Below are 57,039 nucleotides of genomic sequence, written 5' to 3' on the forward strand. Positions count from 1 at the left end.
TGAACTTCCAGTGCTTGTCGGGGCGCTCGAGTCGCTGCTGGAGTCGCTGCTTCTGCTCGTCGGCCGAGATGTGCAGCATGACCTTGATGACGGTCGTGCGGTTCGCGACCTGCCCGCGCTCGAACTCGTTGATCGCGTCGTAGCGGCGCTCGATCTCCTCGGGCGGGGCGAACTCGCGCACGCGGCCGATCAGCACGTCCTCGTAGTGCGAGCGATCGAAGACGCCGATCATGCCGGGGCCGGGCGTCTCCTTGCTGATGCGCCAGAGGAAGTCGTGCCCGAGCTCCTCCTCGGTGGGCTTCTTGAAGGCCACCAGGTGCACGCCCTGCGGGTCGACCGACCCCATCACGTGCTTCACGATGCCGCCCTTGCCCGCCGTGTCCATCGCCTGGAGCACGAGCAGGATGCGCCGCTTGTGGCCGCCCATGCGACTGCCCGCGAAGAGCTGCTCCTGCAAATCGGCGAGGATGTCGGCGCCTTCGGCGAGCGCCGTCTTCGCTTCGCGCTTGCCGCCGTCGAACCCCGGGTGCGACCGCGGGTCGACGTCGGCCAGGTCGAACCCCTCACCGACGCGGAGGAGGTCGGCGGGGTCGGCGGTCCAGAACGATTCGCGGCTCATGGCGTCCCCCTCTGCAGCGGCGCGCGCCGCGATGCTCCTCACATCCTGCCGAGCCCGGAGGCGACGGGCAAGGCCCCTCACCGTGCGCATTACGTCACTGATACGCGCCTGGCATCACCGATGCCGCACGCGGATCAGTGACGTAACGGTGCGCAGGACGGCGGCCGACGGCAGTGGCGGCGAATGGGCGAGACGCGGCGGGCCGCACCGGCGAGCGCTGCGGCGGTCAGCGTTCGCCGTCGGTCACCGCGGCAGCGGAACCTCGAGGATCGTCGGTCCGTCGATGCGCGTGCCGAGCGCCTCGTCGAGTTCGGCGCGGGTCGTCGCCCGCGAGTACGTCCAGCCGTACGCCGCGGCGAGCGCCGCGAAGTCGACCTGCTGGGGCGTGAACTGCACCCGGTCGAAGGCGTCGGCGGGCGCGGTGCCGGCGACCTCGAGCGCGTCGAAGATGGTGCCGCCGCCGTCGTTGCCGACGATGAGCAGCAGCCGCGGACGGGTCTCGCCCGCGCCGAGCAGCAGCGAGCCGACGTCGTGCAGCAGGGTGAGGTCGCCGATGAGGGCGCGGGTCGCCCCGGCCGACGCGACCGCCGAGGCCGGGCGGGCTGCGACGGTGCGCTCGACGGCTTCGGCGTGCGCGAGCTCCGCCGCGAACCCGGTGGCCGAGCCCGGCACGGCCGACTCGCCGGCCGCGGGTGCCCGATCATGCTCGGACGCACGGGATGCCTCCGCCTCGGGGGCGTGCGCGGGGGCATCCGCCTGGCTCGCGATCGCGATGCCGAGTGCGGTGGCGACCGTGCCGTCGATGCCGGCGAGGCCGCGGTTGGCGTGCGCGGCGATACGTCGGCCGGGCACGGCCCGGTCGGCGTCGCGGATGAGGCGGGACGCCCCGAACACGAGCCGGTCGTGCGGCCACGTCGCACCCCAGATGGCGTCGACGAGCATGCGGCGCGTGATCGGTGCGCGGGCGGCGGCGAGCTGGGCGCGCATGAACTCGCGGTGGAGCTCGACGTCGCCGACGTGCCCCGTCTCGTCGATGCCCTCGGCGACGGCGGGTGCGGCCGGCGGTAGGCCCGACTCGACGATGATGCGGCTCGCGTGCACCCAGCGGCGCACCCAGGCGCGCTCCTCGGCGGTCTGCGGTGCGGCGGGGGTGACGGGATCGGCGTGGACGGCGCGCTCGAACCGGCGAACGCGTCGGCCGGGGTTGAACCACTCGATGCCCGACGGCGCGACCACGATCGTCTCCACGTCGTCGCGCTGCACGAGCGCGGGCACCTCGCGTGACAGCGTCGGATGCCCGAACACCACGACCCGCTCGACCGCGTCGCCGAAGCCGGGCTCGCGCAGCAGCTCGCGGTACGCGACCACGAGGTTCGGCCCGAAGTGGGCGCCGCTCGTGACCTCCGCCGCGAGCGGCCAGTCGCCGTCGCGGGCGAACGCCTCGGCCTCGGGGCCGGCACCCGCACCGGCGACGACGAGGGTGCGCGGTCCGCGGGCGATCAGTGCGCCGGATGCCCCATGGTCGACGTGCTCCTCCCCCGCCTCGCTGCCGCCCTGCGGATCGTGGGCCGCCCCGGTTCGGCCGAGAGCGGCGAGCTGGGCCGCCTCGATCGGCGACGAGAGCGGCTCGCGCAACTGGACGTTGAGGTGCACGGGCCCCGGACCGGGGTGGGCGATGGGCGCGCCGTCGGCGTCGCGACCGAGGGCCGCGGCGACGACCTCGCGAGCGAGCCTCGCCGCCGTGTGCGCCTCACCGGGAGCCCCCTCGGGCGGGGTGACGTCGCGCTCGAGGCGCACCGCACCCGCGAAGATGCCGGGCTGCATGGTGGTCTGGTTCGACCGGATGCCGCGCAGCTCCGCCGGCCGATCGGCCGTGAGGAGCACGAGCGGCACGCCGGCGTGATGCGCTTCGAGCACCGCGGGGTGCAGGTTCGCGACGGCGGTGCCCGAGGTCGTCACGACGACCGCCGGACGACCCGATTCGATCGCGAGCCCGAGCGCGAGGAATCCGGCACCCCGCTCGTCGATCCGCACGTGCAGGCGTACGAGCCCCTGCCGCTCGAACTCGGCCGCGGCGAGCGCGATCGCCTGCGAACGCGAACCGGGAGCGACGACGACGTCGAGCACCCCCGCACGCACGAACTCCTCGAGCAGGGCGACTGAGAACGCGGTGGCCGGAGCCGTCGGCGCGGTGGGCACCGACGGGCCGGTCGGTGCCGTCGGCACCGGCTCAGGCATTCGGGCGGGGCGACGGGCCGGTCTCGCCGGGGGCGTCGGGGTTGTCGGGTCGCTTGCCGGGTTCGGCCTTGTGACCGGCGCCGGGGCCGCCGGCGGAGGCATCCGTCTCGCCGTCGAGCTCGGCGAGCTCTTCTTCGAGCCGGCGGATGCGCTCGGCCTGCACGGCGTCGTCGCCGAGGCGACGCAGGAACTCGGTGTCGTCGTCGGGGGCCACGGTGCGGTTGCGGCCGGCGGGACGGTTCAGCGAGCCGCCGCGACCGACGAAGAACCAGAGCAGGCCGCCGATGACGGGCACGAAGAGGATCACGACGATCCACCAGCCGCGCTTCAACCCTCGGATGCGCAGCCGGTCGAGCAGCGCGCAGTCGACGACCGCGTAGACCGTGAAGATCACGACAGCGATGCCGAGTCCGAAGAGCAGTCGGGCCATGGTGCCAGTCTAGGCTCGCAGGGTCACGGCTGGCTGGGAGCCGCCCCCAGACACCCCGCCTACACTGTCAGGGTGAAATCCGTGCCCGTCTGGATCTGGTACACGGCGATTCGAGTCCTCCTCTTCGCCGTGCCGCTCGCCGTCCTCCTGATCGCCGGGGTCACCCCATGGATCGCGGCGCTCGTCGCCGCGGTGTTCGGATTCAGCGCCTCCCTGCTGTTCCTGCGCCGCCCCCGCGAGTCGATGTCGAGCGAGCTCTACGCCGCACGCCACCGCGAGAAGCCGGTCGTGCGCGAAGACGACGAGGCCGAGGACGCGGCGATCGCCGCCGCGTCCGAGCCCGCCGCCGAGAACCCGGTCAAGCCCGCCGCGGAGTAGTCGTCGCGCCGCTCCCGCATCCGACGCGTCAGAGCGCGAAGGCGAGCCCGAGCCCGACGCCGTAGAGCAGCGCCGTGATGCTCGTGAGCTGCAGCGCGAGGATGAGCTCACGCGGCGTCTTCGCCGTCAGCACGATGATGCAGGCGGGCAGCGCGGCGAGCAGTGCGAAGAGCACGAGCCATGCGGTCGGGTAGAAGAACGCGAAGAACACGGCGATGCCGAACGGCACGAGCGCGAACAGCACGAACAGGATGCGCCCCGCGATCGGCCCGATGAGCACGGCGAGCGTGCGCTTGCCCGCGACCCGGTCCTGGTCGACGTCGCGCAGGTTGTTCGCCATGAGCACGGCGCACGCGAGCAGGCCGACGCCGACGCCGCCGAGCCAGGCCTCGAAGTTCACCGTGAGGGCCTGCACGAACGCCGAGCCCGCGGTCGCGACGATCCCGAAGAAGATGAACACGAACAGCTCGCCGAGCCCCGCGTAGCCGTACGGCCGCTTGCCGCCGGTGTAGAACCAGGCCGCGACGATCGCGGCTGCGCCGACGGCGATGAGCCACCACTGCTGCGTGATGACGACGAGCGCCAGCCCGGCGAGCGCCGCGAGCGCGAAGAACGAGAGGGCGACGACGAGCACGTGCCGCGGGTTCACGGCACCCGAGGCGGTGAGCCGCGCTGGCCCGACCCGGTGGTCGTCGGTGCCGCGCACGCCGTCGGAGTAGTCGTTCGAGTAGTTGACGCCGATCTGCAGGGCGAGCGCGACGACGAGGGCGAGCAGCGCACGCGCCGGATGCCACGCCCCCTCGGCGATCGCGATGACCCCGGCTCCCGTGCCGAGCGCGACGGGCGCGATGGCGAGCGGGAGCGTGCGCAGGCGCGCACCCGAGATCCAGTCGGCGGCGGTCGCGGGGCCGGCCGCACCGGCGGGGGCGGCGACGCGCGGGCTCGCGGCCTTCGCGGGGTTGCCCGATCGGCCGTGCGTGCGCGAACGCTTCGCGAGGTCGTCGGCGGGATTCATCCGTTGGGGTTTCGGGCGTGCCACATGGCCATGCTAGTTCGGCACCCTATGGCCCCGCTGGTGGGGGCGCAGGGGCCGCGAGCCGGGGGCCGGAGCGCTCAGCGCACCTCCCGGACGGCGTCGAGGTAGCGCGCCACGACCTGGAGCTCGTCGACCGTGAAGCCCTCGTGCACCCGCTGCATGCCCTCGAGGATCTCGCGGTACGGGTCGTCCTCGCCGCCGCCCCCGGCGCCGGGCAGGGCACCGGCGCGCAGCTGCACGACCACCCGGCGTCGGTCGTGCGGGTCGGTGGAGCGCTCGATGTAGCCCTGCTTCTCGAGCCGGTCGAGCACGCGGGTCGTGGTGCTGGTCGGCAGGCCGGTCTGCTGGCTCACCTCCCCAGCCGTCATCGGCGCACCGTTGCGCGCGAGGTAGCCGAGCGCCTGCAGGTCGACCACGCTCACGCCCATCGACCGGGCGACGCGCTCGTTGGTCATGACCGAGGAGGCGATCACGAGCTGGAGCAGGTCGACGATGCGCGTGGTGACCTCGGCCTTGCTTGACATCGTGGCGACACCCTCCTACTCTTCCCATTGTGGGAATGTCCCACATTGGGACTATACCGTTCCGGTACGAATTCAGTCTATGAAAGGGCGGCCGACATGACCACCGCACCCCGCCGAGGCCTCGCTGTCGGCATCCTCCTGTTCGCCTCGTTCATGGACCTGCTCGACGTCACCATCGTGCAGGTCGCGCTGCCGTCGATCGGCAGCGATCTCGGGGCGACCGAGACCCAGCTCGAATGGATCGTGAGCGGCTACATGCTCGCCTTCGCCGTCGCCCTCATCACCGGCGGGCGGCTCGGCGACCTCTTCGGCCGCCGCCGGGTCTTCCTCATCGGCGTCGCCGGCTTCACCCTCGCCTCCGCCGCCGCGGCCGCCGCCTGGTCCGGCGAGGTGCTCGTCGCCACCCGCATCCTGCAGGGGCTCTTCGCGGCGCTCATGGTGCCGCAACTGCTCGCGACCGTGCAGGCGTTGTTCACCCCGCGCGAGCGGGCCCCGATGTACGGGCTCATCGGCGGCGTGAGCGGCCTCGCCGCGGTCGTCGGGCCCGTGCTCGGCGGCTGGCTCATCGACGCCGACCTGTGGGGGCTCGGCTGGCGCACGGTGTTCCTCATCAACATCCCGGTCGGCATCGCCATCTTCGTGCTCGCCGCGCTCATCGTGCCCGAGACGCGCTCGCCCCGGCCGATGCGTCTCGACCTCGCGGGCGTCGTGCTGCTCAGCGGCGTCGTGCTCGCCGTCATGGTGCCCCTCGTCGAGGGCCGGTCGCTCGGCTGGCCGGCCTGGCTCTGGGCGCCGGTCGCCGCGGGCGCGGTGCTGCTCGCCTGCTTCGTGCTGCACGAGCGCCGGCGCATGCGTCGCGACGGTTCGGCGCTGCTGCCGATGCCCCTCTTCGCCGACCGCGGGTTCTCGGCGGGCATCGTCACCCAGGCCGCGTTCCAGGGCTCGCTCAACGCGTTCACCCTGCCCTTCATCGTCTACCTCCAGGTCGGGCTCGGACTCGACGCCCTCACCGCGGGCCTCAACCTCCTCGCGTTCAGCCTCGGCGCGCTCGTCGGCACGGGCGTGGTCATCCCGCTCGTCGCGCGAGTCGGCAAGGTCCTCGTGACGTTCGGCTCGGCGCTGCTCGCGGTCGGGGTGCTGTGGGTGTTCGCCGTCGTCGCCGACACGGGCGCCGCGTTCACCGGCTGGGCCGCGCTCTGGCCGATGCTGGTCTCCGGCGTCGGCCTCGCCTTCCTCGTGATCCCGCTCGTCGACGTCGCACTGGCCACCGTACCCGTGGCCGACGCCGGAGCCGCGTCGGGCACCTACAGCACCTTCCAGCAGCTCGGGGCGGCGGCGGGCGTCGCCGTCTCGACCACGGCGTTCTTCGGCGTGGTCGGCGACGACTGGAGCCGGGAGCACGTGCTCACCGCCCTGCAGGCCTCGGTCTGGATCGCCGTTGCCGGCTTCGCGATCGCCGCGCTCTCGAGCCTCCTGCTCCCGCGACGCAGCGAGGTGCAGGCGCACCTCGACGAAGCTCGGCGCTTGGCCGAGGCCGATGTCGAGGTCGCCGCCGACGTGGAGGTCGCCGGCGATGCACCGGCCGGCGCCTCGGTCGGCGCAGCAGCCCCGCCCGCGCGCTGATCGGGTCGGACGCTCAGCCGCCCGCGGCGCGCGCGGCGGCGGCGAGCGCCCGCCGGTCGGGCTTGCCCGAGGCCAGCACGGGCCAGGGATCGGCGACCACGAGCCGCACCGGCCTCGCGGCCGGGCCGAGGCCCGAGGCATCCGTGCCCTCGCGAAGGCGGGCGAGCGCGGACGCCTCGTCGCCGACGCCCGCGCCGACGACCACCGCCGCGCGCTCGCCCCACTCGGCGTCGGGCACGGCGACGACGACGGCCTCGCCGAAGCCGTCGAGGCGGCGCACCGCGCGCTCGACCTCGCCGAGCACGACCTTCACCCCGCCCGAGATCATGACGTCGTCGGCGCGCCCGCGTACCCGCAGCCGGCCGGTGCCCGGGTCGAGCTCGCCGAGGTCGCCCGTGCGGTACCAGCGGGTGCCGCGCTCGGCGACGAAGTCCGTGGCCGTGCGCTCGGGGTCGTCGAGGTAACCCTCGGCGAGGCTCGACCCGCTGAGCTCGATGCGCCCGTCGACGAAGCGGATGCGGGTGTCGCCGATCGGCGCTCCGTCGTACACGCAGCCGCCGGCGGTCTCGCTCGAGCCGTAGGTGCGCACCACGCGCACCCCTGCCGCGTCGGCGCGCTCGGCCAGGGCCGGGGCGAGCGCCTGCCCGCCGACGAGCACCGCGTCGAAGGAGCGCAGCGCCGCCCCCACGAACGCGTCGCGCTCGGCCGCGTCGAGCAGCCGCGCCAGCTGCGTCGGCACGAGGGAGGTGTAGTGGGGCACGTGGTCGTGCATGCGAGCGGATGCCTCGGCGAACGCCGCCGGATCGAACCCGCCGGCCGGCAGCGCCACGGTCTCGGTGCCGGCGACGAGCCCCCGCACGATCACCTGCGCGCCCGCGATGTAGTGGCCCGGCAGGGCGAGCAGCCACTGTCCGGTGCTGCCGAGCGCGTCGTGCGTGGCGTCGGCGCTCGCGACGAGCGCGTCGGCCGAGAGCAGCACCCGCTTCGGGGCGTCGGTCGAGCCGCTCGTCTCGACGACGAGCGCGACCCGGTCGTCGACCTCCGACGCGGGGCGGTCGGCACCGCCGGCGCCCGCGGCAGCGACCTCGGGCACCGGCCACACGGCCGGCCCTCCGTCGAGCGCCGCGGCGAGCGCACGGGTCAACTCGGAGACATCCGTCGCGGTCACCCTGATGAGCGGTTTCACGACCGCCCCCGACACCGGCAGTGCCGGTTCGCCGTAACCGGCATCAGTAGTGCCACGGGTACGGGCCCCAGTCGGGGTCGCGCTTCTCGAGGAACGCGTCGCGGCCCTCGACCGCCTCGTCGGTGCCGTACGCGAGCCGCGTCGCCTCGCCGGCGAAGACCTGCTGGCCGACCATGCCGTCGTCGACCGCGTTGAACGCGAACTTCAGCATGCGGATCGCCGTCGGCGACTTCGTGAGGATCGTGCGGGCCATCGCGATGGCCTCGCGCTCCAGCTCGGCGTGCGGCACGACCCGGTTCACGGCGCCCATCTCGTAGGCGCGGTCGGCCGAGTACTCCTCGGCGAGGAAGAACACCTCGCGCGCGAACTTCTGCCCGATCTGGCGGGCGAAGTACGCCGAACCGTAGCCGGCGTCGAACGAGCCGACGTCGGCGTCGGTCTGCTTGAAGCGTCCGTGCTCGCGGCTCGCGACGGTGAGGTCGCAGACCACGTGCAGCGAGTGACCGCCGCCCGCCGCCCAGCCGGGCACGACCGCGATGACGACCTTCGGCATGAAGCGGATCAGCCGCTGCACCTCGAGGATGTGGAGCCGGCCGACGGCCGCCTGCCCCTCCCCCGAGACGACGGCGGTCTCGGCGTCGGAGTACTTGTAGCCGTCACGGCCGCGGATGCGCTGGTCGCCGCCCGAGCAGAACGCCCAGCCGCCGTCCTTCGCGCTCGGGCCGTTGCCCGTCAGCAGCACGACGCCGATGCGGGGGTTCGTGCGCGCGTCTTCGAGCGCACGGTAGAGCTCGTCGACCGAGTGCGGGCGGAACGCGTTGCGCACCTCGGGCCGGTCGAACGCGATGCGCGCGATGCGCCCGTCGAGCGAGTGGTGATAGGTGATGTCGGTGAAGGACGCGCCTGCGGGAGCCGCGGCCCACTCGCTCGGATCGAACAGTTCGGAGACCTCGGCACTCATGGCTCAAGCCTATTCCGCGGGGCCTCCGAGCATGCGGGCGACGACGGGGACGACAGCGGTCACGCCGACCAGGATCGCCCACACGACGGGGATGCCCGCCGCGATGACGAGGAGGACGCCGCCGATCCCGATCGCGAGGTTGCGGCCCGTCGACTCGGGACGGACCTCGCTCGCAGTGAGCCCCAGCTCGTCGATCCCCGCAGCAGTCATCCCTCCACCCTAGGCGTCCGAGCGGAGCCGAGGCCGGGCGATCAGGGAATTCGGACCCGCTCAGGCGGCCGGGGCTCCGCGGCCGGCGAGCACCCGGAGTGCGGTCGCAGTGCTCGTGCCGAGCAGCACGAGCCCCGAGCCCACCCCCGCGATCAGCTGCACGAGCGGGGCATCGTGCGTCGTGACGGCGAGCGCCATCCCGACGACGCCGAGCGTCGTCATCACCGCCCCGATGACGATCAGCTCGCGCTGCCCGCGCACCCACCACCTCGCGAAGGCCAGGAAGTGCAGACCGACGACGAGCGCGATCCACGCGACGTTCGCGGCGGGCTCGACGCGGTTGAACACGGCCAGGCCGCCGAAGAGGAGCACCGCCTCGATCGCCACGATCACCCAGAAGGCGAGATGCGAGCGAGCCCGGTCGCGTTCGGGCGGGCGCTGCCCGCGCCGGATGGTCACGACGAACCCGGCCAGCACGGCCGCCGCTGCGAGGACCGCGAGCACGGTCGCGATGAGCTGCAATGGCTCGCCCAGGAGCCCGCTGTTCACCGAGACGAACACCGCACCGAACGAGGCGCCGATGAGATGACCGGGATAGACGCCGCTCGCCACGGCCGTTCGAGGGGGCGGCGAGGTGGTCGATCGATCCGTCGGCATGCTCACCCGACCGAACCTAGGGCACCCCGCATCGTCGGGGCACGAACACGCCGCCCGGTGCCAGACTGGGCTCATGTCGCCCGCCGCACGCCCCGAGCTCGACGAACTGCTCGCCACCGCCCGCGTCGTCGCACTGCCGCTCGTGACGCGGTTCCGCGGCATCGACGTGCGCGAGGCCATGCTCATCGAGGGCCCGCAGGGCTGGACCGAGTTCAGCCCCTTCGCGGAGTACGACGACGAGGAGGCATCCGCCTGGCTCGCCGGCGCGATCGACTTCGGCTGGAACGCCCCGCCCCAGCCGCTCCGCGACCGCATCCCCGTGAACGCGACCGTGCCCGCGGTCGATCCCGACAGCGTGCCCGCCGTGCTCGCCCGCTTCCCGGGCTGCCGCACGGCGAAGGTGAAGGTCGCCGGCTCCGACCAGACCCTCGCGCAGGACGTCGCGCGCGTGCGGGCCGTGCGCACTGCCCTCGGCCCAGAAGGGCGGGTGCGGGTCGACGCGAACGGCGGCTGGAACATCGACGAGGCCGAGCACGCCATCCACGCCCTCGCGCCGTTCGACCTCGAGTACGTCGAGCAGCCGTGTGCGACGGTCGACGAGCTCGCCGAGATCCGCCGGCGCACGAAGTACATGGGCATCCCGATCGCGGCCGACGAGAGCGTGCGCCGTGCCGACGACCCGCTCGCGGTCGCCGAGGCAGGCGCCGCCGACCTGCTCGTGATCAAGGCACAGCCGCTCGGCGGGATCCGCCGGGCGCTCGACATCGTCGGGCGCACCGGCCTGCCCGTCGTCGTGTCCAGCGCGCTGGACACGAGCGTCGGGCTCGCGATGGGCGCGCACCTGGCCGCGGCGGTCCCGTCGCTCGAATTCGACTGCGGCCTCGGCACGGCGTCACTGCTCGCCGCGGATGTCACGCGCGCACCCCTCGCGCCCCGCGACGGGTCGATCCCGGTCGTCCGCGTCGATCCCGACCCCGGGCTGCTCGACCGCTATGCCGCACCGCCCGAGCGCGTCGACTGGTGGATCGAACGCCTGGGGCGCTGCCACGCGGTGCTCGGCGAGGAGCCCGTCGGCTGACCTTTCCGACTCGGCACCCGACGCCGCTCGCCGGCGCGGTCAGCCCGTGATCGTCGCCCGGTCGAGGTACGCGGTGATCGCGTCGCGGTTCTTGGAGAGGCATCCGATGCGCTGCTCGAGCTGCGCCCGGCGCGCCGCGAGCGACTCGGCGAGCGCCCGCTGGATGACGGGGGTCTCGGGGTCGGACACGCTCGCGAGGCACGGCGTCATGTCGAGGATGACCGCGGTGGGGATACCGGCATCGATGAGGTCGCGCACCTGCCCGACGCGTTCGACGGCCCCGTCGGGGTAGTCGCGGTAGCCGTTGCTCTCACGGGTGGAGGAGATGAGCCCCTGTGCTTCGTAGTACCGCAGCAGGCGGGTCGAGACCCCGGTCTGCGAGGCGAGTTCGCCGATGCGCATGACACCTCCTGAAATCGACTTGACCTTAACACTAGTGTCAAGGTTCGACACTGGCGACATGGCTTCTCCGATCACCGCCTCAGCACCCGTCGTCGACGCGCCGTCGCGCACCCGACTGCCCGTCAACGGCCTCCTCGCACTCGCCTCGATCGTGTTCGTCGGCGTCGTCACCGAGATCCTGCCCGCCGGCCTCTTGCCGCAGATGAGCGCCGACCTCGGCGTCTCGCAGGCGCAGATCGGCTGGCTCGTCGCCGCGTACGCCGTGACCACGGCCGTGACCGCCATCCCCCTGACCGCGCTCACCCGCGCGGTGCCCCGCAAGCGACTGCTGCTCTCGCTCGTGGTGGGCTTCGCCCTCGTCAGTGGGGTGACCGCGATCGCGGGCGACTACACGACCATCCTCGTCGCGCGCACGATCGGCGGAATGCTCGCGGGCCTGCTCTGGGCGATCGCGGCCGGTTACGCGATGCGCATGGTCGAGCCCGAACACTCGGGTCGCGCGCTCTCGATCGCGATGGTCGGCACGCCGCTGGCGTTCGCGTTCGGGCTGCCGATCGCGACGACGCTCGGTTCGCTGCTCGGCTGGCGCGCGGCGTTCGCGGTGCTCGCGGGCCTCGCGCTCGTGCTCGCCGTCTGGGCGGCGATCGCACTGCCCGGATTCCCCGGAGAACGGGCCGGGTCGCGTCCGGGGCTCGGCACCGTGCTCCGTCTGCCCGGACTCGTCGCCGTGCTCGCCACGACCGCCGCCTTCGTGCTCGCGCACAACGTGGCGTACACCTACATCGCCCCGCTCGCGGTGGCGTCGGGCCTCGACCGGCACCTCGACGTCGTGCTGCTCGTGTTCGGCGTGTTCGCCGTGGCCGGCGTGCTCGTCTCGGGGGCGCTCGTCGACCGGCATCTCCGCGCGATGGTGCTGATCGCCGCGGTCGCGCTCGGCATCGCGATGCTCGCGATCGGATTCTTCTCCGCGCAGCCCGTGGTCGTCTACGGCGCGGTCGCGCTCTGGGGCGTCGCGTACGGGGGCGCACCGACCCTGCTGCAGTCCGCGCCGGCCCGCATCGCGGGCAGCGCCGCCGACGTCGCGCAGTCGATGGTCGTCGCCACCTGGAACGGCTCGATCGCGCTCGGCGCGTTCGTCGGCGGGATGGTGCTCGATGCTGCGGGTGTCGGCGCCCTGCCGTGGATCGCGCTGGCGCTCGTCGCCGTCGCCGCGCTCATCGCCGCGACCTCGCGCGCGGCGTTCGCTCCGCTCGACTGAGCGCCGGTGCCGAGCGACGTCCGGCTCCCTGCACTGGGGGTCGTCCGACGGGGTCCGACCGACCCGCATCAGGGCGAGCACGGATGCCGCGCACCCTCGCCGGGACGACCGTGGGGTTCGAGCGCGCCGCCCAGGCGTGCCTCGAACCCACCCGAAGGGAATCACATGTCCAAGCGGACCATGACCAACATCACGGCGGGCGTCGCGCTCGCCGCGGCGGGCGTGCTCGCCACCGGCGCCGGCGCCTACGCGCACGAGTGCTTCAACCCGAACCGCTCCGAGCAGGGCAACGCCGGGGCGTCGAACTCCCAGACGTGGCTCACCGTGCACGTCGAAGAGCTCACCTTCGGCCTCCCCGAAGCCGACGCCGAGTGCGTGCTCGACGCCTACGCGGCGACCGGCGCGCCGACCTCGTTCACGATCAAGATCAAGGGCGCGAACGGCTCGGGCGGCACGATCGGCGCCAACAACCCGAACCGCGACGTCAAGGCCGCCGACGGCAAGGGCATCGACGAGATCTTCGCCGCCCACGGCGACGACATCGTCGGCAGCTTCATGTCGTGCGGGGTCGAACTCCCGTTCCCGGTCTGACGCCGGTCGACCTTCCCGGCGAACGCCTGCAGGCCGCACTCCGACACTGATCCGCCCAGCGGCTCAGTGTCGGAGTGCGCCGACCGGCGGCGCCGCCCGGCCCACCGATCCGTCGCAGAAGGTCGGTCACCGCTTGAGGGACCGACCATCCGCGACGGCTCGAGTGCCGGTACGGGCTACCAGAGCAGGATCGGCACCGGCACCGTCCGGGTGTCGGCGAAGCCCTCGTCGCCCGTGAAGACCGCATGCACGAGGTGCAGGCCGCGGCCGAGCTTCGGCAGCTTCAGGTTCACCCGGCCCTTGTCTTTCGCGGTCAGCGAGACCTCGGCGAGCTTCGTTCCGCCCTCGTACACCGCGAACGTGCCCGTCGGCGTCGAGCCGTCGAGCGCGACGACCTTCGCGACGTACTTCACGGCCGAGCCGGCCTTCGCGACGAGCTTGTCGGGCGCGCCGAGGGCGAACGTGGCGACCGCGGGCGGCGGCTGCTCGTCGACCAGCACGGCGACGCTGCGGGCGGGCACGGTGACGGTTCCCGTCGCGGCATCCCAGGTGGTCTGCTTCACGACCGCGTCGGAGCCCGACGCCTGCGCCTCGGCCAGCGCGAAGTCGCGCCCGGCGAGCGCACCGACCGTCTGGCTGACGGCCGACGGCGAGGCGTTGAACACGACGAGCGCGCCGTCGAGCTCGGGGTCGACGTCGTCGCCCACGAGGTCGTCGACCTGCATGACGATCACGCCCGGCGTCGCCTCGGGCCCGCTGTTCGGGAAGGTGACCTTCTCGTCGATCAGCTCGGCCGAGCCGAGCTGTAGCAGGTCGACCGACGAGCGCACGCGCAGCAGGTCGAGGGCGGATGCCTCGGCCGCCGCCATGTCGGCCGCGGTCGGCTTCAGGGCGGGGTCGGCGAGGAGCGGCTCCATGACCGACCACTTGCCGCCGTTGTCGGCCTCGCCGGGCAGCCCCGAGCCGAAGGTCGACTCCTGGCCCGTCCAGTCGACCCGGTTGAACCAGTCGCCCGAGTTGTAGCTGTTGCGGTCGAGCGACTTCGATCGCAGCAGCTCGGTGCCGGCGTGCCAGAACGAGGGCGACTGCGAGAGGGTCACCGTCGCGAGCGACAGCGTGTTCATGCGCACACGGTCGGCCATCGTGGTGTCCTGCGGCAGCTTGAAGACCGAGAGGTCGTAGAGCGTCTCGTTGTCGTGCGCGTCGACGTAGTTGATCACCTCATCGGGCTGGTCGGCGTAGCCGGCCGGTGAGCCCCGGTAGTCGAGCTGGTCGCCGCGCACGGTCGCACCCGTGGCATCCTCGAGCTCGTACCCGCGGAGGTTGCCCGCGAGGCCGAGCTTCACGAGGTCGGTCTGGTGCGCGAGGTCGGCGAGCTGGTCGGCTTGCGACGGCGTGCCGGCCCGGCCGTTCGGGTCGGTGCCGAGGCCCGTGCCGAAGCCCTGCTGGAACGTCGACGAGGCGTCGACCGGGCTGCCGCCGTGCACGGCGTCGCGCAGCCGGTCGTTGAACGTGCCGATGCCCGTGCCGCCGAGTTGCCCCTGCGTGGCCTGCTCGAACAGGGCGTTGTTCGCGACCTCGCCGAAGTTCCAGCCCTCGCCGTAGAGGTACACGGCCTTACCGTCGACCCCATCAGCCTCGGGCGTGAGCTCGTCGAGCGCCGCCCGCACGGCGAGCATGTTCTCCTTCGAGTGATGGCCCATGAGGTCGAAGCGGAACCCGTCGACCTTGTACTCCTTCGCCCACAGTACGACCGAGTCGACCATGAGCTGCTGCGCGACGTCGTGCTCGGTCGCCACGTTCTGGCAGCACGTCGAGGTCTCGACGGCGCCGACCGCGTTGAGCCGCTGGTAGTAGCCCGGCACGATGCGGTCGAGCACCGACTTCTGGCCCTGACCGGCCTCGGCGGTGTGGTTGTACACCTCGTCGAGCACGACCTGCAGGCCGTCGGCGTGCAGCGCGCCCACCATCTCGCGGAACTCGGCGACGCGCGCCCCGCCGTCGGCGTCGACGGCGTACGAGCCCTCGGGCGCCTGGTAGTGGAACGGGTCGTAGCCCCAGTTGAAGCCGTCGAGGTCGCGGACCCGGTCGATGCACGCCTGCTGCTCGGCCGACGCGGGGCCGAAGCTCGCGAGGTCGCAGTCGGGCACGGCCTGCTGCGCGCGCTCCTCCTCGATGGTCGCGAGGTCGAAGGTCGGCAGCAGGTGCACCGTGTTGATGCCCGCCTCGGCCAGCTCGCGCAGCTGCTTCGTGCCCGCGGAGTCGCGGGTGAACGCCCGGTAGGTGCCGCGCTCGGCCTCGGGCACGGTCTCGTCGCTGATCGAGAAGTCGCGCACGTGCAGCTCGTAGATCGCGCGGTCGACCGGGCGCTCGACGACGGGCGCCTTGGTCTTCGCCCACTGCTCGGGGGCGAGCGCCGGGTCGTCGAGGTCGACGACGACCGTGCGCGCCGAATTCGTCGTGAGGGCCACGGAGTACGGGTCGGTCACCGAGTTCTGCTCGATCTCGCCGGTCGACGGCGCGAACACCTCGACCGACCACCGGTACTCGTCGCCCGCGGCGACGCCCTCGACCGACCAGGTGCCGCTCGCGTCGTCGCGCACGGCCTCGTTCACCTCGGGGTCGCCCGCGGAGCCTGCGGCCCAGCGCTCGAGCGAGACCGAACGCGCGGTCGGAGCCCACAGCGTGAGGGTCGCGTCATCGCCTTCCCAGCTGGTGCCGAGCGGCGCGGATGCCACAGCGTCGGCGTAGAGGGCGTCGAGGACGCCGGGCAGCTGCACGCCGGTGAAGGCGGTGAGCTCGCCGTTCGAGCCGCCCGACCGCTGCGCGACCGCGAGCTCCTCGGTGAGGAGCACCTCGACCTCGGCGCGGTCGGCGCCGACGACGTGCAGCGCCAGGTAGCCCTCGAGCGCCGGGAACTTCTCGAGCTGCGCGTCGGAGAGGCCGGCCGCGTCGAGCTCGAGCTCGACGGCGTCGCCGCCGCCCGTGACCTCGCCGTCGGTCACCCCGAGGCCCGCGTCGGGCGCGTGCTCGAGCGACCACGTGGCATCCTCGGCCTTCGCACCGCCGAGCAGGGCGGCGGGCCAGGCGATCGTCTGCTCGTCGACCCAGTGGGCCTGCGACTGCCCGCTGCCTGCGAGCGGCGGGTCGGTGACGACGATCTCGAGCACGTGGGTGGCGAGCGTGTAGCGGAACTCGACGAGCTTGCCGCCGGTCGCCGTGAACGTGTAGTTCGCCCCGCCCGGGGCGCCGCCGACGCCGTAGTTCTCGTCCCAGCCGAGACCGTGCGCGACCTTCACCTCGTAGGCCCCGTCGGGGATCTTCGAGGTCGAGAAGGTGTAGACGCCGTCCTTGTCGCCGTCCTGCATGAGCGAGGCGAGGCAGTCGGGCGCCCAGTCGCCGGCGCAGCCGATCTCCTGCTGGAAGCTGCCCGGCAGGGTCACGACCGGCCCCTCGGCCGACGAGGAGACGACCTTCGTGGCGGGGTTCCAGTAGAACGTCACCGGCTTGGAGCCGTCGGTCGAGTAGGTGACGTTGCCGCCGTTCTGCTCGCCGTTCGCGCCGTAGTTGACGTCCCAGCTGCCGTTGAGCGCGACCTTGTACTCGTAGTCGCCGGCGGGCACGTCGAAGGTACCGGTGTAGATGCCGTCGGCGCGGAGCGTCAGCTTCGCCGCCTCGCAGCCGGGCGTCCAGTCGCCGGCGCAGCCCATCTCGCTGTTGTGCGAACCCGGCACCGTGACGAGGTCGATCGGCTGCTCGGGCTCCTCGCCGCCGTCGGCGAGGTTCACGGCGTTGCCGACGCTCGCGTAGCTCGATGCCGCCGAGCGGTTGCCCGCCGCGTCGGTCGAGATCGCGCGGTACTCGAGGAGCGTGCCCTTCGCGAGGCCCGCCGTGTCGTGGAACACCCGCGGGCTCGTGTCCTCGGCCGTGCCGAGCGCGTGCCAGGCGTCGTCGCCCGTGGCCCCGGCGATGCGCCAGGCGAAGCTCGTCTCCTGCCAGGTGGCGTCGTCGACGTCGGCGACGACGGGGGTCACCCCCGTCACGCCCGCACCGGCCGCGGGCACCGCGACCGAGATCGCGGCCGCCGCGTCAGGCGCGCTCACCTCGCGGTCCGCCCGCAGCACGACCGTGCCGAGGGCCGGAACGGTGACGGAGGCCACGCCGTCGGCGTCGGCCGTCACGGCCCCGGTGCCGGCGCCGCCGTCGTAGAGCACCTCGAACGCGCCGCCCTTCGTGAGCGTCGGCACCTCGACCGTGCGCGCCTCGCCCGCGTTGTTCGCGGCGACGAGGTACTCGAGCTTCTCGTCGCGGTCGACCCGGCTGAACGCGTACACGCCCGCGCCGTTGTCGACGTAGCGCTCGATCTGCGCGCCCGTCGAGAGCGCCGGGTGCGCCTGGCGCAGCGCCGAGAGTGCGGCGATGTGCTCGTAGAGCGGGGCATCCGTGCCGAAGCGGTCGACGCTGCCGGCCTGCTCGCCCGTGACGAGCGTCTGATTCTGGTACTCGGTCACCTGGCTCGCGAAGAGCGACTGGCGGGCATCCTTGTCGCCGCCGGTGCCGGCGAAGCCCTGCTCGTCGCCGTAGTAGACGACGGGCTGGCCGCGAGTGAGGAAGAGGAGCTCGTGGGCGAGCTCATCGCGCTCGAGCGGGGCGCCCGTCGACTGCAGGAAGTAGCCGACGCGCCCCATGTCGTGGTTGCCGAGGAAGGTCGGTAGCGCCGTCGCCGAGGAGTCGGGCGTCGTGTAGTAGTCGTCGCCCGCGAAGAGCGACTGCAGGTTCTTCGCCGAGTTGCCGGCGGCGAAGCTCACGGCCTGCGACTGGAAGGTGAAGTCGAGCACCGAGTTCATGTCGGTCTTGCGCACGTACGGGCTGAGCTTCACCGGGTCGGCGTCGTAGACCTCGCCGAACATGAAGAAGTCGTCCTTGCCGGCGGCGTGCGCGTAGTCGAGCACCTCGCTCGCCCACTGCTCCCAGAACTCGAAGTTCACGTGCTTGGCGGTGTCGATGCGGAAGCCGTCGATGCCGAGGTCGACCCACTGCTCGTACACGTCGACGAAGCCGTTCACGACGGTCGGGTGCTCGGTCATGAGGTCGTCGAGTCCGACGAAGTCGCCGTAGGTGACCGACTCGCCCTCCCACGTCGAGTCGCCGCGGTTGTGGTACAGCGTCGGGTCGTTGAGCCACGCGGGCACCTTGAGGTCGGCGTCGTCGGCCGAGATCGTCGGCGTGTACGGGAAGCTCGTCGCCGCGTCGAGCGCCGGGAAGTCGGCGCCGGCCTCCGCGCCGGCGTACTTCGCCGGGTCGAACGCGGTGCCGTCGGCGTCGAGGTAGGGGCTCGTCTTCTGGTCGATGTACGAGTACTGCTGCTCCTCGTAGTCGATCACGTCGGCCGTGTGGTTCGTGATGATGTCGAAGTACACCTTGATGTCGCGGTCGTGGGCGTCGGCGATGAGCGCCTCGAGCTCGGCGTTCGTGCCGAGGTGCGGGTCGATCTGCGTGAAGTCGGTCACCCAGTAGCCGTGGTAGCCGGCGCTCGCGTTCGCGCCCTCGCCCTGCACAGGGCGGTTCTTGAAGCTCGGCGTCAGCCAGATCGCCGTCGTGCCGAGCCCCTCGATGTAGTCGAGCTGCTCGCGAAGGCCCGCGAGGTCGCCGCCCTGGTAGAAGCCCTTGTCGGCGGGGTCGAAGCCGGTCGCGAGGCGGTCGCCCGTGAGTCCGCCCTCGTCGTTCGAGGGGTCGCCGTTCGCGAAGCGGTCGGTCATCACGAAGTAGAAGGTCTCGTCGCTGCCGGGCTGGCGCACCGGCGCGGCGACGAGTTCGGCATCGGATGCCTCGTCGTAGGCGCCGGCCATCGCGCCCGCGGTCAGTTCGAGGCCGACCTTCTTGAGGGTGTCGTCGAACACGACTCGCACATCGGTGTCGCCCGCGACCGTCAACGGGATGTTGTCTCCCCCGCCGTTCAGCCCGTACGCCTCGTCCCACGAGTCGTTCACGGCGACCTTGTACTGCCAGCTGCCCGCGGGAACGGTGAACTCGGCCGCGTAGACGCCGGCGGTGGCGGTCGGCTCGAGCTCGGTCTCGGCGCAGGCGGGCGCCCAGTCCTCGGCGCAGCCCAGCTCGGACTGCAGGTCGCCGACGAGCGCGAAGCTGCGCTCCTCAGCCGCGGCGGCGGCGAGGCCGAGCCCGGGGGCGAAGCTCAACGCCGTGACGGCGAGCCCTCCGGTCACTGCGGCGGCGAGCCACCTGCGTACGAGCGAGCGTTGCGTCATCTTCGACTCCCGATTCCCGGCACGACTCCGTGCCACCGACACTGCTCGCGAACGTAGCAGCGTCGGCTCGGTTAATGCAAGCGTTTACAGTCGAAGTGCTCAATGATGACGCGAAGGCGATGTGCGAGGTCGGGATTGAAGTGCAATCGCTGTCACTGCGGACATCGGTGCACACCGTCAGAGCAGCCGTGCGAACGCTCCGGCGCGGAACTGCTCCTCGCGCAGGCGCCGGGCCTCGTGCCGGAGCTGGTGGCGGCGGGCCTGCTCGTCACGGTCGAGCGTCTGGACGGTGCGTGCCTCGGTGAGGCGGCGCGCCAGCCATCCGAGCACTGCCGAGCGTCGAGTCGGGCGGATCGTCGTGGAGACGGATCCGGCGAGTGCGGTGTTCATGATGATCCCCTGTCGTTCACGGTTCCCGCCTCCGCGGGCCGTGATTCCATCCCACCGCCGGGCGCTCGTCGGCGAATCGGCGACCGCTACCGAGATCGTCGCGGCGCGCTACCGAGATCAGCTCGAGAGCAGGTTGCGCTCGTCAGCGAGCCGCACGGCCTCCTGGCGCGACGCGACCCCGAGCTTCGCGAGCACGGCGGCGACGTGGCTGTCGACGGTCCGCACCGAGACCACGAGTCGCGCGGCGATCTCGGCGTTGGTGAGTCCGTCGACGAGCAGCCGCAGCACGTCGAGCTGCCGGTCGGTGAGGCCGTCGGGGTTGCTGCGAGTGAGGCTCGACGGGCCACGCGGGATGCTTCGGACGCCGCGGTCGCGCAGTTCGGCACGGACCCGGCCGGCGAGCGGTCGCGCGCCGATTCGATCGAGGATGACGAGCGCCTCCAGCAGGTCGGCGTCGTCGGGGCTCTCGGCGAGCGCGGCGGCCTCGTGGTAGGGACATCCTGCGGCGCGCCAGAGGTCGGCGGCGCGCCGCCAATCGCCGCGCGCCTGCACGGCGAAGGGATGCTCCCCCTCGGGCGCTTCGACCTCCGCGCCCGCCCGGCGCAGCAGCGAGGCGAGTTCCGCCCGGAGATTCTCATCCTGCCGACGCACTGCCTCCTCGTGCACGGGAACGGCGATCGCACGCACCGCCGCCCGATCGCCGCGGAGCAGCGCGGCCTCGGCGCGAGCCGCGGCGGCCGGGCCCGTGCGCTGCAGCTCGCCGAGCCGTTCGGCCACCAGCGTCGCCTCCTCGAGCGTCGACTCGCCGTCGGGGTCGCCGCGGCGGATTCCGACCACCCCGATGATCGTGAGCGAGACGCAGTACAGCTGCGGCATCGCCTCGGTCTGGTACGCGGCCGCTGCGAGGGCCTCGTCCCATTGCGCTCGCGCGAGGTGCAGGCGTCCGCGTTCGGCCTGCTGGTAGGTCCACAGTCCGAAGACCTCGGTGCGCTCCGAGAGTTCGAGCGCCGGCTCGAGGTAGCGCTCGGCGAGGTCGAGGCGGTACTGGTCGAGCAGGCTCCAGACGAGGTTCACGTGTGCGCGGGCCGCGTCGTCCATGAGGTTGGCAGCCACGGCGATCTCGGCGGCCTCGAGCAGCTCCGCGATGCCATCGTCGCGCGTCTGCAGCATGTGCGCGGTGCCGAGATTGTTGAGCGCGTGTGAGAGCGCCCTCGGTGCGCCGACCTCCCTCGCGATCCCGGCGGCGCGCGACGCGAGGTCGATCGCCCGAGGCAGTTCGTGGGCGAGCATCGCGAGCTGCGCCTCGTTGCTCAGCGCCAGCGCGAGCAGCCCCCGGTCGTCCGATTCGGCGAGCGCCGCCGACGCCTCGCGGCCGGCCTCCTCGGCGGCCTGTCGATCGCCTGCCAGCCACTGGAATCGTGAGAGCCAGCGAAGACTTGCCCCGAGCGCAGTGAGGTCGGGCCGCTCGCGCCGAAGTCGCACGACCTCGGTCTCGGCCTTCACCGACTCGGGTCCCTGCCCGATCGTGTACGCCTCGATCGCGTAGCCCTCGAGCAGCTCGCATCGCTCGACCGCGTCGTACCGGTCGAGGTGGTCCAGTGCCGTGCGGAAGTGCGCGGCCGCCTGCAGGTGCGCGCCGGATGCCGAGGCGTCGCGCGCGGCGCGCGGCGCCCAGGCCACGACGGTGTCGATGTCGCCCGCCGCGAGCGCATGGTGCACGAGCGTCGACGGGTCGGCGGCCCCCGACGCGAGCAGTTCGACGAGCACCCGGCGCTCGAGCTCGATGCGACGGGAGGCCGGGAGCGCATCGACGATCGCCCGGCGCGTCAGCTCGTGTCGGAACCGCACGCTCTCGGGGTGGACCTCCAGCAGTCCGGCCTCCTCGGCCGTCCGCAGCGCACCCGCCGACCCCGGGATCAACCTCGCGAGCAGGGTGGCGTCGACCGCCGACGGCAGCACCGCGAGCTGCTCGACCCGTTCCTGCGTCCCCTCGTCGAGGCGGCGCAGCCGGCCGGTCACCGCGTCGACGACCGTGGGAGGAACCGCGGCCTCGTCGGCCGAGGCGACGAGTTCGGTGACGAAGTACGGGTTGCCCTCGGTCATCGAGTAGACCCGATCGGGGTCGAGCCCGCTTCCGGCGGTCAGTGCCCCGACGGCATCGGCCGAGAGGTGCCGCAGCGCGATGCGCTCGACGCGGTCGCCGTGGCCGAGGTCACCGAGCAACCGGCTGAGCGGATGGTCGCGGTCGAGCTCGTCGCGGTAGGTGAGCACCAGGACCGCGGGCAGGTCGTCGATCCGACGGGCGAGGAAACGGAGCGCGTCGAGCGTGGCCTCGTCGGCCCAGTGCACGTCCTCCACGATGAGCACGGTGCCGCCCGGCGCGGCGAGTTCATCGCGGAGCGCGTCGAAGACGTCCTCCCGGTCGCCCGCGCGAAGCGCCTCGCCCAGCCGCGATCCGACCGACGACGCGAGATCGCGCAGCGGCCCCAGAGTGCGCGGTGTCGACATCGCATCGCAGGAGCCCAGCAGCACGCGCACGCCCGGCGGCGGATCCGCCCGAAGCGCATTCACGAGGCTGCTCTTGCCGATACCCGCCTCGCCGTGCAGCAGCACCACGCGCCCGCGCCCCATCGACGCGTCGCTCGCGGCCACGCGCAGCTCGCCGAGTTCTCGATCGCGCTCGAGCAGGTCCCTGCCCATGGAGCGATCGTGCCCGCCGTCCGCCGGTGCCGCAACCCTCCCGAGAATCGGCCGCCTGAGCGCCTGCGGACCGTTCAGGATGCACCGAGCCGGCCGAGGAGGGTCGAGTCCGAATCATTACGTCACTGATACGCGCTTGGTATCACCGACGCCAGCCGCGGCGCACGACGACGTCACTGATTCGTCACCGGTATCGGCGATACCAAGCGCGTATCAGTGACGGAGTCCGCGTCAGCTCTGACACTGACCCGCTGGGTGGATCAGTGTCAGAGTCGACGAGGCCGCGACCGACCTGACCGTCAGCGCCGAGGCGGGAGTCTCCGGACGCACGGCACCCCTGATGCGTCAACTGCATCAGGGGTGCCGGGGCGGTGCGAACGACGAGCTCAGAGACCCGAGTACGCGTGCAGGCCCTTGAAGAAGAGGTTCACCACGGTGAAGTTGAAGAGCACCGTCGAGAAGCCGATGATCGCGAGCCAGGCCGAGCGCGAGCCGCGCCAGCCGCGCGTCGCGCGCGCGTGGATGTACCCGGCGTAGACCACCCAGATGATGAAGGTCCACACCTCCTTGGTGTCCCAGCCCCAGTACCGGCCCCAGGCCTTCTCGGCCCAGATCGCGCCGGCCATAAGGGTGAACGTCCACATGATGAAGCCGATGATGTTGACCCGGTAGGCGAGGTTCTCGAGCGAGACCGCGTCGGGCAGGGTCGCGAGGAAGCTGGCCTTCACAGCCTTCGCCGAGGCGATCACGGCCTCACGGCGGGCCTGCATGAGCTGCACGACCGACAGGGCGAATCCGAGCGCGAAGAAGCCGACCGAGGCGCTGGCGACGAACACGTGGATCACGAGCCAGATCGACTGGAGCGCCGGCGGCAGCGGGATCGGGCTCACGTAGAAGTTGATCGTCGCGATGCCGAGGAGCACCAGCACGAGGCCCGTGACGAAGGTGCCGAGGAAGCGCAGGTCCTGCTTCGCGACGACGAGCACGAGCAGGAACACCGTCGTGATGATGAGCGTGCCGGTCAGGGCGAACTCGTACATGTTCGCCCACGGCACCCGGCCCGCGGCGAGCCCGCGCAGCACGGTGCCCGAGAGGTGCAGCAGCCAGGCGAGCACCGTCATCGCGACGCCGACGCGCAGCGCGGGCGACCGCCCGTAGGCGACGGATGCCCCGACGCCCGGGCCGCCCGCGGCGCCGAGCTTGACCTTCGCCGGCCGCGCCGAGTCGGTCGACGCGCTCGCAGCGTTCGCCTTCGCCGCCGCCGCGGCCTGGAGCACCCCGACCGGCTCGGGCGCCTCGGCCGTCAGCGCGGGCGAGACATCCCCCGCCGCCGTGGCCGCTGCCGAGCGCTTGGCGAGGTCGATCGAGAACGCGATGAACGCGATCGCGTACACGACCATGGCCGAGTACACGCAGAGGATGGAGATCTCGTCGAGCTGCACCGTTCTACCTTACGTCGAATGCGGGGTTGGTCTGGGGGTTACTTCGCATCATCGGCCGGGCCGGCGTGCTTGTCGGCGAACGCCGTCACGGCGTCCTCGAGGGTCGGGTCCTCGCCGCGGGCGAGTGCGGCGTACTCGAGCGAAATGCGCCCGTCGGGGCCCGCGATCGCCTTCACCCACATGCGGCGACGCGGCACGAAGAGCGACACCAGCAGGCCGCCCAGGATGAGCGCCGCGAAGACGAGCACCCAGATCTGCGTCGGGTCGTGGTGGATGTCGAAGCTCGCGAAGCGCGGCACGCTGTTCGAGTAGTCGCCCTCGGCGGCGTCGGGGTCGGCGTTCTCGAAGGTGACCGTGCCGAGTCCGTTCGGCAGCTCGGTCGTCTCGCCCGGCATGAGCTCGATCGAGTCGACGCCGGTGTCGCCGCCCGTGAGCTGCTCCATGGTCGAGGGGTCGAGCGTGTAGACCGAGGTGGGCTTGCCCTCGTTGATGCCGAGGTCGCCCTGGTAGACGTTGAGCGTCAGCACCGGGTAGACGAGGTCGGGGTAGGTCGAGGCGTAGGCGCCGGTGTCGAGCGTCTCCTGCGTGGGGTAGAAGAAGCCGACCATGCCGAGCTGCTCGGGCATGCCGTCGGGCACCTTCACGACGCCGATCGAGGTGAGGTTCGCGTCCTGCGGGAGGAACGGCACCGAGTCGGTGAACACGACCTCGCCGTCGGCGTTCTTCACCGTGATCGTCGGGGCGTAGCCGTTGCCGAGCAGGTACACGTCGGTGCCGTGCGTGTAGAGCGGCTCGTTGACCTTGACGGTGCGGTCGGCGCTCTCCTCGCCCTGGCCTTCGACGGTCACGTGCGCCGTGAAGTCGATCGGCTGGCCGAAGGCGTTGCGGTTCTCGGTCTCGTAGACGGCGTCGAGCTCTCCGAGCGAGAGCCGGTACGGCTGCAACCGGGAGTCGTCGAAGAAGCGCCCGGGGTTGAACGAGTCGTAGGCGGCGAGCGTGTTGACGAAGGTCTGCCCCTCGACGATGACCCGCTGGCCCGAGAACCCGAAGCCGCCGCCGAAGCCGACCGCGACGAGCACGCCGAGCAGCGCCGTGTGGAACACGAGGTTGCCGGTCTCGCGCAGGTAGCCGCGCTCGGCCGAGACCGAGAGCACGCCGCGCTGCTCGTAGCGCTCGACCCGGTAGCCGGCCTGGCGCAGCTGCGTCGTCGCGGTCGCGATCGCCGTCTCTGCGTCGATGCCCTCGGGCGCGGTGCGCTGGGTGTAGCCCGCGAGCCGCGACAGGCGCGCCGGCGTGCGGGGCGGCCGCGCGCGCAGCGCCTCGAAGTGGTGCTTCGTGCGCGGGATGATGCAGCCGATGAGCGACACGAACAGCAGCAGGTAGACGGCTGAGAACCACGCCGAGGTGTAGACGTCGAACATCTGGAAGCCGTCGAGGATCGGCGCCAGTGTCGGGTTGTCGTCGAAGTACTGCGTGACACCATTGGGGTCGCTCGAGCGCTGCGGCACGAGCGAGCCGGGCACCGCGGCGATCGCGAGCAGGAGCAGCAGGAGCAGCGCCGTGCGCATGCTCGTGAGCTGCCGCCAGGCGAAGCGCAGCCAGCCGACGAAGCCGAGCTTGGGCTGGTTGACGCCGTCACCGCCGGTGCCGCCTGGCGCGGATGCCTCGGGCTCCAGCGAATCGATGTGATCGGCCGGCCGCAGGGGGTCGACGCCGTGGGTGTCAGAGGACGAGATCGATGCCACTCATCACTCCTTGCAGTTCGCTCATCCAGGTGGTCCAGAGGCCCGACACCATGATCAGTCCGATCACGATGAGCATGCCGCCGCCGATGAGGTTGATGGTGCGGATGTGCCGGCGCAGGAACGCCAGCGACCCCGTCACCCAGCCGAAGCCGAACGCGACGAGGAGGAAGGGGATGCCGAGGCCGATGCAGTACGCGAGCCCGAGCAGCGCACCGCGCCCGACCGACTCGCTGTTGAGGCTCAGGCTGAGCACCGCGGCGAGCGCCGGCCCGATGCACGGGGTCCAGCCGAGGCCGAACACGATGCCGAGCAGCGGCGCGCCCGCGAGGCCCGTCGCAGGGCGCCAGCTCGGCTTGAACTGGCGCTGCATGAAGGTGAACTGGCCGATGAAGACGAGGCCCATTCCGATGAGCACGAGGCCGAGCACGCGCGTGATCGGATCCTGCCAGGCCCGCAACCATGCCCCGGCCGCACCTGCGAGCGCCGCGTAGATGAGGAACACGACCGTGAACCCGGCGATGAAGAGCAGCACGCCCAAGAGCAGCCGACGACGGTTGCGACGTTCGGTCTCGGCGTCCGCCGAGGCATCCGTGAAGCCCCCGATGTACCCGAGGTAGCCCGGCACCAGCGGCAGCACGCACGGGGAGAGGAACGAGATGATGCCGGCCGCGAGCGCGATCGGGACCGCCACGATGAGCTGGCCGCCGAAGACGATCTCGCCCGGGGACACCTCAGCTCTCCTCGGCGAGGAGGTCGTCGATGATCGACGAGAGGATCGAGGCCTCTTCGAGCTGGCCGAGCACACGTGCGGCGACGCGGCCCTCCTGGTCGAGCACGATCGTCGTCGGCACGGCCGCGGGCGGCACGCGCCCGGCGAAGGCGAGCTGCACCTCGCCCTCGTTCACGTCGAGGATCGAGGGGTAGGTCACGCCGTAGTCGTCCTCGAAGGATGCCGCGGTGCCGGCCTGGTCGCGCACGTTGACGCCGACGAAGCTCACCGCGTCGGGGTCGACCTCGGAGTACACGTCCTCGAGGATGGGCGCCTCGACGCGGCACGGGGCGCAGCCCGCGTACCAGAAGTTGACGACCTGCACCTGCCCCGAGGCATCCGCGGAGTCGTACTCGCCGCCCTCGACGGTCTCGCCCCCGAACTCGATCGGCTCGCCCCGCTCACCTGCGGGGTAGACCGAGATGGTGCCGTCGCCGGCGATGTAGTTCTTGCCGCTGCCCTCGCGGAACTGGTCGGCCAACGGGTCGCTCGCGCAGCCCGCGAGGGTGAGCATCGAGGCCACGGCGAGCGCCGCGACGAGTGCATTCTTCTTCACACCGCTCCAACGTCGGTCGCCTGTGCGGCGAGGCCCGCCGCGGGATCGGTGTAGCCGACCTCGACGAAGCGGCGCCCGGCGGCACTGCCCGCGGCTCCCTGCATCTCGAGGGTCGTGATGCTCGACAGTGCGCAGCGCCGGCGCCGCGGGTCGTGCGAGAGGCGCTCGTTCGCGAGGTGGCGGTGCACCATCCAGATCGGCAGCTGGTGGCTGACGATGACGACGTCGCCGCCGTCGGCCGCGTTCCACGCGTCCTCGACGGCGGCCATCATGCGCGCTGCGATCGAGCCGAACGGCTCGCCCCAGCTCGGCTCCCACGGGTTCACGAGCAGGCCCCAGTTGCGGATGTCTCGGAGCGCGCCGCCCGGACCGCGCATGCGCTTGCCCTCGAAGCGGTTCTCGGGCTCGATGACGCGGTCGTCGAGCGTCGGCTCGAGGCCGAACGCTACGGCGACGGGCTCGCCCGACTGCTGCGTGCGCTGCAGCGGCGAGGTGATGAGCGCCGAGACGGGGCGCCCGCGCGCGACGAGGTCGTCGGCCGCGGCCTTCGCCATCAGGCGGCCGAGGTCGCTGAGCCCGTAACCGGGAAGTCGACCGTAGAGCACGCCCTGGGGGTTGAACACCTCGCCATGGCGCACGAGATGAATCTGCTCGGCCGGCACGGGTTCCAGTCTAGAGAGCCGGATCCTTTGAATCCGCCGAGACCCCGTCGATCAGCCGGACGACCGAGGCCGTGTCCGTCAGCGTCGGAAAGTGACCGGCGATTCGTCGACCCAGTACTCCAGGCAGACATCGATCCCGCACGTCACCGCATCGACGTCGAACTCGCCGGTCCGATCCTCCGACTGATGCTGCAGCTGGAGGCGTACCGCGTGCCGGTCCAGCCGCCACATCCACTCGGCTTGCCCGTCCATCGCCGCCACGCGCTCCTCGAGCAGCGAAGGAAGGGCGACGTCCTCGAGCGTCGCCTCACCGTCCGCGTTGAGCACGATCCGACCGCCGGCGTCGTCGGCATGCCAGACGCCGGCGAGGTCGCTCTTATCGACGCTCGCGGGAAGTCGCGTGCCGAAGAAGACCGCGGCCGTGACGAGGATGATCAGCACGAGCCCCGAGAACACCACCCAGAGGCCGGTCCTCCGCCGCATCATGCGATCCTCCCGGTCTCGTAGACCAACCACCCGTGCTGCGCTCGACCATGCAGGTAGTCGGCGACGATCTGCGCGTGTTCCGCATCGCGTGCGTCGACGGCGAACATGCTCTGCGACGACCACTCGACCAATGCGCCTCGCTCAGTGAGCCCGACCACGACCTCGTCAAGGTACCTCTGCCGCTCCTGCTCGAAATGGACGCGGAAGACAAAGCGGCCGGACGCTGCGCTCACGTGCCGCACGTTGTAGTCGGAATCCGTCTCGACGATATCTCCGAGCACAAGGTCATAGGCGAAGAAGGGGATGCAGCAGACCATGAAATGCGACTCGTCGACCTTGCGCGCCCACAGCTGCTCGCTCGTGATGAGTGTGTCGGACCGGTCGATCCCGATTCCGATGATGAAGTTCGCCCGGTCGCGCCAGATGGGATCGCGATGAACCGCCTCCCGATGGTGCCCGCCCATCAGCCACTCCAATCGTGATTGGGGCGAATGCAGGGGGGCCGGTTCACGTCGATGAGATCGGGGTTCTGCTCGACCAGTACGTCCTCGAATCGACTCCAGCCATGCTGGTCCACGAAGGCCCGCTCGTCAGGCGAGATCGGCACCAGCCACGCAATCACTACGTCGTCGGTCGGCCCATGAAATGTGGCGAACTCAACCGGGAGATACGCCGGTGTCGTCACATAGAGCGCGTTCAACGCCGAGCCGTCCCCGAGCCCTGACTCCGGACACACGACGTCGCCACGAAGCAGCGCCCCGTGGTCGCGCATCACCATCCCCGCGACATCGTGGAGCAATGCGACGACGGGACGCGGCTCGACGTTCGCCCGCACGAGCATGAGCAACTCCATGCGAATGACTCGTCCAGAGACTCGTGAAGCCAAGGAGTGCCGCGACAGCCCGAGTGTCGAGTACGCCGTCCAGCCGGCCGCGCCGTTCTCGGCGAATCGCACGACCTGCGGCCCCTTATCGTCGCGATCCGCCCAACCCTCCTGAATGATCCCGAGGCCGGCCTCGAGATGCTCAATCAGGCCATCGCCGAGACTCGTTCTTGCCTGCATCTGCGTCACAGGTTCTGCGTCCACGTCATGGGGTTGTCGCGAAGCGTGGAGTTGCGCTGGGCGAGGCCGACGAAGCCCACGGTTCCGATGAGGACCGGCGCCGGAACGGCGAGCACCAGGAACGAGCCCGGCGTGAGGTTGCCCGCAACGCCCTCCCAGGCGAGCCACAGGATGATCGGCACGTACATCGCGAGCGCCGCAACACCTGCGACGAGAGTGAACAGTCGAGCGCGCCGGGCACGCAGCGGTGCGTATTCGTCGACCCCGACGTCGCGCTTGCGCCGATGTCTGCGACGTTGACCGCTCGAACCCATCTCGTCCATTCGTGCTCGCCGGACTGGGCCGGGCATGTCACTGGAGCGTAGACCGACGAGTCGAACTCGCGGAAGGGCGGGTTTCGATACGCGTCGACTTTATCGGCGCCATCCAACTGGCGAGAAGAACCGACGATCGGGCCGGTAACCCCCGCAGGTAGGATGGACGATCGTGAACAACCGCACCCTCGTCAAGAACCTCGCCGCGCTCCCCGACGGCCCCGTCACCGTGTCCGGATGGGTCGAGACGGTTCGCGATCAGAAGAAGGTGCAGTTCGTCATCCTGCGCGATGAGACCGGCGCCGTGCAGCTCGTGAACCCCGCCACGCGCGAGCTCGACGAGAGCCAGCAGGGCGACGCCGAGGCATCCGCCCGCCTGGCGACGACCGAGGCGATCTCGGCGCTCGCGCACGGCTCGTTCATCACCGTCACCGGCGAGCTGAAGCACGACGAGCGGGTCAAGCTCGGCGGCATCGAGGTGAAGCTCGCGACGCTCGACGTCGTCACGGCCGCGAACCCCGAGACGCCCATCGCGGCCGACTCGAGCCTCGACAAGCGCATGGACTGGCGCTTCCTCGACCTGCGCCACCCGAAGCAGAACCTCATCTTCCGCATCCAGACGACGTTCCTGCACGCGCTGCGCGGCGTCTGGGTCGAGAAGGGTCTCATCGAGATCCAGACCCCGAAGCTCATGGCCTCGGCGTCCGAGTCGCGCGCCGAGCTGTTCGAGGTCGACTACTTCGAGGGCAAGGCGTACCTCGCGCAGAGCCCGCAGTTCTTCAAGCAGATGGCCCAGGCCGCCGGCTTCGGCGGCGTGTTCGAGGTCGGCCCCGCGTTCCGCGCCGACCCCTCGTTCACCTCGCGCCACGCGACCGAGTTCACCTCGGTCGACACCGAGATCAGCTGGATCGACTCGCACGAGGACGTCATGGCCCTCCACGAGGAGCTGCTCGTCGCCGGCTTCCAGGCCGTCGTCGACAAGCACGGCGCTGAGATCCACGAGCTGTTCGGCATCGAGCTCCAGGTTCCTTCGCGTCCGTTCCCGCGCATCCCGCTCGCCGAGGCGAAGCAGATCGTCGCCGACCACGGCTACGTTATCCCGCGCGCCGACGCCGACATGGACCCCGAGGGCGAGCGACAGATCTCGGCGTACGTCAAGGAGACCTACGGCCACGACTTCGTGTTCCTCACCGACTACGCGTCGAGCATCCGGCCGTTCTACCACATGCGGCACGAGGGCGACCCGAGCCTCACGAACTCGTACGACCTCATCTACAACGGCGTCGAGATCTCGACGGGCGCGCAGCGCGAGCACCGCATCGACGTGCTGGTCGAGCAGGCGCGCGACAAGGGCATGGACCCGGAGGAGCTCGAGTTCTACCTCGACTTCTTCCGCTACGGCGTGCCGCCGCACGGCGGCTTCGGCATGGGCCTCGCGCGCGTGCTGATGCTCATGCTGGACGAGCACTCGATCCGCGAGACGACGTACCTGTTCCGCGGCCCGACGCGCCTGCTTCCCTAGGGGTGACGCAGAGCCGGCTCCTGCCCGAGGAGGCGTCCACGCAGGCGCTTCCGCGTCTGCGCCCGCTGCGCGTCGCGACGGTGGCGATGCACACCGCCGTCGGCGCGCAGCTCGTGATGCCGCTGCTGCTCATCGCCTACCTCGTCGGCTCGCTGCTCCTGACCGGCGGTCGGGTGCGGCCCGAAGCATCCGAGCTCTGGGATGCGCTGCTGCCCTCACCGCTCTTCACGGTGCCCGACTGGCTGCCCCTCGGACTCGCCATCGTGTCGACTGCGGCCACCGTGGTGCTCATCGCGACACGGCGGGTCTGGTCGGATGCCTCGGCCATGGGCGTCGTGAACACGGGCGCGGCGAGCGCGGGGTCGAGCTGGGCCTTCATGGTGCTGTCGGGCGGCGGGTTTTGGCTGCCGATCGCGCTCTTCGGCGGCAGCGCCGTGCTCGCCGTGACGAGCGAACTGCTCGGCTCACGCCGCTGGTCGCGGCTGCGAGCGGCGGGGCTCCTGCCCAACATGACCGGCGTGAACGGCGTGACGCTCGGTCGGGACGAGAACGGCGTCGGCCCGGCGACGTATCGCATCGAGATGCCACTCCTGTGGCACGACACCCGCTTCGAGGACGAGCGCACCACCCCGAGCCCCGTGGGGCCGTTCCAGCGGCTGCTCCGGCGGATCGGCGTCGGTGCGGCCCCGGCGCCGGCATCCACGCGTGATGCCGTGGAGGGCGCCACCGCGACCGTCTCCGAGGTCGACCTGATCGTGTTCCTGCCGCCGTCGACGACGCCCGAGGCCGCGCCGATCACGATCGCCCTCTCCCGCATCACCGGCCGCACCGGTGCACCGTTCGACGAGATGGTCACGGCACTGGCGGGCACGCCCGCGCAGGAGCTGCGCGCCCGTCGCGCGCGCGTGTTCCGCTGGCGGCGCGACCTCGAACCCGGGGCCGCCCGCTCGCCCCGTGAGATCGGGTACGCCTTCCCGGCGCCCGAGGGTCGGGTCGGGGAGGGGCTCCTGTTCCGCGTGCAGCTCAGTCCCGAGCACTACACGCCGGACGTGTCGACCGAGTTGCTCGAGGAGCTCGCGGACTCGATCATGGACACCTTCGCCTGGCGCTGACGCTTCCTCCGCCCCGACGGCGGTAGCGTGAAGCTGCGCGAAGGGGGATGCCGCAGATGCCTCGACGACTCACCGCCACGCTCCGCGAGTGGTTCCCGCGCCCGTTCGCGGGCCTGACGAAGCGCAACCTGCTGCGCGAGGCCGGCGCCGGCGTGACGCTGCTCGCGATCGCCGTGCCGCTGAACATCGGCTACGCCCAGATCGTGGGGCTGCCGCCGACGGTCGGCCTGTACGCCCTCGTGCTGCCGCTCATCGTGTGGGCGCTCACGGTCTCGTCGCGCCAGTTGGTCGCCTCGCCGGATGCCGCGGCCGCAGCCCTCGTGGCGACATCCATCGGCGGGCTCGCGGTCGCGGGCTCCGCCGACTACCTCTCGCTCGTGCTCGCCCAGACGGTGCTCTGCGGCGCGCTGTTCCTCCTCGCCGCGGTGTTCCGGCTGGGGTTCCTCGCCGACTTCCTCTCGAAGCCGATCCTCGTCGGGCTCCTCGCGGGGCTCGCGCTCGACATCCTCGTCGGACAGGTCGCGAAGATACTCGGCATCTCGGTGCCGCCGGGCGGCGAGTTCTTCGAGAAGGTCCTCGCCCTGGTCGCGGGTCTCGGCAGCACGAACGTCTGGTCGGCGATGATCGCGGCCGGATGCCTCGTGGTGCTGCTGCTCGGCCGCCGCCTCGCGCCCGCGGTGCCGTGGGCGCTCGTCGTGCTCGTGCTCGCGACGCTCGCCACGACGTTCGGCGGGCTCGAGGCTCGAGGCGTGGCGACGCTCGGGCCGGTCGAGGGCGGCCTGCCCGAGCTGCGCTGGCCGGTCGTGGCCTGGACCGATTGGGCGGCCGTGCTGCCGTCGGCGGTCGCGCTCTTCCTCGTCGGCGCCGGCGAGGGCCTGCTCGTCTCGCGGGCGTACGCCGACAAGCGCGGGTACCGGGTGAACGCGAATCGCGACCTGTTCGCGTTCGGCCTCGCGAACGTGGCATCCGGCACCACCGGCAGCTTCGCGATGGGCTCGTCGACCGCGCGCACCGCCGCACTCGACCAGGCGGGCTCGCGCACGCAGTTCCCGGCGATCATCGCCGCCGTGGGCGCGACCCTGCTGCTGGTCTTCGGAACCGGGCTGCTCGAGCACGTGCCGGGCCCCGCGATCGGCGCAGTGCTCGCGGTCGCCGTGCTGCCGCTCCTCGGCATCCCCGACTTCATCGACCTCTGGCGACGCGATCGCGCCGAGTTCGCGATCGCCGGGGTCTGCTTCGGCGTCACCGTCGTGTTCGGATCGATCGTCGGCATCGGCGTCGCCTTCGTGCTGGCGCTCGTGAACCTCGCCCGGCGGGCGGCGAACCCCGACATCGACGTGCTCTCGCTCGACGAGTACGGCGCGTCCTCGGCCGAGGGGCTGCCGCTCGGCCGCACCACCGCACCGGGCGTCGTCGTGGTGCGCCTGGCTGCACCGCTCTTCTTCGCGAACGGCACCGTCTTCCAGGACGCCGTGCAGCGCACCATCGAGGCTGCGGAGCCCACGGTGCACCACGTCGTCTTCGACATGGAGGCCGTGAGCGATGTCGACATCACTGGGGCGGACGCGTTCGAGCGGCTGCGCTCTTGGCTGGTCGAGCGCGACATCGACGTGAGCTACAGCCGCATGCGGCACGAGACCTTCGAGCGCATGCAGCACCTCGGCCTGCTCCACGACGAGCCGATCCACCACAGCAACCGCGAGGCGCTCGCCGCACTCGGAGCGCGCCGCAGCCCACCGGATGGGAGCACCCCGAGCCCGTAGGCTCGAGACATGGTCGACGTCACTCCGCTCATCCGCATCGAGGGCGGCACGTTCCGCATGGGCTCCGAGGAGTTCTACACCGACGAGACTCCCGTGCATGAGCGCACGGTCGCGTCGTTCGAGCTCGAGCAGCACCCGGTGACGACCGAGCAGTTCGCCGCCTTCGTCGAGGCGACCGGCTACGTGACGGTCGCCGAGCGGCCCCTCGATCCGGCCGACTTCCCCGGAGCCGACCCCGCCGAGCTCGTGCCCGGCGGCCTCGTCTTCACGCCGACGACGGGCCCGGTCGACCTCCGCGACTGGCGCCAGTGGTGGCGCTGGGGCGCGGGCGCGAGCTGGCGGCATCCCTTCGGAGCCGGCGGCCCCGACGCCCTCGCGGAGCGCCCGAACCACCCCGTCGTGCAGGTGAGCTTCGAGGATGCCTCCGCCTACGCCGAATGGGCCGGCCGTCGGCTGCCCACCGAGGCCGAGCTCGAGTACGCCGCCCGCGGCGGGCTCGAAGGCGCCCGCTTCGCGTGGGGCGACGACGAGACGCCCGACGGGCAGGTCATGGTGAACCGGTGGCTCGGGCACTTCCCGTACGAGACCTCGGTGGGCTTCGCGGGCACCTCCCCCGTCATGAGCTTCCCCGCGAACGGCTACGGCCTCTTCGACGTGACCGGCAACGTCTGGGAGTGGACGACCGACTTCTACTCGCCCCGGCACCAGGTGCCCGGGCAGGAACCCGTCGAGGCGGGCGACCGCGAGAACCTCTTCGCCGCGGCATCCGCCGAGCCCGGCTCGCGCATCCCCCGCCGCGTGCTCAAGGGCGGATCGCACCTCTGCTCACCCGAGTACTGCCTGCGCTACCGCCCGTCGGCCCGGTCGCCGCAGGCCGACGACACGGCGACGACGCACATCGGGTTCCGCTGCGCGCGCACCGTCGGCTGAGGGCGGCCCGGCTCGAGCGGCGCGCGGCACACCGAGCGCATTTCAGGACGAGAGGAGCGATACCCCGCCATGCGGGAGTATCCCCCCGCTCATCCTGAATTGTGCGACGCGAGCTCACTCGACCTTCGCGGCCGCGGCCTCGAGCGTCGGATAGACCCGGCCCGCCTCCTCGAGCCCCCGGAACCAGCGCCCGCGGCGCGACATCTCCGCGCCCGCCTCGGGCACCGCCGCGAGGCGCAGCTCGACGCCCTGGTCGGCGAGTTCCCGGTCGAGTTCGGCGAGCGCATCGAGGATGGTCACCGAGACCACGTCGAGACGGCTGAGCTCGAGCGCCACCGCGGTCGTGCCCGGGTGCGCCCGCACTGCGCCCAGCACGGCGTTCTCGTACGCGAGCACGTTGGCGGTGTACATCGGCCCGAGCAGGCGCAGCGGCAGCACCGCCCCGCCTGCCTGGTCGTCGTGAGGCTCGCCGACGTCGAGGCGCACCCGGTTGAGCTCGCGCAGGATCACGACCATGGTGGCGATGATGCCGACGGCGACGGCGAGCAGCAGTCCCGCCGTGAGGCCGACGACGGCGGTGGCCACCGCGATCCAGAAGTCGTTGTGGCTGATCCGCCAGAATCGCGCGAGCGCGCCGAAGTCGATGAGCCCGATGACCGCGACGAACACGAGCGAAGCGAGCGTCGCCTGCGGCAGCAGGCTCAGCACCGGCCCGAGGAACAGCGCGACGAGCACGGCGAGCACGACCGTGACGAGCGTCGACAGCTGCGTGCGCGCGCCGGCGCCCTGGTTGACCGCGCTCTGCGAGAAGCCGCCCGCCGCGGGCAGCACCTGGAAGAACGAGCCGATCGTGTTCGCGGCACCGGTCGCGAAGAGCTCCTGGTTGCTGTCGACCTGCGGGTCGCCGGGCTTGCGGATGCCTCGCGCGACCGCCGCCGACTCGAGGAACGCCATGATCGCGATCGCGCACGCGCCCGGCAGCATCGGCCCGACGTTCGCGAACGTCGGCAGCTCGAACGGCGGGAATCCCTGCGGCACGGGCGCGATGAGCTCGACGCCCTGGTCTTCGATGCCCGTGAACGCGACGAGCAGGATGCCGACGGCCACGACGACGAGCGGCGCCGGCACCTTCTTCAGGAACGCCTTCATGAGGAACATCGCCGTGATCGACCCGACCGACAGCAGCACGGTCGTGGCGTGCGCCGACGGCAGCGCCTCGAGGGCGGCGGCGAGCGAGTTGAAGAACCCCTCGCCCGAGGCGTTCGAGGTCTCGCCGAGCAGCTTCGGCAGCTGCCCGACCGCGACCGTCGCCCCGACGCCGATCTGGATGCCCACGATCGTCGCCTGCGAGATGTTCTCCACGAGCGACCCGAGCTTCGCCGCACGCGCGATCAGCAGGATCAGCCCGACCATGAGCGTCAGCGCGATGAGGTCGGGCACCGGGTCGTCCGACCCCGCGGCGACGCCCGCCGAGACGAGCGTCGTCGCCGTGAGCGTCGCGATCGTCGACGTCGTCGAGACGCTCATCGCCCGCGATCCGCCGAGCATCGCGTAGACGAGCATCGGCACCATGCAGGTGTAGAGGCCCAGCTGCACCGGCAGGTTCGCGATCGTCGCGTACGCCATCGCCTGCGGGATCACCACGGCGCCGGCCGAGAGCCCCGCGATGAGGTCGGGCCCGAGCCATCCGCGCTGGTAGCCCGCGAGCGTCGGGAAGAGTCGCAACCGGCGGGCGGCCGGTGTCGTGGTCGAGGTCACCGGGTCAGGCCCCCGGGAAGACGCGGGTCCAGTCGCGCTTCACGCTCACGACCGTGTAGCCGTTGGCGGATGCCTCGGCCAGCACCTTCTCTGCGCCCTTGTCATACGGGGTGTCGCCGCGCTCGCTGTCATCGTCGTGGTGGACGACGAGCGCGAAGCCGCTGCCCTTGCGCGTGAAGTCGAGCATGGCCTGGTCGCCGTTGGAGTTGCCGCCGGCGAAGAGCGGTCGACGGCCGATGCGGCTCCAGATGCGCACGGGCTTCTCGGGGCCGTCGTCGAAGAAGTCGAGGCCGCCGGCGTAGCGCACCTCGTGCGTCTCGGGGTCGTACGACAGCCCGAACGCCGAGCCGACGACCCGCTCGGGCGGGATGCCGTAGTTCTGCAGGGTCATCGGCCGCATGAAGTCTCGCTCGCCGCCCGAGACGATGTACACGGTGAAGCCGTGCCCTTCGAGGTACCGCAGCAGCTCGACCATCGGCGTGTAGATCGTCTGCGAGTAGGGCGTGCCGAGCGTCGGGTGCGTCGCCGTCGCGAAGAACTCCTCGACCGAGGCGGCGTACTGCTCGATACTCGTGCCGGCCGTGGTGCCGACGATGGCGCCGATGAGGGTCTGCAGGTCGGAGTCGTCGCCCTGGTAGTGCTTCTCGACGGCACCGCCGAGCCACGCGAGGTCGCCGCTCGCGATCGCCCGGTACGGCTGGTTCGCGGCGAGCGAGGGGTCGGCCTCGACCTGCCGCTTCCACTGCTCGACGAGGTAGTGCAGCTGGGTCGGCATCGGCTTCTCGCTCCAGAGCGTGCCGTCGTTGTCGAACACGGCGACGCGCTCGGCCTCGGGCACCGCATCGGGGCCGCTGGTCACGCGCTCGACGAAGGCCACGATCGAGCGACGGGTTTCAGTGTCGGCCCAGGAGGGCAGTTCGTTCGGCATGAGGCGTTCCTCTCGGGCGGTCACGTCAAGACGGACAGCGGCGGGGATGCCGGAAACCGCACCCCCGCCGCCATTCTGGCAGTGCGTTCGCTCAGTCGCGGGCGTACGCCGCCGCGAGGTGCGCCTCGAGGTCGAGGTACGCGTCGTCGGCGATGTCGAAGACGACCCGCGCGATCTCGCCGCCCGTGAAGTCGAAGCCGTAGCCGTACAGCGACGACACCGGGTCGGCGCTGTCGCGGCCGATCGTGAGCCCCTCGCCGCAGAGCGAGAAGTGGCCGAGCACGGTGCGGATCTGCTTCTCGCCGACCTGCTGGTCGTCGATGTAGAGCTTCACCGGGCCGACGCCCTCGCGGTACTCCCCCATGCCCTCCTTCACGAACTCGACGCCGATGATGTGCCTGCCCGAGGTGGGCACCGGCGCCGAGACGCGGTCCTCGGGCGGGATGCCGAGGAAGTTGTACACGTAGTGCACCTGGCCGTCCTTCACGACGAGCGCGTGCCCGCCGAAGCGGGAGCCGTGCGCGAAGATCACGCCCTCGGTGTCGGGCGTGAACTCGACCTCTGCGGCGATCTTGTACGAGACGCCGTGCACGTTCGCCGCGCTGCGCTCGGGGATCTCGCTCGTGCCCGGGTAGTACACGAACTGCCCGCTCGGCGGCGCCGGCTGGTGGAACTCCATCTGCACGAAGGTCTCGAAGTCCTTCGGATTGCCGATGATCTGCAGGTCGTTCAGCGGCAGGACGTGGTTCTGCTCCGCCTCCGCCATCCACAGCGCCTTCAGCTCCTCGAGCTTCTCGGGGTGCTTCGCGGCGAGGTTGTTCGACTCCGAGCGGTCGACGTCGGTGTGGTACAGCTCCCACACGTCGCTCGGGAAGTCGCCCTTGCCGCTCACCGGCCCGTGCACGGTGACGGCCTTCCAGCCCTCGTGCCAGATGCCTCGCTGACCGAACATCTCGTAGTACTGCGTCTGCTTGTTCGACGGCGCATCGGGGGCGGCCTCGAACGACGGCACCATCGAGACGCCCGAGAGCGGGGTCTGCTCGACGCCGTTGTAGGTGTCGGGGAACGCGACGCCGCAGGCCTCGAGGATCGTCGGAACCACATCGGTCGAGTGGTGGTACTGGTGGCGCACCTCGCCTCGCGCGGCGATGCCCTTCGGCCACGAGATGACCATGGGGTCGGAGACCCCGCCCTGGTAGGTGTAGCGCTTGAACATCTTGTACGGCGTCGAGAACGCGGCCGCCCACCCCGTCGGGTAGTGGTTGTAGGTGTCGGGCGAGCCGAGCTTGTCGACGAGCTTGAGGTTCTCCTCGAGCGAGTCGGGGTAGCCGCCGAAGATCTTGCCCTCGTTGACCGAGCCGTTCGGCGAGCCCTCGCCCGACGCACCGTTGTCGGCGCAGTAGATGACGAGCGTGTTCTCGAGCTGGCCCGATTCCTCGAGGTAGTCGACGATGCGCCCGACCTGCGCGTCGGTGTACTCGCTGAAGCCGGCGTACACCTCGGCCATGCGGCTGAACATCGCCTTCTGCTCGTCGCTCAGCGACGCCCACGGCAGCACCTCGTCGGTCTGCGAGAACGTGCCGTCGGGCATCGGGTTGAGCTCGGTGAGCACGGTGTCGGCCGGCAGGATGCCGCGCTCGATCATGCGTGGCAGCACCCACTCGCGGTACGCCTCGTAGCCGTCGTCGAACTTGCCCTTGTACTTGTCGATGTACTCCTGCGGCGCGTGGTGCGGGGCGTGGTTCGCGCCGGGGCAGAACCAGAGGTACCAGGGCTTGTCGGGCTCGGTCTGCTTGACGTCGCGGATCATCTTGAGCGCCTGGTCGGCGAGGTCCTTCGACAGGTGGTAGCCGTCTTCGGGCTGGTACGGCTGGTCGATGTAGCGGTTGTCCTCGGCGAGCGAGGGGTACCAGTTGTTGGTCTCGCCGCCGATGAAACCGTAGAAGCGGTCGTAGCCCTGGGCGAGCGGCCAGTTCTTCTTCGACGATCCGGCGGTCCACTCGTCGATCGGCACGTTGTGGTTCTTGCCGACCCAGAACGTCGACCAGCCGGCGTCGCGCAGCAGGTGCGCCATCGGCACGTTCGACGGCGGGATGTGCGAGTTGTAGCCCGGGAACCCGGTCGACGACTCGGAGATCGTCGCGAAGCCGTTGAGGTGGTGGTTGCGTCCCGTCAGGAAGGTCGACCGGGTCGGCGAGCACAGCGCCGTCGTGTGCCACTGCGAGTAGGTGAGGCCGTTCTTCGCGAGCCGCTCCATGGTCGGCATCTCGATGCGGCCGCCGTACGGCGACCAGGCGGCCATGCCGGTGTCGTCGTAGAGCACGACGAGCACGTTCGGCGCCCCCTCCGGCGCCTTCTCGGGGAGGAACGCGTCCCAGTCCCCCTGCGAGTCACGAACGTCGAGTTCGATCTTGCCCCTGAATTCACGCGCCACGCGTTCTCCCCTTCGAACGTGGGGGTCGCCGACCGGCGTCCCCCGCTGGTCACCCTAGCCACCGGGTCGCGGCGGGCGCTACCGACTCACAGCGAACTCCACATGATGAGCAGCGCTCATCGGCCCGCGGCCGAACTCCGCGAATCCGGGCGCAGGTCGCGCGTCGCGGGGCCCTCGATCAGACGACCGGATGCCTCGAATCGCGAGCCGTGCAGCGGGCAGTCCCAGCTCGACTCGACGTCGTTCCACCGCACGACTCCCCCGGCATGCGGGCAGACCGCGCACACCGCGCTCGTGCGGCCGCCGACCGTCGAGACGCCGTACGGCACGCCGCCGCGGTTGACGACGACGCCCTCGCCCTCGCGCGGCCGTGCCGCCGGCGCGGGGTTCCCGAGCGCGCGACCCCACCCTGTGAACAGCTCGCGGCCCACCGCCGCGTTCTCGACGACGCCGCGGGCGAGATCCGACGGGGCGGTCGTCCGCGTCGCGAGCACCTTGACCCACGGCCGGTGCTCGCGCCACGGCTCGCCGAGGATCTCGGCGCTGATGCGCAGGGCCGCGGCCGCCCCGTTCGTGAGACCCCATTTGGCGTACCCCGTGGCGATCCAGATCCGACGCAGGCCACGTGGCATCCGGCCGGCGAAGGGCACGAGGTTGAGCGACTCGTAGTCCTGCGCCGACCAGGCGGCGACGAGCGAGGCGCCGTCGAAGTACTCGTTCGTCCAGTCGACGATGCGCCGCGCCTCGATCCGCGTCGAGTCGACCCGCCCGACGGGGTGGCCCCCGCCGCCGACGAGCACGAGCGGAGGTCCGCCCGTCGCCACGTCGGGCGTCGTCCGGATCGATCGGGTCGGTCCGTCGACCGAGAGGAAGAGGCCCGGCACCGGCGGCTCGCCGACCCGGAACGCCGCGAGGTACGAGCGCGAGTGCCGGGTCTTCGCGAAGTAGAGCCCGCGGCGCAGCATCGGCGCCGCCGTCGCGACGACGACGGCGTCGCCCGTGAGCGTGCCATGGTCGGTCGCGACGGTCGCCGGATCGGAGGCGCGTACGTCCTGTGCACGCACCCCGGTGAGGAGCACGCCCCCGAGCCTGGTGAACTCGGCGGCGAGCGCACCGGTGAGGGCGACCGGGTCGAGCGCGAGCTGGTCGGCGAGCGACACGGCACCTGCGAGGGGGAACGGGACCGGCAGGCGGTCGACCCGTTCGACCGCCAGTCCGGCCTCGCGGGCGGCGGCGAACTCGGCGTCGACGACTCGCAGGCCCGACGCCCGCTGCGCGTAGCTCAGCGCCGGCTCGAGCGCGAACGGTACCGAGTGCTCGATGGCGAAGTCGCCGATCCATCGCTGTCCGTCGAGGTTCGCCTCGACGTAGGCGCGGGCGACCTTCGCCGAGTGCGCCCGCCGGATGGTGCTGATCCTCGCTCCGTGCAGCACCGTGACCTTGCCCGTGTTGCCCCCTGAGGCGAGCGCGGCCACCCCGCGCGCCTCGACCAGCGCGACCGAGCATCCCCCGCGCGCGAGGATCACCCCGGTGACGAGTCCGGTGATGCCGGCGCCGATGATCACGGCGTCGAACGTCCGGGTCGGCCACCGGTCCACCCCATCGTCTCCGGGATGCTCCGGCACGCGCGCGCTCCAGAAGGAGGTCATGCCCCGAGTCAAGGCCGACGCGGCCGCCTCGGCAAGCGGGTTGACAGCCGCGGAGCGGCCCTCAGTTCATCCCTTCGCGCAGAGCGCGGTCTTCAGGCGCACGGGGTCGACGCGCCAGTAGCTGTGCATCTCGCCGTCGATGAGCAGCACCGGGATCTCCTCGGCATAGCTCGCGCGCAGTGCCTCGTCGTCGAGGATCGATCGCTCGTCGAGCGAGATCCGGCGCGAGGCATCCGGCTCGAACTCGGCGACGACCGCCTGCACGACCTCTCTCGCGTCGTCGCAGAGGTGGCAGCCGGGCTTGCCTATGAGGGTGAGCTGGATGTCTCGGGCCATGGCTCGATGCTACGTCGCCGGGCCGTCCGTCGCCTGAGTCCTCCGAAGACAGCGAAAAGCGCCGAACCCCGGCGGGGCTCGACGCTCAGCTGCAGTCGCGAGCGACTACTTCTTGTTGCGACGCTGGTGGCGCGTCTTGCGAAGAAGCTTGCGGTGCTTCTTCTTCGCCATGCGCTTGCGACGCTTCTTGATGACGGAACCCATCAGAACCTCACAGAAAAGATCGTGCCGGCCGCGCGTGCCGCAGCCGAAAGGCAGAATGCCTCGGAGTAGTCTAGCGGATTCACGAGCCGCCCCCTGACACGCGCCCGATGAGCACCGGCACGATGCGTTAGCGTCGAGGGATGCAGGCCTCCGACGTCGTCATCCGCACCACGACCACCGACGACTGGCAGGCGGTCCGCGCGCTCCGCATCGAGATGCTGCGCGACTTCCCCCTCGCCTACGGCGAGACCCTCGAACATGCGCTCGAGGTCGACGAGCAGGGCTGGCGCCTGCGCGCCGCGCGCGGCGAGACCGACGGGCAGACCTCGGTCGTCGCGATCGAGGGCACGCGTTGGGTCGGCCACATGGGCGGGTACATCCCGGATGCCACGTCGGGCCCCGTGCTCGTCGGCGTCTACGTCGCCCCCGATCACCGCGGCGAGGCCGCCGACGTGTCGCGCCGCCTGCTCACCGCCGTCGAGGACTGGGCGCGGGGCCACGGCAGCACGCTGCGGCTCGAGGTGCACGAGGAGAACCCGCGGGCGATCCGCTTCTACGAGAAGCTCGGCTTCACCCTCACCGGCCGCAACCGCGAGTACGAGCTCGCCCCCGGCGGCCTCGAGCTCGAGATGATCAAGCCGCTGCGCTGAACCGCGCGCCGGCCCGACTCGGCCCCCGATCGAGACAGTTCTTCCGCGCGGCGCGGGAGGTCGGGCAGACTGGCACGATGAGCGCCGTCGCGACCGTCCTGCTCGTCATCGCCATCGTCGGCACCGGGCTCGTCTCGGGCGTCTTCTTCGCCTTCTCGGGCTTCGTCGTGCAGGGGCTCGACCGCCTGCCGCCGGCCGACGCCGCGCGGGCGATGCGCGGGATCAACGTGACCGCGGTGCGGGCACCGCTCATGCTCGCGATCTTCGGCACGTCGCTCCTGCTGATCGCCGTCGCGACCATGACGTTCTTCGGCGCGTACCCGGGGGGCGAATGGTGGATCGTCGGCTCGGCCGTGCTCTACCTCGTCGGCGTGGTCGGCGTCACCGGCGGCGCGAACGTCCCGCGCAACAACCGCCTGGCGGCCGCCCCCGAGGCCGATGCAGGCGCGCTCGGCGCTGCCTGGCGCGAGTTCCGCCCGGGCTGGTTCGCGTGGAACCACGTCCGTTGGCTCACCTCGGCCGCCTCGTGCGCGGCCCTCGTCGTCGCGCTCCTGGCGGGCTGAGCCCCCGGCTACTTGCGCTTGACGACCTGGGTGACGTCGGCGAACACCTTGCCGATCGCCGAGGCGAACGCGCGCTGGTCGTCGTTGAGCGAGGCCTCGTGCGCCTCGACACCGGCGAGCGTCACGGCGTCGGCCGCGGCATCCGACGACATGAACGGGATCAACCAGTCTTCGAGCGTCTCGAGCGGGCCGCGGTCGAGGCGGTAGTACCGGTGCTGCCCCTCCTCGCGCACGCTGACGAGGCCCGACTCGCGCAGCACCTTCAGGTGCTTCGAGACCGTGGGCTGACTGGTGCCGAGCGCCGCGACGATCTCGGAGACGCTGATCTCGCCACCCGACTGCGGCACCGCCGACTCGCGTTCGAGCAGTACGGCGAGGATGTCGCGTCTGGTCGCGTCCGCCACCACATCGAAGATGTCAGCCATGCCCCAAGGGTAGCCACTCGCGGCGGGGAGTACCATGACTCACGCGTTCGGTGACGGCACAGAGGGGGGTCGATGCGCGCACAGCGGGTGGCCCGCCTCGGTCGAGTCGATCGGCGGTCCTGGCTCGGGCGGCTCCGCGATGCCATCGACGCGCTCGTCAAGAGCTCGCCGTCGCGGTTCGCGATCCTCGTGTTCGCGGCGCTCATCCTGCTCTTCACGCTGCTCTTCTCGCTGCCGATCGCCACCGCCGACGGCAGCATCACCCCGCTCCACGACGCGTTGTTCACCGCCGTCTCGGTCATCTGCGTCACCGGTCTCGCGACCGTCGACATGGCGACGTACTGGTCGCCCTTCGGCCACGGGCTCGTGTACCTCGGCGTCAACATCGGCGGTGTCGGCGTGCTCACGCTCGCGACGACCCTGGGCTTCGTGATCTCGCGCCGGCTGGGACTGCGCGCGAAGCTCATGGCCGCGAGCGACACGAACCCCTCGCGCATCCATGTGGGCCCGGTCGCCGAGCGCCAGGCGGTGCGCCTCGGCGAGGTCGGCGGACTGCTGTTCACCGTCGCGATCAGCGCGTTGGTCATCGAGGCGGCGATCGCGGTCGGCCTGATGCCGAGCATGCTCGCAGCCGGCTACGACGTCGGGCACTCGATCTGGTACAGCCTCTACTACTCGGCGATGGCGTTCACGAACACCGGCTTCTCACCGAACCCCGGCGGGCTCCTCCCCTTCGAGCACGACTACTGGATGCAGTCGCTGCTCATGATCGGCGTGTTCCTCGGCAGCCTCGGCTTCCCGGTGATCTTCGCCCTCGCGCGCGCGTGGAAGCAGCCGCGCAAGTGGAGCGTGCACGTCAAGCTGACGCTCACGACGACGGTGATCCTCTTCGTCGCGGGCGCCGCCATGTTCCTCCTCCTCGAGCACGCGAACCCGAAGACGTACGGGCACCTCGACGCCGGGCCGACGATCTTCCAGTCCTTCTTCATGTCGGCCATGACCCGCTCCGGCGGCTTCGCGACGATCGACATGCACGACCTCTACGGCTCGAGCCAGCTCGTCAGCAGCATGCTCATGTTCATCGGCGGCGGCTCCGCGTCGACCGCGGGCGGCATCAAGGTGACGACGCTCGCCGTGCTGTTCCTCGCCGCCTTCGCCGAGGCGCGCGGCAATCCCTCGATGGAGGCCTTCGGCCGGCGCATCCCCCGCGACATGCTGCGCCTGTCGGTGAGCGTCGTGCTCTGGGGCGCGACGATCGTCGCCGGCGCCTCCATCGCCATCCTGCAGATCACGAAGGCACCGTTCGAGAACGTGCTGTTCGACGTGATCTCCGCCTTCGCCACGTGCGGGCTCTCGACCGGGCTCACGGCCGAGCTGCCGCCCGAGGGCGTCTACGTCATGGCGGCGACGATGTTCATGGGCCGCGTCGGCACCGTGACACTCGCCGCCGCGCTGGCCGCGAGCCAGCGCCGCCAGCTGTTCAAACGACCGGAAGAGAGGCCCATCGTTGGTTGACAAGATCAGGCACGACGCCCCGGTGCTCGTGATCGGCCTCGGCCGGTTCGGCGCCGCCACCGCGGGTCAGCTCGACCGTCTCGGCCGCGAGGTGCTCGCGGTCGACACCGACGAGGCCCTCGTGCAGAAGTGGTCGGAGCGGGTCACCCACGCCGTCGTCGCCGATGCCAAGAACATGGACGCGCTCAAGCAGATCGGCGCCCAGGACTTCTCGATCGCGGTCTGCGCCGTGGGATCGTCGATCGAGGCATCCGTGCTCATCACCGCGAACCTCGTCGACCTCAAGATCCCGCAGATCTGGGCGAAGGCGATCTCGGCCTCGCACGGCAAGATCCTGCAGCGCATCGGCGCGAACCACGTCATCTACCCCGAGCGCGAGGCGGGCGAGCGCACGGCGCACCTCGTGTCGGGCCGCATGCTCGACTTCATCGAGTTCGACGACGACTTCGCCCTGGTGAAGATGTACCCGCCGAAGCCGATCCGCGGCAAGAACCTCACCGAGTCGGGCGTGCGCTCGAAGCACCGCGTGACGGTCGTCGGTGTGAAGAGCCCCGGCAAGCCCTTCACCTACGCGACCGAGAACACGGTCGTCTCGAACCACGACCTCATCATCGTGTCGGGCACCGAGGGCGACATCGAGAAGTTCGCCGCGCTCGAGTAGCCCTCCCCTCCTGCGCGTTCCTCAGGACCGCGGTGATGTTTCTCTGGAAGCATCCGGCGCATTCGAGACTCAGCGCGGCGTGTCGTCCTGAGAAGCGGGCGGAATGGGGTGCGCCGTCCTGAGAAGCACCGGTCGCGGTAAGGGCGAGCGGGTGGGATGCCGCGGGGTGCCGTGAGGGTCCGTTAGGGATCTGTTAGGAAGATTCACAAATTTGTGAAATCGGCGTAGCATCGCGCTCATGACGACAGTGATCAGCGCCAGCGGCCTCGAGAAGCGATTCGGCCGCACCGTCGCGCTCGACGGCCTCGACCTCGAGGTCACCGCGGGCGAGGTGCACGGATTCCTCGGCCCGAACGGCGCAGGCAAGTCCACCACCATCCGCATCCTGCTCGGCCTCGCCCGCGCCTCAGGCGGCACCGCGACCCTCTTCGGGCAAGACCCGTGGAAGCATGCGGGCGAGCTCCACCGCCGCGTGGCCTACGTGCCCGGCGACGTCAGCCTCTGGCCGAACCTGACCGGCGGCGAGGCGATCGACCTCCTCGCACGCCTCCGCGGCGGCACGCGCGACAAGGGCGACTACACCGCCCGCAAGCAGCGCCTCCTCGACGCGTTCCAGTTCGACCCGCGCAAGAAGGGGCGTGCCTACTCGAAGGGCAACCGGCAGAAGGTCGCCCTCATCGCCGCGTTCGCGACCCCCGCCGAGCTGTACGTGCTCGACGAGCCCACGAGCGGTCTCGACCCCCTCATGGAGCAGGTCTTCAACCGCGAGATCGCCCGCGTCTCGGCCGAGGGCGCGACCGTGCTGCTCTCGAGCCATATCCTCTCCGAGGTCGAGGAGCTCTGCGACCGGGTGAGCATCATCCGCGCAGGGAAGACCGTCGAGTCGGGCACGCTCGCCGAACTCCGCCACCTCACACGCACCGAGATCGCGTTCGCGACCGACGGCATCGAACCGACCGCCCTCGCGGCCGAGATCGACGGCATCCCCGACGCCCACGACCTCATCATCGACCACGGCCGGGTCAGCTTCACCGTCGACAGCGACCGTGTGGCATCCGTGCTGCCCGACCTCGCCCGCCTCGACGTGCGCGGCCTCACCGTGTCGCCGCCCTCGCTCGAGGAGCTCTTCCTCCGCCACTACGGCGACGAGCTCACCGCCCGCGCTGCGGAGCCCATGGAGGGAGCTCGCGCATGAGCACCCTGGCCACGCTGCTCCGACAGCGGCTGCGCCGCGATCGCCTGCAGCTCGCGCTCTGGATCGTCGGCACCGCGCTGCTCGCCTACACCTCGGTCGCGGCCGTCGCCGACACCTACGGCGACGAGGCCGAGCGCAACCAGATCCTGCAGGTCGCGACCGCGAGCCGCACGATCCTCGTGTTCCGCGGCACCCCCAACGGCACCGACCTCGGCGCGTTCGTCTTCTTCGAGCTGTTCGCGTGGCTCGCGCTCATGGGCGGGCTCATGAGCACCTTCCTCGTGACGCGGCACACCCGCGCCGAAGAGGAGCAGTCCCGCGCCGAGCTCATCGCCGCAACCCCCGCCGGCCGCGTGAAGCCGACCGTCGCGACGCTCATCCACGGCGTGCTGGCCAACCTCGTGCTCGGCGTGCTCGTCGCGCTCGCCTTCATCGCCGGCGGCCTCGACGCCGAGGGCTCGTGGGTGACCGGCGCGGCGATGGCGGCGACCGGCATCGCGTTCGTCGCGATCGGGCTGTTCGCCGCGCAGCTGTTCCGCACCTCGCGCGGCGCGAACGGCGCCGGGGTCGCCGCGGTCGTCGGCGCCTACCTGCTGCGCGGCATCGGCGACGCCGCGGGCACGCCCTCCGACGACCTGCTGCACGTCACCCCGGCATGGCCGAGCTGGCTGTCGCCGATCGGCTGGGGGCAGGCCACGGGCGCCTTCGTCGAGAACTCGCTCGCCCCGCTCGCGCTCTCGCTCGGGGTCTCGGCGGTGCTCGTGACGATCGTGTTCGCGCTGCAGGCGGTGCGCGACCAGGGCGCGAGCCTCCTGCCGGGCCGCAACGGCCGCGCTTCGGCGAGCTGGGCGCTCTCGGGCTCGTTCGGGCTCGCCTGGCGGCTCAACGTCTCGACGCTCATCGCCTGGGCGATCGGCGCCGCGGTCGCCGGCATCACCGCGAGCTCGCTCTCGGGCCTCATCGACGAGCTCGCGGGCGACGCCCCGCAGGTCGTCGACACCCTGCAGGCCGCGCTCGGCGGCGGCGCGACCCTCGAGCAGGCGTTCATCGCGACGTTCTTCGGCATCATCGGGGTGCTCGCGGCGTGCTGCGCCGTGCAGGTGGCCATCCGCGCCCGGCAGGAGGAGGCGCACGGCACCGCCGAGCCGGTGCTGGCGACCGCCGTGCCGCGCGTGCGCTGGCTGCTCGAGTACTGGTTCGTCGGGGTCATCGTCATCGTGGTCGTGCTCGCCTCGGCCTGGCTCGCGGGCCTCGCCGGCACCACGGCATCCGACGCCCCCGACGACCTCGTGTCGCTCATCACGCAGGCCGCCCTCGCGCAGCTGCCCGTCGCCCTCGTCTTCCTCGGGGTGACCCTGCTCGTGTTCGCCTACCTCCCGCGCTGGACGATCGCCCTCGCGTGGGTGCTGCTCGGCGTCGCCGCGATCCTCGGCACCTTCGGGCCGCTCCTCGGCGCCCCCGACTGGATGCTCGACCTCTCGCCCTTCACGCACTCGCCGGTGCCCACGGGCGACGACACCGACTGGACGGGCGGCCTCTGGATGATCGGCATCGGGCTCGCGACCGCGGCGCTCGCCGTCGCATCCATGCGGCGACGTGAGCTGGCGGCGGGCGGCTGACCGGCCGCCGACTGGAAGAATCGGAAGATGGCACGCGATGAGCAGGCACTGAGCACGGCGGTCGAGCAATCGGCCGCCGTGCTCACGGCCGCCGGCTTCCCCAAGATGCCGGCGCGCGTGCTGATGGCGCTCCTCGTCGCCGACGAGGGCGGGCTCACCGCCGCCGAGCTCGGCGAGTCGCTCGGCGTGAGCGCCGCGGCGATCTCGGGCGCGGTGCGGTACCTGCGCACGCTCGGCATCATCCACCGGATGCCGCATCCCGGCAGTCGGCGCGAGCGTTGGGAGATCTTCGACGACGCCTGGTACACGGCCCTCGCGGGCAAGAACTCGGTCTACGGCACCTTCGCCGAGACGGCGGCGCAGGCGATCGACGCGCTCGGCGACCCCGACTCGGCCGGCACCCGGCGAACCAGCGAGATGGTCGCGTTCTTCCGCTTCATCGAGGGCAAGATGCCCGAGCTCCTCGCCGAGTGGGAGGCGCTGCGCGCCGGCGGCGCCACGATGGTCGAGTAGCCGGGGACCCTCCATCCCTCGGCCGCCGGTCCTCGACCGTGGTGTATTAATACAGCAGCCGCTGTACTGTTTTGCTGTGCTCACCTCCGCCTCCCGCCTCGACGTCATGAACCGCCTCGGTCGCGCCATGGCCGATCCCACCCGCTCGCGCATCCTGCTGACGCTGCTCGAGGGGCCCGCATACCCGGCCGGCCTCGCCGACTCGCTCGGGCTGACCCGGCAGAACGTCTCGAACCACCTCGCGTGCCTGCGCGACTGCGGCATCGTCGTCGCCGAGCCCGAAGGCCGGCAGAACCGCTACGAGATCGCGGACCCGCACCTGTCGGCGGCGCTCGAGCGGATCGTCAGCGTCACCCTCGCCGTGGACGAGTCGGCCGAGTGCATCGACCCGAGCTGTTCGGTTCCCGGCTGCTGCGAGGCATCCGCATGACCGCCTCGCTGACCGACGCGCGCCGAGCCGTCCTGCACCGCCGCATCCGCCTGATCGTCGGCATCACCATCGGGTACAACCTCATCGAGGCGGCCGTCTCGATCGCGGCCGGCGCCGCGGCCTCGTCGGCCGCACTCCTCGGCTTCGGGCTCGACTCGCTCGTCGAGGTGCTCTCGGCGGCGGCGGTCGCGTGGCAGTTCACCCGCAAGGAGCCGGAGCGATACGAGAAGCCGACGCTGCGGGTGATCGCCTACGCGTTCTTCGCCCTCGCCGCCTACGTCGGCGTCTCCGCCGTGCTCACGATCACGGGCATCCTGCCCGAGGCGGAGCACTCCACGCTCGGCCTCGTCATCACGGCGCTGAGCGTGATCATCATGCCGTTCCTGTCGCTCGCCGAGCGACGCACCGGCCGCGAGCTGGGCTCGGCGACCGCGGTCGCCGACAGCAAGCAGACGCTGATCTGCACCTACCTCTCGGCCGCCGTGCTCATCGGGCTCGTGCTGAACTCGCTCTTCGGGTGGGTCTGGGCCGATTCCATCGCCGCACTCGTCATCGCCGTCTTCGCCGTGCGCGAAGGCATCGAGGCCTGGCGGGGCGACACCTGCGCCACCCCGATCGGGATGCTCCTCGAAGAGGACGAGGACCACGGACACGCCCATCACGGGAATGACCACGAGCACGAGCACGAGCACGAGCGATGAACATCGGGTGATTCGGACGGCGCTCCTCACGCGGCGCCGACACCGCCGGCTCGCCCCATGAGCACGCTGTGAGGATCCCCGTGGCTCGGCGTTAGGGGTCCGTGAGGATCGGCGGCGAGGCATCCGCCCGGGTGTTGCATCGAAGACGCAGCGAGCCGCTGCCCGCCGCCGCGCCCGCGTCGACGGCCTCCGAATCCCTGGAGTCCCCGTGCTCGACCTCGTCTACGTCATCGGCATCATCGCCGTGTTCGTACTCGTCGGCCTCATCGCCAGGGGGGTCGAGAAGCTGTGATCTTCTTCGAACTCCTCGCCGCCGCGTTGGGCGTCGCCGCTGTGGTGTACCTCGTGTACGCGCTCGTCAAGCCCGAGCGGTTCTGATGGGCGTGTTCCTCGCCGTCGCACAGGCGGCCACTCTCGCCCTGATCCTCGCGCTGCTCTACCGCCCCCTCGGCGACTACATGGCGCGCCTCTACACGAGCGACCGCGACTGGAAGGTCGAGCGCGGCCTCTACCGCATGATCGGCATCGACCCGCGCGCCGAGCAGTCGTGGCCGGCCTACCTCCGCGGCGTGCTCGCGTTCTCGGTCGTCGGCCTCCTGTTCGTCTACGTCCTCCAGCGCGCGCAGGCGGTGCTGCCCTACTCGCTCGGCCTGCCGGCCGTGCCCGAGGGGCTGTCGTTCAACACCGCCGCCTCGTTCGTCGCCAACACGAACTGGCAGTCGTACTCGCCCGAGCTCACGATGGGCTACACGGTGCAGCTCGCCGGCCTCGCCGTGCAGAACTTCGTCTCGGCCGCCGTCGGCATCGCCGTGGCCATCACCCTCGTCCGCGGCTTCGCACGCCGCGGATCGGGCACGATCGGCAACTTCTGGGTCGACCTCTTCCGCGGTTCGTTCCGCCTGCTGCTTCCGCTCTCGGCGATCGGCGCGATCGTGCTCGTCATCGGCGGGGTCGTGCAGAACTTCAACGGCTTCACCGAGGTCACGACGCTCGCCGGCAACATGCAAGACCTCCCCGGCGGCCCGGTCGCCTCGCAGGAGGTGATCAAGCTGCTCGGCACCAACGGCGGCGGGTTCTTCAACGCGAACTCCGCCCACCCGTTCGAGAACCCGACCGCGTGGACGAGCCTCTTCCAGAACGTGCTCATGCTCGCGATCCCGTTCGCCCTCCCCCGCACCTTCGGCAAGATGGTCGGCTCGAACAAGCAGGGCTACGCGATCCTCGCCGTCATGGCCACGCTCTACGTGATCTCGCTCGTGGCGCTGAGCGCGCTCGAGGCCGGCGGCAACGGCACCGCGCCGGAGCTCGCGGGCGGCGCGCTCGAGGGCAAGGAGCAGCGGTTCGGCATCTTCGGCTCGGCCCTGTTCGGCACGACCTCGACCCTCACCTCCACGGGCGCGGTCAACTCGATGCACGACTCGTTCACCGCCCTCGGCGGCATGATGCCGATGCTCAACATGATGCTCGGCGAGGTCGCCCCCGGCGGCGTCGGCTCGGGCCTCTACGGCATGCTCGTGCTCGCGGTCATCGCGGTGTTCATCGCGGGCCTGCTCGTCGGCCGTACCCCCGAGTACCTCGGCAAGAAGATCGGGCCGCGCGAGATCAAGCTCGCGAGCCTCTACATCCTCGTGACGCCGACGCTCGTGCTCGCGGGCACCGCACTGAGCTTCGCGATCCCGGGGGTCCGCGAGGACGTCGAGGCGACCTCGATCTGGAACCCGGGCATCCACGGCATGAGCGAGGTGCTCTACGCGTTCACGAGCGCGTCGAACAACAACGGCTCGGCGTTCGCGGGCCTCACGGCGAACACCCCGTGGTTCAACACCGCGCTCGGTGTCGCGATGCTGCTCGGCCGGTTCATCCCGATCGTGCTCGTGCTCGCCCTCGCCGGCAGCCTCGCCGCGCAGGACAAGGTGCCCGCGACCGCCGGCACGCTGCCCACCCACCGGCCGCAGTTCGTCGGCCTCCTCGTGGGCGTCACGGTCATCGTGACCGCGCTCACCTACTTCCCCGTACTCACGCTGGGTCCCCTGGCTGAAGGGCTGAACTGATCCATGTCCACCATCACCACCCCGTCCGTCCCGGCGCCCGAGCCCGAGTCCGCCGAGCGCCATGCGCCCCGGCCGATGGGCGCCCCCTCGAAGCGCCCGGCCGGCGCCTTCGGCCCCGCGCAGATCATGCAGGCGCTCCCGGGCGCCTTCCGCAAGCTCGACCCGCGGCAGATGTGGCACAACCCCGTCATGTTCATCGTCGAGGTCGGCGCGGCGCTCACGACGGTGCTCGCGATCGCCGAACCGTTCCTCGGCGGCCCCGAGGCATCCGGGGGCACCGCCGTCCCGCCGAGCTTCACCTGGGCGATCGCGGTCTGGCTCTGGCTCACCGTGCTCTTCGCGAACCTCGCGGAGTCGGTGGCGGAGGGCCGCGGCAAGGCGCAGGCCGACACCCTGCGCCAGACCCGGACGTCGACGGTCGCGCACGTGGTCGCGCAGTACGACGAGGTCGCAGATGCCTTGGCGGAGCGCACCGCCCTCAGGGAGGTCGCTTCGTCCGAGCTCAAGCTCGGCGACCTCGTCGTCGTGACGGCCGGGGAACTCATTCCGGGCGACGGCGACATCGTCCAGGGCATCGCCTCGGTGGACGAGTCGGCGATCACCGGCGAGTCGGCCCCGGTCGTGCGCGAGTCGGGCGGCGACCGCTCGGCCGTCACCGGCGGCACGCGGGTGCTCTCCGACCGCATCGTCGTGCGCATCACGTCGAAGCCCGGCGAGACCTTCGTCGACCGCATGATCGCGCTCGTCGAGGGCGCGGCCAGGCAGAAGACGCCGAACGAGATCGCCCTGAACATCCTGCTCGCGAGCCTGTCGATCGTGTTCGTGGTGGTCGCACTGACGCTGAACCCCATCGCCTCGTACGCGGCGAGCCCGGCTTCGATCCCGGTGCTCATCGCGCTGCTCGTCTGCCTCATCCCCACCACGATCGGCGCGCTCCTCTCGGCAATCGGCATCGCGGGAATGGACCGGCTCGTGCAGCGCAACGTGCTCGCGATGTCGGGACGCGCGGTCGAGGCCGCCGGCGACGTCACGACCCTGCTGCTCGACAAGACCGGCACGATCACCTACGGCAACCGTCGCGCGAGCGAGTTCGTGCCGATGCCCGGCGTCCCGGCATCCGAGCTCGAGCGGGCCGCGGCCCTCTCCTCGCTCGCCGACCCGACCCCGGAGGGAGCCTCCATCGTCGAGTTGGCGGCGGAGCGCGGCATCCGCTTCGACACCGCACCCGCGGGCGAGGTCGTGCCGTTCACGGCGCAGACCCGCATGTCGGGGCTCGACCTCCCCGACGGCTCGAGCATCCGCAAGGGCGCCGGCTCGGCGGTCATCGCCTGGGTCGAGGCGTCCGCGCGGATCCCCTCGTCGACGCTCGACGAGCTCGCGCAGCGCGTCGAGGCGATCTCGACGGGCGGCGGCACGCCGCTCGTCGTCGCGTCGAAGGACGCCGCCGGCGAGGCCCGGCTGCTCGGCGTCGTCCACCTGAAGGACATCGTCAAGGACGGCCTCACCGAGCGGTTCGCCGAGCTCCGCGAGATGGGCATCCGCACCGTGATGATCACGGGCGACAACCCGCTGACGGCGAAGGCCATCGCGGCCGAGGCCGGCGTCGACGACTACCTCGCCGAGGCCACGCCCGAAGACAAGATGGCGCTCATCAAGCGCGAGCAGGCGGGCGGCAACCTCGTCGCCATGACGGGCGACGGCACGAACGACGCGCCCGCGCTCGCGCAGGCCGACGTGGGCGTCGCGATGAACACGGGCACCTCGGCCGCGAAGGAGGCCGGCAACATGGTCGACCTCGACAGCGACCCGACGAAGCTCATCGAGATCGTGCGCATCGGCAAGCAGCTGCTCATCACGCGCGGCGCGCTCACGACGTTCTCGATCGCGAACGACATCGCGAAGTACTTCGCGATCATCCCGGCGATGTTCGCCGGCATCTTCCCGGGGCTCGCGGTGCTGAACATCATGCAGCTGCACTCGCCGGCCTCGGCGATCCTGTCGGCGATCATCTTCAACGCGATCGTGATCGTGTTCCTCATCCCCCTCGCGCTGCGCGGGGTGAAGTACAAGGCCGGCAGCGCCTCCGCCATCCTCAGCCGCAACCTGCTGGTCTACGGCCTCGGCGGCATCATCGCCCCCTTCATCGGCATCAAGCTGATCGACCTCGTCGTCAGCCTCATCCCCGGGTTCTAGGCCCGGACGCGAAAGGACACCACACACATGAGTACGACACGCACGGCGGTACGCACCCACTGGGTCGCGATCCGCGCGATGCTCGTCTTCACCCTCGTGCTCGGCGTCGCCTACACGCTCGTCGTCACCGGCATCGGCCAGCTCGTGCTGCCCGCCCAGGCGAACGGCTCGGTCGCCCGCGACGCCTCCGGCGAGGTCGTGGGCTCGGCGCTCGTCGGCCAGTCGTTCGCAGACGCCGACGGCGACCCGCTGCCCGAGTGGTTCCAGCCCCGCCCGTCGGCCGCCGGCGACGGCTACGACGGCGGCGCCTCGAGCGGCAGCAACCTCGGGCCCGAGAACGCCGACCTCATCGCGGCGATCGAGGAGCGGAAGGCGCAGGTCGCCGAGTTCAACGGCGTCGCCGAAGCGGATGTCCCGGCCGACGCGGTCACCGCGTCGGCCTCGGGACTCGACCCGCACATCAGCCCCGAGTACGCGCTGCTGCAGGCGGCGCGGGTCGCGAGCGAGCGCGGTCTCCCCGAATCCGAGGTCGTCGAGCTCGTGGAGTCTAGGATTCAGGCACGGGATCTCGGGTACCTGGGCGAACCGACCGTGAACGTGCTGCAGCTGAATCTCGCCCTCGCAGAGCTGGAAGGCTAGCCACGATGCGGAAGGGGCGGCTTCGGGTCCTGCTCGGCGCCGCCCCCGGCGTCGGCAAGACCTACACGATGCTCGAAGAGGGCAAGCGGCTCGTCGGCGAGGGGCGCGATGTCGTCGTCGGGTTCGTCGAGACGCACGGGCGGCGGGCGACCGCGTCGATGACGCTCGGCCTCGAGATCGTGCCGCGCCGCACCGTCGTGCACCGCGGGATGACCATCGAGGAGATGGACCTCGAGGCAGTGCTCGCTCGCAAGCCCGAGATCGCCCTCGTCGACGAGCTCGCGCACACGAACGCGCCCGGCTCCCGGCACGCGAAGCGCTGGCAGGACGTCGAGGAGCTGCTCGCGGCCGGCATCGACGTCATCTCCACCGTCAACACGCAGCACATCGAGTCGCTCGGCGACGTGGTGCTGCAGATCACCGGTGCCGAGCAGCGCGAGACGATCCCCGACCGAGTGCTGCGCGCCGCCGACCAGATCGAGGTCGTCGACCTCGCCCCGCAGGCGCTGCGCGACCGGCTGGCGGGCGGTCTCGTCTACCCCGCCGAGCGCATCGACGCCGCGCTCTCCAACTACTTCCGCCTCGGCAACCTCACCGCGCTGCGCGAACTCGCGCTGCTCTGGCTCGCCGACGAGGTCGACCAGGCACTCAAGAAGTACCGCGCCGAGCACGGCATCGACCGCAAGTGGGAGGCCCGCGAGCGCGTCGTCGTCGCGCTCACGGGCGGGCCCGAGGGCGAGACCCTGCTGCGCCGCGGCGCCCGCATCGCCGCCCGTGCCTCGGGGGGCGAGCTCATCGCGGTGCACGTCACGAATCCCGACGGCATGCGGGCGAGGCATCCCGGCGCACTCGACGCCCAGCGCACCCTCGTCGAGCAGCTCGGCGGCACCTTCCACCAGGTCGTCGGCGAGGACGTGCCCCGTGCGCTCGTCGAGTTCGCGAGGTCGGCGGATGCCACGCAGCTGGTCATCGGCGTCAGCCGGAGGTCCCGGCTCGCCGCGGCCTTCTCGGGCCCCGGCATCGGCGCGACCGTGATCCGCGAGTCGGGCGACATCGACGTGCACATCGTGACGCACGCGGCGGCGGGCTCCGGGTTCTCGCTGCCCCGGCCGGGCGGCGCGCTGAGTCGCAAGCGCCTCGTCTGGGCGTTCGTCCTGGCGCTCGTCGCCGGCCCGGCGCTCAGCTGGGTGCTGACGCGGTTCCACACCGAGACGTCGATCACCAGCGACGTGCTCGCCTACCAACTGCTCGTCATCGTCGTGACGCTCATCGGCGGCATCTGGCCGGGCCTGTTCGCGGCGGTGCTGTCGGGCCTCACCCTCAACTACCTCTTCGTCGAACCGCTCTACACGCTCACGATCGCCGACGCCCGCCAGCTGCTCGCGCTCGTCTTCTACGTGGCGAACGCGCTGCTCGTGGCCTACGTCGTCGACCAGGCCGCTCGCCGCAATCGCGAGGCCCGGCGTGCGGCCGCCGAGTCGCAGCTGCTCGCGACGCTCGCCGGCAGCGTGCTGCGCGGCGAGGACGCACTGCAGGCCATGGTGACCCGCACCCGCGAGGCGTTCGGGCTCACCGGGGTGCGACTCCTCGTCGACGGCGAGACCCGGGTCGCCGACGGCGAACCGGCGCGCGACGACCGCGTGACCGAGGTGCCGATCGGTGCG

At 71.2% G+C, this 57,039-nt stretch carries 52 protein-coding genes (2 of these 52 only partly in view); 23 read left to right on the top strand and 29 right to left on the bottom strand.

Annotation, left to right across the window (positions count from 1 at the left end):
• The 3 genes from ACFVAJ_RS05530 to ACFVAJ_RS05540 all read right to left on the bottom strand — a co-directional run.
• Positions 1-619, bottom strand: the 5' portion of a protein-coding gene (locus ACFVAJ_RS05530) for a PPK2 family polyphosphate kinase (RefSeq protein WP_376941907.1). Its footprint begins 239 nt before the window's first position; 619 of the gene's 858 nt are visible here — the first part of the coding sequence; the start codon lies at positions 617-619; its stop codon lies beyond the left edge, outside the window.
• Positions 620-862: 243 nt separating this feature from the next.
• Positions 863-2,857, bottom strand: coding sequence for a 2-succinyl-5-enolpyruvyl-6-hydroxy-3-cyclohexene-1-carboxylic-acid synthase (gene menD, locus ACFVAJ_RS05535; protein WP_376941909.1), 1,995 nt, complete (start codon positions 2,855-2,857; stop codon positions 863-865).
• Positions 2,850-3,287: a PLD nuclease N-terminal domain-containing protein gene (locus ACFVAJ_RS05540; protein ID WP_376941911.1), complete on the bottom strand. Its 438-nt coding sequence runs from the start codon at positions 3,285-3,287 to the stop codon at positions 2,850-2,852. The genes menD and ACFVAJ_RS05540 overlap by 8 nt, the downstream gene beginning before the upstream one ends.
• 72 nt (positions 3,288-3,359) lie before the next feature.
• Here ACFVAJ_RS05540 and ACFVAJ_RS05545 point away from each other — a divergent pair, with 72 nt between their 5' ends.
• Complete coding sequence (locus tag ACFVAJ_RS05545) at positions 3,360-3,665, top strand: DUF4229 domain-containing protein (RefSeq protein ID WP_376941913.1); 306 nt, start codon at positions 3,360-3,362, stop codon at positions 3,663-3,665.
• 28 nt (positions 3,666-3,693) lie between these two features.
• Here ACFVAJ_RS05545 and ACFVAJ_RS05550 read toward each other — a convergent pair whose 3' ends face one another.
• Together ACFVAJ_RS05550 and ACFVAJ_RS05555 are read right to left on the bottom strand one after the other, a co-directional pair.
• Positions 3,694-4,680 carry a 1,4-dihydroxy-2-naphthoate polyprenyltransferase gene (locus ACFVAJ_RS05550; RefSeq protein ID WP_376942482.1) on the bottom strand — a complete coding sequence of 329 codons (987 nt, stop codon included), beginning with the start codon at positions 4,678-4,680 and terminating at the stop codon, positions 3,694-3,696.
• 98 nt (positions 4,681-4,778) lie between these two features.
• A complete protein-coding gene (locus ACFVAJ_RS05555) occupies positions 4,779-5,225 on the bottom strand; it encodes a MarR family winged helix-turn-helix transcriptional regulator (protein ID WP_376941920.1) in 447 nt (148 codons plus the stop codon).
• Between the two features lie 96 nt (positions 5,226-5,321).
• Between ACFVAJ_RS05555 and ACFVAJ_RS05560 the strand changes: the two genes are divergently transcribed.
• Positions 5,322-6,848 carry an MFS transporter gene (locus ACFVAJ_RS05560; protein ID WP_376941922.1) on the top strand — a complete coding sequence of 509 codons (1,527 nt, stop codon included), beginning with the start codon at positions 5,322-5,324 and terminating at the stop codon, positions 6,846-6,848.
• Between the two features lie 13 nt (positions 6,849-6,861).
• On the opposite strand, the gene ACFVAJ_RS05565 is transcribed toward ACFVAJ_RS05560, so the two are convergent.
• Genes ACFVAJ_RS05565 through ACFVAJ_RS05580 form a run of 4 tightly spaced genes read right to left on the bottom strand, consistent with a single transcriptional unit; the run spans position 6,862 to position 9,868 of the window.
• On the bottom strand, positions 6,862-8,034 hold the full coding sequence (locus ACFVAJ_RS05565; protein WP_376941923.1) for an AMP-binding protein: 1,173 nt from the start codon (positions 8,032-8,034) through the stop codon (positions 6,862-6,864).
• A 43-nt stretch (positions 8,035-8,077) separates the two neighbouring features.
• Complete coding sequence (locus ACFVAJ_RS05570; RefSeq protein ID WP_376941925.1) at positions 8,078-8,995, bottom strand: 1,4-dihydroxy-2-naphthoyl-CoA synthase; 918 nt, start codon at positions 8,993-8,995, stop codon at positions 8,078-8,080.
• 9 nt (positions 8,996-9,004) lie between these two features.
• On the bottom strand, positions 9,005-9,205 hold the full coding sequence (locus ACFVAJ_RS05575; protein WP_376941927.1) for a hypothetical protein: 201 nt from the start codon (positions 9,203-9,205) through the stop codon (positions 9,005-9,007).
• 60 nt (positions 9,206-9,265) lie between these two features.
• Complete coding sequence (locus tag ACFVAJ_RS05580) at positions 9,266-9,868, bottom strand: hypothetical protein (protein WP_376941929.1); 603 nt, start codon at positions 9,866-9,868, stop codon at positions 9,266-9,268.
• 67 nt (positions 9,869-9,935) lie between these two features.
• Here ACFVAJ_RS05580 and ACFVAJ_RS05585 point away from each other — a divergent pair, with 67 nt between their 5' ends.
• Positions 9,936-10,940 carry an o-succinylbenzoate synthase gene (locus ACFVAJ_RS05585; RefSeq protein ID WP_376941931.1) on the top strand — a complete coding sequence of 335 codons (1,005 nt, stop codon included), beginning with the start codon at positions 9,936-9,938 and terminating at the stop codon, positions 10,938-10,940.
• 39 nt (positions 10,941-10,979) lie between these two features.
• On the opposite strand, the gene ACFVAJ_RS05590 is transcribed toward ACFVAJ_RS05585, so the two are convergent.
• The gene (locus tag ACFVAJ_RS05590) at positions 10,980-11,342 is read right to left on the bottom strand and encodes a MerR family transcriptional regulator (RefSeq protein ID WP_376941933.1); all 363 of its coding nucleotides are present in this window, start codon (positions 11,340-11,342) and stop codon (positions 10,980-10,982) included.
• A 58-nt stretch (positions 11,343-11,400) separates the two neighbouring features.
• Between ACFVAJ_RS05590 and ACFVAJ_RS05595 the strand changes: the two genes are divergently transcribed.
• Positions 11,401-12,600, top strand: coding sequence for an MFS transporter (locus ACFVAJ_RS05595; protein WP_376941935.1), 1,200 nt, complete (start codon positions 11,401-11,403; stop codon positions 12,598-12,600).
• A gap of 165 nt (positions 12,601-12,765) precedes the next feature.
• Positions 12,766-13,191: a hypothetical protein gene (locus ACFVAJ_RS05600; RefSeq protein ID WP_376941937.1), complete on the top strand. Its 426-nt coding sequence runs from the start codon at positions 12,766-12,768 to the stop codon at positions 13,189-13,191.
• A gap of 176 nt (positions 13,192-13,367) precedes the next feature.
• Here the strand turns inward: ACFVAJ_RS05600 and pulA are convergent, their stop codons facing one another.
• The 12 genes from pulA to ACFVAJ_RS05660 form a co-directional block, all read right to left on the bottom strand.
• Positions 13,368-19,457 carry a pullulanase-type alpha-1,6-glucosidase gene (pulA, locus tag ACFVAJ_RS05605; protein ID WP_376941939.1) on the bottom strand — a complete coding sequence of 2,030 codons (6,090 nt, stop codon included), beginning with the start codon at positions 19,455-19,457 and terminating at the stop codon, positions 13,368-13,370.
• A gap of 177 nt (positions 19,458-19,634) precedes the next feature.
• Complete coding sequence (locus ACFVAJ_RS05610; protein ID WP_376941941.1) at positions 19,635-19,847, bottom strand: hypothetical protein; 213 nt, start codon at positions 19,845-19,847, stop codon at positions 19,635-19,637.
• A gap of 117 nt (positions 19,848-19,964) precedes the next feature.
• Complete coding sequence (locus ACFVAJ_RS05615; protein ID WP_376941943.1) at positions 19,965-22,547, bottom strand: ATP-binding protein; 2,583 nt, start codon at positions 22,545-22,547, stop codon at positions 19,965-19,967.
• A 386-nt stretch (positions 22,548-22,933) separates the two neighbouring features.
• On the bottom strand, positions 22,934-23,947 hold the full coding sequence (ccsB, locus tag ACFVAJ_RS05620; protein ID WP_376942484.1) for a c-type cytochrome biogenesis protein CcsB: 1,014 nt from the start codon (positions 23,945-23,947) through the stop codon (positions 22,934-22,936).
• 80 nt (positions 23,948-24,027) lie between these two features.
• A complete protein-coding gene (locus ACFVAJ_RS05625) occupies positions 24,028-25,734 on the bottom strand; it encodes a cytochrome c biogenesis protein ResB (protein WP_376941945.1) in 1,707 nt (568 codons plus the stop codon).
• The gene (locus ACFVAJ_RS05630) at positions 25,712-26,464 is read right to left on the bottom strand and encodes a cytochrome c biogenesis CcdA family protein (protein ID WP_376941947.1); all 753 of its coding nucleotides are present in this window, start codon (positions 26,462-26,464) and stop codon (positions 25,712-25,714) included. Before ACFVAJ_RS05630 ends, ACFVAJ_RS05625 begins: the two co-directional genes overlap by 23 nt.
• 1 nt (position 26,465) lies before the next feature.
• Positions 26,466-27,059 carry a TlpA family protein disulfide reductase gene (locus tag ACFVAJ_RS05635; RefSeq protein WP_376941949.1) on the bottom strand — a complete coding sequence of 198 codons (594 nt, stop codon included), beginning with the start codon at positions 27,057-27,059 and terminating at the stop codon, positions 26,466-26,468.
• Positions 27,056-27,721 carry a histidine phosphatase family protein gene (locus ACFVAJ_RS05640; RefSeq protein ID WP_376941951.1) on the bottom strand — a complete coding sequence of 222 codons (666 nt, stop codon included), beginning with the start codon at positions 27,719-27,721 and terminating at the stop codon, positions 27,056-27,058. The genes ACFVAJ_RS05635 and ACFVAJ_RS05640 overlap by 4 nt, the downstream gene beginning before the upstream one ends.
• A 78-nt stretch (positions 27,722-27,799) precedes the next feature.
• Positions 27,800-28,162: a hypothetical protein gene (locus ACFVAJ_RS05645; RefSeq protein ID WP_376941953.1), complete on the bottom strand. Its 363-nt coding sequence runs from the start codon at positions 28,160-28,162 to the stop codon at positions 27,800-27,802.
• 41 nt (positions 28,163-28,203) lie between these two features.
• Complete coding sequence (locus ACFVAJ_RS05650) at positions 28,204-28,671, bottom strand: DUF4265 domain-containing protein (RefSeq protein ID WP_376941955.1); 468 nt, start codon at positions 28,669-28,671, stop codon at positions 28,204-28,206.
• Entirely contained in the window at positions 28,671-29,270 is a 600-nt protein-coding gene (locus ACFVAJ_RS05655; protein ID WP_376942486.1) for a suppressor of fused domain protein, read from the bottom strand. The genes ACFVAJ_RS05650 and ACFVAJ_RS05655 overlap by 1 nt, the downstream gene beginning before the upstream one ends.
• A gap of 5 nt (positions 29,271-29,275) precedes the next feature.
• Positions 29,276-29,584 (bottom strand): hypothetical protein, encoded by a 309-nt coding sequence (locus tag ACFVAJ_RS05660; protein WP_376941957.1) that lies wholly within the window; start codon positions 29,582-29,584, stop codon positions 29,276-29,278.
• A gap of 172 nt (positions 29,585-29,756) precedes the next feature.
• Here ACFVAJ_RS05660 and aspS point away from each other — a divergent pair, with 172 nt between their 5' ends.
• From aspS to ACFVAJ_RS05680, 4 genes are read left to right on the top strand one after another with little or no spacing between them, the layout of a single operon-like run.
• Entirely contained in the window at positions 29,757-31,106 is a 1,350-nt protein-coding gene (gene aspS / locus ACFVAJ_RS05665; RefSeq protein ID WP_376941959.1) for an aspartate--tRNA(Asn) ligase, read from the top strand.
• A gap of 2 nt (positions 31,107-31,108) precedes the next feature.
• Complete coding sequence (locus tag ACFVAJ_RS05670) at positions 31,109-32,218, top strand: hypothetical protein (RefSeq protein ID WP_376941961.1); 1,110 nt, start codon at positions 31,109-31,111, stop codon at positions 32,216-32,218.
• Between the two features lie 56 nt (positions 32,219-32,274).
• Positions 32,275-33,981, top strand: a complete 1,707-nt coding sequence (locus tag ACFVAJ_RS05675; RefSeq protein ID WP_376941963.1) for a SulP family inorganic anion transporter — start codon at positions 32,275-32,277, stop codon at positions 33,979-33,981.
• 9 nt (positions 33,982-33,990) lie between these two features.
• Complete coding sequence (locus ACFVAJ_RS05680; protein WP_376941965.1) at positions 33,991-34,911, top strand: formylglycine-generating enzyme family protein; 921 nt, start codon at positions 33,991-33,993, stop codon at positions 34,909-34,911.
• 114 nt (positions 34,912-35,025) lie between these two features.
• Here the strand turns inward: ACFVAJ_RS05680 and ACFVAJ_RS05685 are convergent, their stop codons facing one another.
• The 6 genes from ACFVAJ_RS05685 to ACFVAJ_RS05710 form a co-directional block, all read right to left on the bottom strand.
• Positions 35,026-36,669 carry a SulP family inorganic anion transporter gene (locus tag ACFVAJ_RS05685; protein WP_376941967.1) on the bottom strand — a complete coding sequence of 548 codons (1,644 nt, stop codon included), beginning with the start codon at positions 36,667-36,669 and terminating at the stop codon, positions 35,026-35,028.
• Between the two features lie 4 nt (positions 36,670-36,673).
• Positions 36,674-37,597, bottom strand: a complete 924-nt coding sequence (locus ACFVAJ_RS05690) for an HAD family hydrolase (RefSeq protein WP_376941969.1) — start codon at positions 37,595-37,597, stop codon at positions 36,674-36,676.
• Between the two features lie 91 nt (positions 37,598-37,688).
• Positions 37,689-40,031 (bottom strand): arylsulfatase, encoded by a 2,343-nt coding sequence (locus ACFVAJ_RS05695; protein ID WP_376941971.1) that lies wholly within the window; start codon positions 40,029-40,031, stop codon positions 37,689-37,691.
• Between the two features lie 116 nt (positions 40,032-40,147).
• A complete protein-coding gene (locus ACFVAJ_RS05700; protein ID WP_376941973.1) occupies positions 40,148-41,680 on the bottom strand; it encodes an FAD-dependent oxidoreductase in 1,533 nt (510 codons plus the stop codon).
• Positions 41,681-41,746: 66 nt separating this feature from the next.
• Positions 41,747-42,016, bottom strand: a complete 270-nt coding sequence (locus ACFVAJ_RS05705) for a glutaredoxin family protein (RefSeq protein ID WP_376941975.1) — start codon at positions 42,014-42,016, stop codon at positions 41,747-41,749.
• Between the two features lie 105 nt (positions 42,017-42,121).
• The gene (locus ACFVAJ_RS05710) at positions 42,122-42,220 is read right to left on the bottom strand and encodes a 30S ribosomal protein bS22 (protein WP_003792170.1); all 99 of its coding nucleotides are present in this window, start codon (positions 42,218-42,220) and stop codon (positions 42,122-42,124) included.
• Positions 42,221-42,360: 140 nt separating this feature from the next.
• Here ACFVAJ_RS05710 and ACFVAJ_RS05715 point away from each other — a divergent pair, with 140 nt between their 5' ends.
• Positions 42,361-42,870 carry a GNAT family N-acetyltransferase gene (locus tag ACFVAJ_RS05715; RefSeq protein ID WP_376941977.1) on the top strand — a complete coding sequence of 170 codons (510 nt, stop codon included), beginning with the start codon at positions 42,361-42,363 and terminating at the stop codon, positions 42,868-42,870.
• Between the two features lie 77 nt (positions 42,871-42,947).
• Complete coding sequence (locus ACFVAJ_RS05720; RefSeq protein ID WP_376941979.1) at positions 42,948-43,433, top strand: DUF1772 domain-containing protein; 486 nt, start codon at positions 42,948-42,950, stop codon at positions 43,431-43,433.
• An 8-nt stretch (positions 43,434-43,441) separates the two neighbouring features.
• On the opposite strand, the gene ACFVAJ_RS05725 is transcribed toward ACFVAJ_RS05720, so the two are convergent.
• Positions 43,442-43,858 carry an ArsR/SmtB family transcription factor gene (locus tag ACFVAJ_RS05725; protein WP_376941981.1) on the bottom strand — a complete coding sequence of 139 codons (417 nt, stop codon included), beginning with the start codon at positions 43,856-43,858 and terminating at the stop codon, positions 43,442-43,444.
• Positions 43,859-43,930: 72 nt separating this feature from the next.
• Between ACFVAJ_RS05725 and ACFVAJ_RS05730 the strand changes: the two genes are divergently transcribed.
• The 12 genes from ACFVAJ_RS05730 to ACFVAJ_RS05785 all read left to right on the top strand — a co-directional run.
• The gene (locus ACFVAJ_RS05730; RefSeq protein WP_157425335.1) at positions 43,931-45,373 is read left to right on the top strand and encodes a TrkH family potassium uptake protein; all 1,443 of its coding nucleotides are present in this window, start codon (positions 43,931-43,933) and stop codon (positions 45,371-45,373) included.
• Positions 45,366-46,034 (top strand): potassium channel family protein, encoded by a 669-nt coding sequence (locus ACFVAJ_RS05735; protein WP_376941983.1) that lies wholly within the window; start codon positions 45,366-45,368, stop codon positions 46,032-46,034. Before ACFVAJ_RS05730 ends, ACFVAJ_RS05735 begins: the two co-directional genes overlap by 8 nt.
• A gap of 238 nt (positions 46,035-46,272) precedes the next feature.
• Complete coding sequence (locus tag ACFVAJ_RS05740; RefSeq protein ID WP_376941985.1) at positions 46,273-47,229, top strand: ATP-binding cassette domain-containing protein; 957 nt, start codon at positions 46,273-46,275, stop codon at positions 47,227-47,229.
• Positions 47,226-48,848 carry an ABC transporter permease gene (locus tag ACFVAJ_RS05745; protein WP_376941987.1) on the top strand — a complete coding sequence of 541 codons (1,623 nt, stop codon included), beginning with the start codon at positions 47,226-47,228 and terminating at the stop codon, positions 48,846-48,848. Before ACFVAJ_RS05740 ends, ACFVAJ_RS05745 begins: the two co-directional genes overlap by 4 nt.
• A 27-nt stretch (positions 48,849-48,875) precedes the next feature.
• Positions 48,876-49,361 (top strand): GbsR/MarR family transcriptional regulator, encoded by a 486-nt coding sequence (locus ACFVAJ_RS05750; RefSeq protein WP_376941989.1) that lies wholly within the window; start codon positions 48,876-48,878, stop codon positions 49,359-49,361.
• 76 nt (positions 49,362-49,437) lie between these two features.
• Complete coding sequence (locus ACFVAJ_RS05755; RefSeq protein ID WP_376941991.1) at positions 49,438-49,791, top strand: ArsR/SmtB family transcription factor; 354 nt, start codon at positions 49,438-49,440, stop codon at positions 49,789-49,791.
• A complete protein-coding gene (locus ACFVAJ_RS05760; RefSeq protein WP_376941993.1) occupies positions 49,788-50,492 on the top strand; it encodes a cation transporter in 705 nt (234 codons plus the stop codon). Before ACFVAJ_RS05755 ends, ACFVAJ_RS05760 begins: the two co-directional genes overlap by 4 nt.
• 288 nt (positions 50,493-50,780) lie before the next feature.
• Positions 50,781-50,870 carry a potassium-transporting ATPase subunit F gene (locus ACFVAJ_RS05765; protein WP_022891167.1) on the top strand — a complete coding sequence of 30 codons (90 nt, stop codon included), beginning with the start codon at positions 50,781-50,783 and terminating at the stop codon, positions 50,868-50,870.
• Positions 50,870-52,543 (top strand): potassium-transporting ATPase subunit KdpA, encoded by a 1,674-nt coding sequence (gene kdpA / locus ACFVAJ_RS05770; protein ID WP_376941995.1) that lies wholly within the window; start codon positions 50,870-50,872, stop codon positions 52,541-52,543. Before ACFVAJ_RS05765 ends, kdpA begins: the two co-directional genes overlap by 1 nt.
• Positions 52,544-52,546: 3 nt before the next feature.
• Positions 52,547-54,736 (top strand): potassium-transporting ATPase subunit KdpB, encoded by a 2,190-nt coding sequence (gene kdpB / locus ACFVAJ_RS05775; protein WP_376941997.1) that lies wholly within the window; start codon positions 52,547-52,549, stop codon positions 54,734-54,736.
• A gap of 27 nt (positions 54,737-54,763) precedes the next feature.
• Positions 54,764-55,375 (top strand): potassium-transporting ATPase subunit KdpC, encoded by a 612-nt coding sequence (kdpC, locus tag ACFVAJ_RS05780; RefSeq protein ID WP_376941999.1) that lies wholly within the window; start codon positions 54,764-54,766, stop codon positions 55,373-55,375.
• 5 nt (positions 55,376-55,380) lie between these two features.
• Positions 55,381-57,039 carry the 5' portion of an ATP-binding protein gene (locus ACFVAJ_RS05785; protein WP_376942001.1) on the top strand. 825 nt of this gene lie beyond the right edge of the window, so only the first 1,659 of its 2,484 coding nucleotides appear in the window; the start codon lies at positions 55,381-55,383; the stop codon falls past the right edge of the window.

This window comes from Agromyces sp. NPDC057679 (genome assembly GCF_042799635.1).
Lineage (GTDB): Bacteria > Actinomycetota > Actinomycetes > Actinomycetales > Microbacteriaceae > Agromyces.

Coding starts and splice junctions, on each gene's coding strand:
- menD (WP_376941909.1), bottom strand. CDS start 2,857: ATGCCTGAGCCGGTGCCGACGGCACCGACCGGCCCGTCGGTGCCCACC.
- ACFVAJ_RS05540 (WP_376941911.1), bottom strand. CDS start 3,287: ATGGCCCGACTGCTCTTCGGACTCGGCATCGCTGTCGTGATCTTCACG.
- ACFVAJ_RS05550 (WP_376942482.1), bottom strand. CDS start 4,680: ATGAATCCCGCCGACGACCTCGCGAAGCGTTCGCGCACGCACGGCCGA.
- ACFVAJ_RS05555 (WP_376941920.1), bottom strand. CDS start 5,225: ATGTCAAGCAAGGCCGAGGTCACCACGCGCATCGTCGACCTGCTCCAG.
- ACFVAJ_RS05560 (WP_376941922.1), top strand. CDS start 5,322: ATGACCACCGCACCCCGCCGAGGCCTCGCTGTCGGCATCCTCCTGTTC.
- ACFVAJ_RS05570 (WP_376941925.1), bottom strand. CDS start 8,995: ATGAGTGCCGAGGTCTCCGAACTGTTCGATCCGAGCGAGTGGGCCGCG.
- ACFVAJ_RS05575 (WP_376941927.1), bottom strand. CDS start 9,205: ATGACTGCTGCGGGGATCGACGAGCTGGGGCTCACTGCGAGCGAGGTC.
- ACFVAJ_RS05585 (WP_376941931.1), top strand. CDS start 9,936: ATGTCGCCCGCCGCACGCCCCGAGCTCGACGAACTGCTCGCCACCGCC.
- ACFVAJ_RS05590 (WP_376941933.1), bottom strand. CDS start 11,342: ATGCGCATCGGCGAACTCGCCTCGCAGACCGGGGTCTCGACCCGCCTG.
- ACFVAJ_RS05595 (WP_376941935.1), top strand. CDS start 11,401: ATGGCTTCTCCGATCACCGCCTCAGCACCCGTCGTCGACGCGCCGTCG.
- ACFVAJ_RS05600 (WP_376941937.1), top strand. CDS start 12,766: ATGTCCAAGCGGACCATGACCAACATCACGGCGGGCGTCGCGCTCGCC.
- pulA (WP_376941939.1), bottom strand. CDS start 19,457: ATGACGCAACGCTCGCTCGTACGCAGGTGGCTCGCCGCCGCAGTGACC.
- ACFVAJ_RS05610 (WP_376941941.1), bottom strand. CDS start 19,847: ATGAACACCGCACTCGCCGGATCCGTCTCCACGACGATCCGCCCGACT.
- ACFVAJ_RS05615 (WP_376941943.1), bottom strand. CDS start 22,547: ATGGGCAGGGACCTGCTCGAGCGCGATCGAGAACTCGGCGAGCTGCGC.
- ccsB (WP_376942484.1), bottom strand. CDS start 23,947: ATGGTCGTGTACGCGATCGCGTTCATCGCGTTCTCGATCGACCTCGCC.
- ACFVAJ_RS05650 (WP_376941955.1), bottom strand. CDS start 28,671: ATGGGCGGGCACCATCGGGAGGCGGTTCATCGCGATCCCATCTGGCGC.
- ACFVAJ_RS05655 (WP_376942486.1), bottom strand. CDS start 29,270: ATGCAGGCAAGAACGAGTCTCGGCGATGGCCTGATTGAGCATCTCGAG.
- ACFVAJ_RS05660 (WP_376941957.1), bottom strand. CDS start 29,584: ATGGGTTCGAGCGGTCAACGTCGCAGACATCGGCGCAAGCGCGACGTC.
- ACFVAJ_RS05675 (WP_376941963.1), top strand. CDS start 32,275: ATGCCTCGACGACTCACCGCCACGCTCCGCGAGTGGTTCCCGCGCCCG.
- ACFVAJ_RS05680 (WP_376941965.1), top strand. CDS start 33,991: ATGGTCGACGTCACTCCGCTCATCCGCATCGAGGGCGGCACGTTCCGC.
- ACFVAJ_RS05690 (WP_376941969.1), bottom strand. CDS start 37,597: ATGCCGAACGAACTGCCCTCCTGGGCCGACACTGAAACCCGTCGCTCG.
- ACFVAJ_RS05700 (WP_376941973.1), bottom strand. CDS start 41,680: ATGACCTCCTTCTGGAGCGCGCGCGTGCCGGAGCATCCCGGAGACGAT.
- ACFVAJ_RS05705 (WP_376941975.1), bottom strand. CDS start 42,016: ATGGCCCGAGACATCCAGCTCACCCTCATAGGCAAGCCCGGCTGCCAC.
- ACFVAJ_RS05710 (WP_003792170.1), bottom strand. CDS start 42,220: ATGGGTTCCGTCATCAAGAAGCGTCGCAAGCGCATGGCGAAGAAGAAG.
- ACFVAJ_RS05715 (WP_376941977.1), top strand. CDS start 42,361: ATGCAGGCCTCCGACGTCGTCATCCGCACCACGACCACCGACGACTGG.
- ACFVAJ_RS05720 (WP_376941979.1), top strand. CDS start 42,948: ATGAGCGCCGTCGCGACCGTCCTGCTCGTCATCGCCATCGTCGGCACC.
- ACFVAJ_RS05725 (WP_376941981.1), bottom strand. CDS start 43,858: ATGGCTGACATCTTCGATGTGGTGGCGGACGCGACCAGACGCGACATC.
- ACFVAJ_RS05730 (WP_157425335.1), top strand. CDS start 43,931: ATGCGCGCACAGCGGGTGGCCCGCCTCGGTCGAGTCGATCGGCGGTCC.
- ACFVAJ_RS05740 (WP_376941985.1), top strand. CDS start 46,273: ATGACGACAGTGATCAGCGCCAGCGGCCTCGAGAAGCGATTCGGCCGC.
- ACFVAJ_RS05745 (WP_376941987.1), top strand. CDS start 47,226: ATGAGCACCCTGGCCACGCTGCTCCGACAGCGGCTGCGCCGCGATCGC.
- ACFVAJ_RS05750 (WP_376941989.1), top strand. CDS start 48,876: ATGGCACGCGATGAGCAGGCACTGAGCACGGCGGTCGAGCAATCGGCC.
- ACFVAJ_RS05760 (WP_376941993.1), top strand. CDS start 49,788: ATGACCGCCTCGCTGACCGACGCGCGCCGAGCCGTCCTGCACCGCCGC.
- kdpA (WP_376941995.1), top strand. CDS start 50,870: ATGGGCGTGTTCCTCGCCGTCGCACAGGCGGCCACTCTCGCCCTGATC.
- kdpB (WP_376941997.1), top strand. CDS start 52,547: ATGTCCACCATCACCACCCCGTCCGTCCCGGCGCCCGAGCCCGAGTCC.
- kdpC (WP_376941999.1), top strand. CDS start 54,764: ATGAGTACGACACGCACGGCGGTACGCACCCACTGGGTCGCGATCCGC.